The organism is Reyranella soli (genome assembly GCF_007992495.1).
Lineage (GTDB): Bacteria > Pseudomonadota > Alphaproteobacteria > Reyranellales > Reyranellaceae > Reyranella > Reyranella soli.
Genome location: NZ_BKAJ01000089.1, coordinates 1 through 56953, shown reverse-complemented (window position 1 = coordinate 56953; position 56953 = coordinate 1). Strand labels below are relative to the sequence as shown.

Sequence of the window (56953 nt, the reverse complement as noted above, 5' to 3'; positions counted from 1 at the left end):
TGGGGCCAAAGCCGTCGATGCGACTGTTGAGCGGCGCCACGCCGAGCTTCATCGCAAAGAAGAATTGCAGCAGCAGCGCCAGCCAGAACGCGGCGATGGCAAGCCCGGAGACGCTGACCACCCGCAGGATGTGGTCGAGCAGCGAATTGCGCTTCAGCGCCGATATCACGCCGAGCGGAATGCCGAGCGCGACCGACACGATGATGGCCGTCAGGGTGAGCTCGAGCGTGGCCGGCAGGCGCGTGGCCAGATCCTCCGATATCGGCCGCTGGCTGTAGATGCTGGTGCCGAGATTGCCCGACACGATGTCGTGGAAGTGCCGCGCCAGCTGGACCCAGAGCGGCTGGTCGTAGCCGAGCTTCACGCGCATCGCCTCGATCTGCGCCGGCGTGGCGTTCTCGCCCAGCAGGACCTTCACCGGATCGGTGGGGATGACGTTGGAGATCAGGAAGACGATGACGACGAGGCCGGCCATCGTCGGCACAAACCAGACCAGTCGTGACAGGATCATCTCTAGACGGCGCATCAGACTCTTCCTCTTCCCGACCGCGAGCCTCTGGCTCCCTCATGAGCTTGAGCGAGCCAGAGGCTCGCGGTCCGGAAGATCATGACTATTTATAGTAGGCCCAGCGCATGTCCTGTCCGCTGCCGATCGGGCTGAAGCGGATGCCGGCGACATTGGCGGCGTAGGGGCCGTACCACCGCGTATTGTAGACGTAGATGCCGAAGGCCTGATCGGTCGCCTTGGTCACCGCCTTCTCGTAGAGCACGCTGCGCTTGTCCTGGTCGCTGATCGCCAGCGCCTCGTCGAGCCATTTGTCCATCTCGGGATCATTGATGTACGAGGTGTTGCGCGTGCCGATGTAGCGCGAGGCGTACATCTCGCCGACCCAGTTGTTGGGGTCGACATAGTAGGTGCTCTTCCATAGCGGGACCATGTCGTAGTTCTTCTCGCGGTCCTGCATGCGGGTCTGGATAACAGGCCAGGGCGCGGACTCGATCTTGATGTCGATGCCGATCTTCTTGGCGCCGTTCTGCAGGAGGGTGGCGGCCTGCTCGGTCTCGCTGAAGCCGGCCAGCGTGCCGATGGTGATCGGCCGTATCGGCTCCTTCACGAGCGCCAGCTCCGCCTTGGCCTTCTCCAGATCATAGGTGTATGGCTTCAGATCCTTGGGTGAGCCCCAGAGATTGTTCGGGTTGGGCCCGGCGTTGCGCGAGACCGCGCCCTTCAGGATGTCCTTGACGAAGCCGTCATAGTCGAAGGCATAGGCGAGCGCCCGGCGGAAGTGCACATCGCTCATCGGGCCGCGGCCGTTATGGATGTTGAAGTAGAAGACGCGCATCGATTCCTGCTCGAGGATCTGCACGTTCTTCGCCTCCTTCAGCCGCAGGATCTGGTCGTAGGGCAGATATCCATCGGTGCCCTGGATGTCGCCCTTGATCAGTCCCTGAACGCGGGTGTTGGTCTCCAGCACGGTGCGGAACTCGATCTCGTCGAATGCCTTGGGTCCCCAGCCGGCGAAATGGTCCTTGAACCGTTCGCCGACGAAGCCGATCGCCGGATCGTAGCGCTTGAGCTTGTAGGAGCCGGTGCTGGCGACGTTCTTGGCGAGCCACGCCTGGCCCCAGTCGCCGTCCTTCTCGTTCTTCTTCACCAGCTGGGAATTGACGATCAGGATTTCCGGCACCGTGGAGAGGAAGATCGCCGACGGCTCCTTCAGGGTGAAGACGACCGTGTACTTGTCGGGCGCCTTGGTGCTGCCCGGCATGATGATCGGCAGGAACAGCGACGATGCGCCCTTCTTCGTCGCGAGCATGCGCTCGATGCTGTAGAGCACGTCGTCGGCGGTGAACTCGCTGCCGTCGTGGAACTTCACGCCCTTCTTCAGCTTGAACGTCCAGGTCTTGCCGTCGTCCGAAGCCGTGTAGCTTTCCGCCAGCCAGGGAATCATCTTCGGCGGGTTGTCGACCCAGCGAAGCAGACCGTCGTAGAAGTTGATGCGGGACGCGGCGCGCCCGACGTCGAAGACGACATGCGGATCGAGGTTGTCGTAGCCGCTGTTGTTTGCGTGGACGTACTTGCCCTGCGCCCAGGCGCTTCCTGAAAACACGAACGATGCTGCCGCGGCGATCGCGGCCAGCGCTGACAGAGTTCTCCGTTTCATCTCCTGCCTCCTCTTTTTTCGTTCAGCTCCCCTGCTTGACGTAACGCACGACGTCGGCGTGTGTGGCGAACCAGATGCCGGTGTGCGCGCGGATGTGCTGGATAAGTTCCTCCAGGATCATCATGCGCGAACGGTGTCCGATGATATGCGGGTGCATCGTCAGCTGGAACAGCCCGCCCTCGGCATAGGCCGCGTCGAACTCGCGGCGGAAGATCTCCAGCACAGAAGAGGGCGGCGTGTAGGGCCTGAGTGCCGCGAAGCGGTTCATATTGAAGTAGACCGCGTCGTCGCGGATCCATTCGACCGGCAGCTCGACGACGCCGGTCGGCTGGCCGTCGAGCAGCAGCTCATAGCAATCGTCGTCGGCCATCAGCGAGGAGTCGTAGAGCAGCCCCATGTCGCGGGTGATGGCGAGCGTGTTGGGCGAAAAGTCCCAGGACGGCGTGCGGATGCCGACCGGCCGCTGGCTCGAGATCTTCTCCAGCATGTCGGCCGCGCGCATCTGCAGGTCGCGCTCCGAGGCCTCGGGCAGGATCGAGTTGCGCTCGTGGATCCAGCCGTGGATGCCGATCTCGTGGCCCTCGGCAGTGACGCGGCGCTGTTCGTCGGCATGCAGCATGGCCGAGACCGCCGGCACGTAGAAGGTCGCCGGGACGGCGTACTTCTGCAGCAGCGCCAGGATGCGCGGGATGCCGGCGCGGTTGCCGTACTGGCCCTGGCTCAGGCGTCCGATCGATTCGCCGCCCTCGCGCAGCTCGCCGGTCTCGTGATCGGAGTCGAACGAGATCGCCACGGCGCAGCGCGCACCGTTCGGCCAGGCGTCGGGTCGCAGCGTCTTACCAGCGCGCACGCGCTCAACAATGCTGCGCCAGCGCTGCTCGGACCACTGCCAGGGCTGCTCGGGCTCATCCTGCTTGGGAACGATGGTCGGGCGTGCAGGGGACATTGTTTCCTCCTTCTTCTTTCCCGTCATCCCGACCGGAGCCTCGCGAAGCGAGGCGTAGCGGAGGGAGCTGTTTTGTCGATGCGTCGCTCAAAACAGGTCCCTCGACTACGCCGCCCTTCGGGCGGCTTCGCTCGGGATGACGGTGATTGGGTCATGAAATCGGACTGCCGGTCACCGGCAGCACCTGGCCCGTGATCCATGAGGCATAAGGCGAGGCCAGAAACATCACGGCATGGGCGATGTCCTGCGGCTCGCCCAGGCGGCGCATGGCGACGCGCTCGATCATCGCCTTCTGGCCCTCGGGACCATAGGACTGCCATTGCCGCTCGTAGTCGGGGCTGGTGCGCAGGAAGCCCGGCGCCACCGCATTGACCGTGATGCCGTTTGGCCCGAGCTCGTGCGCGAGTTGGCGCACCAGGCCGAGCTGGGCCGCCTTGGCGGTGGCATAGGACTGGATGCCGGTCAGGCTGACGCCGAGGCCGGCGCGGCTCGCGATCACGACGATGCGGCCCTTGCCCTTCTTCTTCATGCCCGGCGCCACGGCGCGGCTGGCGAAGAAGGCGCCTTCGACGTTGACGGCCTGGATGGCGCGCCAGTCGTCGTCGCTCACCTCCTCGACCGGGCGCTTGCTCTGCCCGCGCACGCCGCCCGCGACATGCACCAGCACATCGACGCCGCCGCAGGCCTGTTCGACCTCGCGCACGAAGGCGTCGACCTGCTTTGATTGCGTCAGATCGACCGTGCGCGCCTCCAGCGTGCCGCCGCGCTGCGGCTTAGCGCGCGCCTTCAGCGCCGACAGTTCGCTCTCAAGGACATCGCAGGCCCAGACCCTGGCGCCGCGTTCGACGAAGCCTTCGACGATCCCGCCGCCGATCCCGCGCGCGGCGCCGGTGACGATGACCGCTTGATTGTCGAAATGGATGTCCATCAGCTGCTCACTCCGCCGCCTGCGCCTGCCGAAGCTGGGGGAACTCGCCGACCGCCAGCTCGAAGGCGCGCCGCACCTCGCTGCCATCGCCGCGACGCTGGTGCGCCGGCAGCTCCGCCATCGCGGCGAAGATGCGCTTCTTCAGGTAGTGGCGCCAATTGACGGGCAGGGTGGCCAGCACCTCGGTCAGGGCGGCGTAGTTGGCGTCGGTCCATTCGCGCTCGTAGGCCTCGCGCTCGGCGTTGAAGGCGAAGATGCCTCCCTTGGCGTTTGTCGCCTTGGCGTTGGCCGCCAGGCGCGTCCGGCGGGCGGCCGTTGCCGTATCGTCGATCGCGTCGTCGCGAATGACCACGCCGTAGTCGTCGGCCGCGGCCTGAATGGAAACCTTGCCCTGCTGCACGTCGAACAGCACCGCCTTGGGGTCGCGTTCCCAGGGCGGCCCAAAGCCGCCGCCGCCGGACGACGTCACCAGGATCACGTCGCCCGGATCGAGAGGCACCACGTCGGTGTTGCCGAGATCGACGGCGCCGTTGCTGCCCTGGTTGCGCCAGAAACACGAGGTGGCGCCCGGCCGGCCGCCCTTGCTGCCCCACGACGAGAAGCGCGTGCGGTCGCGGTTGCGCGCCGTCACCACCGTGTTGGGCGCGAACACCTTGAACTCGAGCTGGGTGGCGAGCCCGCCGCGATGCCGGCCGGCGCCGCCGGAATCGGGCACCAGGCCGTAGCGCAGCACCTTGATCGGCACTTCGGTCTCGTTGATCTCGACCGGCGTGTTCTTGAGGAAGCTCGAATTGGCGCCCGAGCCGTCGGCGCCGTCGCTGCCCGACCAGCCGCCGGCGCCGCCGGTGATCGGGTCGATCGAGGCCATGATGGTCCGGCCGGTCCGGTTGTCGGTCGTCTTGACGTTCATGATGGCGCCGCCGCCGGCGGGCCCAGCGGGTAGCAGCTCGGGCACCGCCGCAGAGAAGGCGCCGATGGTGACGCCCTGCAGGCGGCTGCAGGTCATGCTGCGCATGCCGACGGCGGCCGGGAACTTCGGATTGAGGATCGTGCCCTCGGGGATGATGCAGCGCGCCGGCCGCGTGATGCCGCCGTTCAGCAGGATCGTCGGGTCGATGCTGTAGAGGCAGTAGGTGTAGCCCACCATCAGCAGGATGTGGCGCTCGGCGCCGCCGGTCGGCACGTTGAGCGACGATTGCAGCTGCGCATCGGACCCGGAGAAGTCCATGACCGCCTCGTCGCCGCGGATCTTCAAGGTCAGGGCAAGCCGGACGGGCACGCCGCCCGGCGCGTCCTCGTCGAGGTAGTCGGCGAAGAAATAGTCGCCGTCGGGGATGCGGGAGAGCAGGGCGCGGGCCTGCCGCTCGCCGAGGTCGAGCAGGTCTTTTACGCCCTGGCGGAACACGTCGACGCCGAACTTGCGCACCATGTCGTGCACCTTGCGCTCGCCGGTGTTCATGGCCGCGATCTGCGCCTGCAGGTCGCCATGGTTCTGCTCGGGCATGCGGACGTTGGTCAGCATCACGTTGAGCAGCGACTTGTTCAGCTTGCCCGCCTCGTAGAGCTTGTTGGGCGGAATCCGGATGCCTTCCTGATGGACCTCGGTCAATTGCCGCGACAGCGAGGCCGGCACCGCGCCGCCGACGTCGGTGTTGTGGATGTGGCTGACCGAGAAGGCGACGAGCTCGCCCTCCCAGAAGATCGGCTTCCACATGTGCAAGTCGGGCGTGTGGGTGCACACGAAGCCGCTATAGGGATCGTTGGTGATGCAGATGTCGCCCGGCTGGTAGTCCTCGATCATGTGGATGGCGTTGGCGTAATCGAGCCCGATGAACCAGGTGGCGCCGAGGTCGCGTGGGCTGGCGAAGGTCATGCCGTCGGGCGTGGCGAGGCCGGTGGTGAAGTCCTCGGTTTCCTTCACGAAGGTCGAGTGAGCCGTGCGGAACAGCGTGAAGGCCATGCTGTCGGCCGCGGCCTGTGCGTGGTTGGCGAAGATCTGCAGCGTGACCGGATCGATGCGCATTGCGTACTCCTTACTGGCCAAGCGACAGAAGAATGTTGCCGTACGCGTCGACCGCGCCGGTGAAGCCCTCCGGAACGCAGATCGTCGTATCTTCCTGCGCCACGACGCAAGGGCTGGCGAGACGATGTCCGTGGCCCAGGTCCGCTCGGCGATAGAGCGGCACCTTTCGCCAGGCGCCATCGAGATAGACGTCGATCTGCTTGGCCGGCACTGGCGCGCCGGTGCGCAGCGGTTCGGCGGCGGCCTTGGGCTGCGGCGAGCCGCCCACCACCACCATGCGCAGGCTGACCATGTGGATCGGCGTCGCGGCGGAGCTGTGCCCGTACAGGCGGTCGTGCTCGGCATGGAAGGCCGCGGCGATGCGCTCGATGTCGCCGGCGGTGATCCACTCCAGCTGCAGCGGCACCTCGATCTCGAACGATTGCCCCAGGTAACGCATGTCGGCGGCAGGCTGCAGCACGTACGAGCCGGTGAATCTCTGCTCCTCGGTGATCCAGGTGGACGCACGCTTGGCGAGATGGTCGAAATCGGCTTTGAGACGCGGCAACTCGTCGGCCGACAATGGATAGTACGCTGTGCTGATAAAATCGTTCTTCACGTCGGCGACCAGCCCGCCCAGCGCCGACAGCACGCCCGGCGCCGTCGGGATCAGCACCTGGTGCATGCCGAGCTCGCGCGCCAGGAAGCATCCCATCATGGGGCCGGCGCCGCCGAACGCCAGCAGGGTGAAGTCGCGCGGGTCGATGCCCTGGCGCGAGGCGAGCTTGCCGACCTCGCGATACATGCCGGAGACCGCCACCTGGATGATGGCTTCGGCGGTCTGCTCGAGTCCGCGTCCGAGCTTGCTTGCGACCGTGCCGATGGCGGCGCGCGCCTTCTCGACGTCGACCGAGACCGCATCGTACCCGATATTGCCGTGGCCGATGATGCCGCAGGTCGCGAAGGCATCGGTCATGGTGGGCCGCGTGCCGCCGCGGCCGTAGCAGGCCGGGCCGGGCGTCGAGCCGGCGCTTTCGGGTCCGACCGTCAGAATGCCGAACTCGCTCACCTTGGCGATCGAGCCGCCGCCGTCGCCGATCGACGTCACCGAGACGGTCGGGATGTAGATCGGGAAGTCGCCGACCATCTCGCCGGTGCCGTAAGTCGGCGTGCCGTCGACGATGATCGCGACGTCGGCCGAGGTGCCGCCGATGTCGAGGCTCAGTATCTTGTCGACACCCGCCTGGCGCGCCACGAAGCCCGCGCCGATGACGCCGGCGGCCGTGCCCGACAGCAGCATTTGCAGGCAGGCCGACTTGCCGAGCTCGGCGGTCATCACGCCGCCGTTCGACTTGGTCACCATGGCCTCGGCGGTAACGCCGGCCTGTTTCAGGGCCGCCTGCAGGGCCGTCAGGTAGCGCGCCACCGGCGGCTGCACGTAGCCGTGAATCGTCGCTGTAGCCGTGCGCTCGTATTCGCGGATGATCGGCCACACGTCGCTGGAGCAGAACACGGGCATCTTGGGAGCCCACTGGCCGATCAGCCGCGCGGCCTCGCGCTCGTGTGCGGGATTGCGATAGGAATGGAGCAGCCCCAGGACAATGCCTTCAGCCCCGAGCGCAATCGCCTGGTCGAGCGCCTCGCGCAGGCTCGCATGATCGAGCGGCCGGTCGACGGTTCCGTCGGCCAGCATCCTTTCGCGCACCGCCAGCACGCGGTCGCGCGTGATCAGCGGCTCGGCGCGCGACGACATGAGGTGGTACGGGTCAGGCATTTTCAGCCGCGCCAGCTCCAGCACGTCGACGAAGTTCTCCGTCGTGAACAGGCAGAGGCGGATGCCCTTGCGCTGGATCACCGAGTTGATGCCGACGGTCGTGCCGTGCGTGAAATACCCGATGTCCGATGGCTGAATGCCGAAGCGGCTGCCGAGCTCGGCCAGCCCGGTAATGACTTCGCGCCCGGGCTCCTGCGGCGTCGAGAGCACCTTCAGCGTCGCCAGACGACCCGTCGTTTCGTCCAGCGCACAGAAGTCCGCGAAAGTGCCACCGATGTCGACGCCGATTCGATAGCTCACCGCTGAAACCCTCCGTCTAAAACTATGCCGCGCGCCGGTAGCCGAGGCGCTGGCTGATGGTGGCGGCCGCGCGCACGACGCCGGCGATGATCCGCGGCTTGGCGGCCGGATAGCGCGCCGATACCGTTCCGACGTTCAGCGCAGCAACGACCGTACCATTGGCGCCGAACACCGGCGCCGCCGTCGCCGAGCCGCCCAGCACGTATTCCTCTTCGACGACGGCGTAGCCGTCGGCCGCCACCTTGGCGAGGATCGCGCGTAGCTTGGCGGGGTCGGTCACGGTCCGCGGCGTGTGGGCGCGGAAGCGGTTGCGTATCAAATAGGCAGCGGTCGACTTCTTGTCCCAGAAGGCCAGCAGGATGCGGCCCATTCCGGTGCAATAGGCGGTCCGCGGATCGGGATCGTCGGAATCGTAGCGGATGGCGGCGCGACTGACCGCCTTGGCGATGACCTTGACGTCGCCGCGGGCCTCGCGGACGCCCAGGAATACGCTCTCTTCCAGCTCGTCGCGCAGCTGTTCCATCACCGGGCGGGCCACCGCCGCGAGGTGCGCTTCCGGCCCGCCGATCCAGCCCGCCGACTGGCGCATCGACTCGTTCAGCGCATAGCGGTCGGCGGCGTCGCGCTCGACATAGCCGCGCGACTGCAGCGTGCGGAGCAGGGCGTGGGCGCTGCTCTTGGGCAGCGCCAGGACCGAGACGAGGTCCTTCAGGGCCATCGGCTCGTCACTGCGGGCCAGCAGCTCGAGGATATCGAGCACCCGCGCCGCGGATTTCACGTTGTCGTTCATGTATATGAACTTCGTTCGTGTAATGAAACGACGTTCGCCGACGGGCCGGGGGACTGTCAAGTCGCGCCGAGGCGTGCATGTTGAAATGCGTCGGACGGCTGAGGGGCGTCGCGCCATGAAGGCTGGCGTCTGTCTTGAGCGCCATGTTCCGTGATCGGACGATTGCCGAAGCGGAGCCTCAGACGCGAGTTCCGCCATCGTCTGCCTAACGTTGTCGCCTGCCGCCGAACGACTGTACGAATTGCGATTGCGAACTATTCGCAATTGCGATATCTACCTCGAAGGTGCTCATCAGCGCCGAGAGGACTAACCCGTGCCCGCCGACACAACGGCACTCTTCGTCGAACACCGCGGAACACTCGTGAAGTATGCCACGGGCTTGGTGGGCTCCCGCGCGCAGGCGGAGGACTTGGTCCAGGAAGCATGGCTTCGTTTCGAAGAGGCCGCTCGACAACAGAATCTCAGCGAGCCTCTGCACTACCTGTTTCGCATTGTCAGAAATCCCGCCTTCGATGGAAAGCGTCGTCAGAACGTTGAAGACAAGCTGTTCCGGACCAATGCCGAACAAATCATGGCGGCGCTGCCCGATCCCTATCCCTCGGCGGAAGTAATCGCGACCGACAAAGACAACATTCGACGCCTTCAGGAGGCGCTGCTCGAGCTACCGCCTCGCACCCGCGCGGCTTTTGAAATGCACCGCATCGAGGGACGTACGCTGCGTGAAGTTGCCGCCGCGCTCAAGGTTTCTGTCCCTCTGGCGCACGTATTGGTGATGGAAGGGCTGCAGCTTTGTAAGAAAAGGCTCCGTTGGAAATAGCGCCGACGGCCCGTACGATTTTCTTAGAAATGCTCGAAGCCAGTTCGTCTAGGAGTGTAGGGTCGCTCCAGGTGCATGACTGTGCGCGCAAATGAGGGATGGAATGGAATCAACGCCGGGTCCGGCGCAGTTGCAGGCCTCGATTGAAGCCTCCGAGTGGTTGATTCGTCTGCAGGAAGACCTCCACGATCAGGTCGTGATGGCCGAATTCCGTGCCTGGATTTCGGCCTCGCCAGCCAACAAGTCCGCCTGGGCAGAAACGCGTGCCCTTGCCCAGTTTGCGCTCTCGCTCGAACCGTCTCAGAACGTTTCACGGGCTCCTGCGTCTGCCGCAAGCACAAGGCGGCCGATCCGTCGTTGGGCGGCATACGCCGGCGCGTTGGCTGTCGCTACCTGTTTGGCGTTGGTTGTTGGGCCGGGATTGGCGATCCGTCTGCAATCCGACCTGACCACTGATGTAGCGGAGTCCCGACAGCTCGAATTGCCCGACGGAAGCCGGATTACCCTCGCGGCGTCGAGCGCAATCGCTGTCTCGTTTTCTGCAGACGAACGTCGGGTGAGCCTGCTGCAAGGTGAGGCGTTCTTTGAAGTCCGGCGCAACCCGGAGCGACCCTTTCGGGTCATCGCCGATGACATCACGACCAGCGTTGTCGGCACGAGCTTCGATGTCCGCAGAGACTCCTCAGGCGTGGCAGTGGCCGTTCAAGAAGGCATCGTAGAGGTCTCGTACTCGGCCGGCTCGCGCAAGGATGCCGAGAGGCTGACGCCGGGACAGGCGGTAAAGTGGACATGGAGAGGCCAATCCACGCGAGCGGATGTGCCACCTGGCCTGGTCGCAACATGGAGGCAAGGCCAGCTTGTTTTGCACGATCAGCTGTTGGGTGACGCAGTAGACCAATTCCGTCGCTACTACAGGGGAACGATTGTGCTGGCGGATTCCGCGCTCGCAAGCAAGCCGATCACGGGCGCCTATAATCTGAGCGATCCGGAAGAAGCACTGCGCGCAATGGCACGCGTCCACGGCGCCCGGGTTCGGCAGATTACGCCCTGGATGATCGTGATCTCCTCGATCTGAAGATTCCTTTAGAAATTCTCCATCGTGTCTCGTCCCCGTGGGTAGGGGCACAGCAGCCGCCAAGCCGCCCCAACTTGAGTGAGGGTATTTGGGGTGAAGATCAACTCTTGGCGGGATTCAGTATCGATCATTGCCGTTGCTTCCACAGTCGCAGCTGGTGTTGTTTTACCAAATGGCGCGCTGGCGCAGTCATCCGACGCAACTCTCATGGCGCAAGCTGGTGAGCGGCGCGCTTTCAATATTCCCCCTCAGCCTCTTGGGACGGCTCTTGGCGCTCTTGGGCAACAGTCGGGTCGCAACATTTCGGTCGATGGTGCGCTGGTCAGAGGAATGTCGACTCAGGGCGTGCAGGGAACGATGTCGATCGACGAGGCGCTCAATCGTCTCTTGAGCGGCACGGGTTTGACCTACTCGATGCCCAACAGCTCGACGATCACTGTCCAGCGGGTCGGTGCCGGTAGTAGCGTTGTGCTCGATCCCGTGCGCGTGGAAAGCGGCGAGAACGCCCAGCGTCCGGACGGGCCCGGCGTGGGCTACGTCGCGACACGCAGCATGTCAGGATTGAAGATCGACCAGCCGATCCTCGAGACGCCACAATCGATCTCCGTCGTCACGCGCCAGCAGATGGATGACCAGGCGGTGCAGAGCACGCGGCAGGCGCTGCGCTACACGCCGGGCGTCTTCTCCGATCCCCGCCCGCTCAACGGGCTCAGCGACACCAACATGCTGGTGCGCGGTTTCACGCCCGACCAGTATCAGGATGGCTTGAAGCTGATCATCGGCAATTTCGGCTACACGCAGATCGATCCCTACCTGCTCGACCGCATCGAGGTCATACGCGGTCCGGCCTCGGTGCTTTACGGCCAGGGCACGCCAGGTGGCATCGTCGCTCTCACCAGCAAGCGGCCGACGGACCAGCCACTCCACGAGGTGATGGCGCAGGCCGGCACCTACAATCTCTTTTCGGCGGGCTTCGATGTCGGCGGGCCGATCGATGCCGAGGGCAAGTTCCTCTACCGCGTCACCGGCGTCGGCAAGTATGCAGGATCGCAGGTCGACTTCTCGAACAGCCGGCGCTTTGCCATCGCGCCGGCCTTCACCTGGAAGCCCGACGCCGCAACCTCGCTCACCATCCTTGGCCAGCTGCAGCGGGACAACGGGCCGGCCTTCAACGGCTTCGTGCCGGCGCGCGGCACCGTCCTCTTCAATGCCAACGGACAGATCCCGACCAGCCTCTATGTCGGCGATCCGAACCTCAACGACTACAGCCGCACCGTCGCGCAGATCGGTTACACCTTCGATCACCGCTTCGACGATGTCTGGGCGGCCCGGCAGAACTTCCGCTACCAGAACCTGTTCGCCTCGGACAACAGTCTCTACGCCAACGGGCTGCAGGCCAATCAACAGATCCTGAACCGTTACGCCTTCAGCGATATCGAGAGCCTGAACACCATCACCGTCGACAATCAGGTGACGGCGAAGTTCGCGACCGGCCCGGTCAGCCACAGCTTCCTGCTCGGCCTCGATTATCAGTGGAACACCAACCGCCAGACGTCTGCGTCCAACTTCGGCGCGCCGCCGCTCAACCTGTTCGCGCCGGTCTACTGGCAGTCGATCATCCCGCCGGCCTTCAATCCGACCTCGACCTACACCAGTGCCCGGCTACGGCAGGAGCAGGTCGGCCTCTATGCCGAGGACGTCCTCAAGTTCGGTGGCCTCTCGCTGGTCCTCGGCGGCCGGCAGGACTGGGTGTCGAGCACGACCGACGACTATCTGCGCCCGACCACCAGCAATAAGTTCGACCAGGCCTTCACCTATCGCGCGGCCGTCGACTATCTGTTCGACAACGGCATCGCGCCGTATTTCAGCTACACGACATCCTTCGCGCCGACGGCCGGCCTCGACTTCTCCGGCAATCCCTTCATGCCGACCACCGGCCAGCAGTACGAGATCGGCATCAAGTATCGGCCGACCAGCTTCAACGGCTTCTTCACCGCGGCGGCGTACAACCTGACGCAACAGAATGTGCTGACCACCGATCCGTTGCATCCCGGCTTCTCGGTCCAGACCGGTGAGATCCGCGTGCGCGGCATCGAGCTCGAGGCGCGCGCGAGCCTGACGGACAATATCGACCTGATCGGCAGCTACACCTACACCGATGCGCTGACGACGAGGTCCAACGCGGTGACCGCCAATATCTGGGGCACGCCGATCCAGCAGCAGGGCCAGCCGGTCAACGGCGTGCCGCAGCAGATGGCCTCGCTTTGGAGCACCTACAAGTTCACGACCGGGTCTGTGACGGGCCTCGGCCTGGGCGGCGGCGTGCGCTATATCGGTCCGCAGCCTGGCGACACGGTGAACTCCTTCATCGTGCCGGGCTTCACCCTGTTCGATGCCGTCATGAGCTACGACCTCGGCGCCGTCATGCCCAAGCTGCAAGGCGCCTCGATCCAGGTGAATGCCAGCAACCTATTCGACACGCAGTATGTCGCATCGTGCGTCAATGCCAACTTCTGCTCCTACGGTTTGCGGCGCAACGTCTATGCGACCCTGAAATATAAGTGGTGATGAGTCGGCGCGCGCTGGTCACGGATGCGTCGCCAAGAAACCTGTAGGGTGATCGCGCGTTGGATGCCGGAGGAGATCTTCGCCCATGGACCTTCATCGCGGCCGCCTGATCGACCATGTCCACCTGCGCGCACGGGATTTGCCGGCCAGCCGGCGGTTCTACGCGGCCATCCTCGACGTTCTCGGCATACCCGTCGTGAGCGACGACAAGCATCTCGCGGCTGACGAGCTGTGGATCGACTCGGGTGACGCAGGCTCCCGGGTTCACCTGGCTTTTCAGACCGATGGCCGCGAGATGGTCGACAAGGCCTGGCGTGCCGGACTGGATGCGGGCGGGCGAGACAACGGAGGCCCGGGAGAACGGAGATATCATCCGGGCTACTACGCCGCTTTCCTCCTCGATCCCGACGGCAACAACATCGAAGTTGTCTATCACGGTCCCGCTCACCGCTCCGCCGCCAGCGTCAAGCTGACCTTCTGAACGATAGCGGCAGATCGATGCGCGCCGTCGCTCCTACCAGTAGCGGACGGGGCCCGTATCGATATGGACGAAGCCCGAGCGCGGGTAGAAACCGACGCCGCCCATGCCCAGAGACCGTGCAACCTGCCGGACCTTCAACACCGGCACGCCGGGCATGCTGATGTCCATCGCGTTGCCGTTCATGTGCTGGCTGTCGCTGGCGACGCCGCGGCTGACGCTCGCCAGCCAGGCGTTGGTGGCGGGCGAACGAAAAGCCGAGAGGACCTCGACGGGCCCGGTGAAGCCGACATGCATCTGGGTGTGCCACAGGATGTCGAACAGCAGCGGATCCATTTCCGTTTCGGTGCCTTCGCGCGAATCGCGCAGGAAGTGGTTGAGCTTGTTCAAGGCATCGCGCTGGTAGGCGCCGTCGGACCAGTAGGTGACGGTAAGAGCCTCGTCCGTGTTGACGTTCACCAGGCTGAGCGTGCGCGGGCTGGTGGTGTCGAGCGACGGCGGCGGAGGAGGCGGGGCCATCATGAAGCCGCCGTACCGGGCGGCGCGCACCTGGCTCTGTGTCGACGGCTTGGCCGCAGGCCGACTGGCCGAATGCGCCATCGAAGCCTTTGCGGCGGCCGGCTTGGCGGCAACTTTCTTGACGGGCATCTGTGCGCTGCTGCCACGCACGGCGGCGGGCGCTTTCGGCACGCTGTGTTTGGTCTGAGCGAAACTCGTGCCGGCGAAGACCAAGCACAGGCCGGCAGCAAAGCTCAGCATGAGAGGGTACATGCCTGCCTCAATGTTGTTGTATTTTTGCCACGGTATCAGAAATCGGTTCTGCGGCAAGCAGAAAAAGGGTTTTGGCACAGGATATTGGCGAAACAATTTAAATCTTTTACACAAGGCATAGATTCTTTGCCCATCGCGAAGGGCGTCACGGTTGCCGGCAATGGTTATCGCTGGCTCCGCGGGGAGTGCGGCGCTGCTCACAAAAGCTTGTCGAGCGTGATCGGCATTCCCCGGCCGCGATGCTATCGCGCTTGGCCCTCTGCACCGTGCGCCAACGTTTTGAATGCGCGCGCGCCCTTCAAACAATCACGTTTGCTTGCAACGGCACCCGTCAACGTTGTCGTCTGTACCGGGGCTGACCACGTCCAGGTATGCGTGGGTTAAAACTTCTCACGTCAGTGATCTTGTTGGCTTCGCTCGCATCGTGCGCGGAGACCGCTGGACCCAACTACGCCTATCGAAACTACACCTATGGAGACTACCCCTATGGGCCTGGTTTCGCCTATGGGCCTGGCTTCGTCTATGAGGTCGGGCCTGCATTTTGCTGTGGGTTCACCCGGTTCCACCGTTTCGACAGCGTTCGTGGTTTCCACCATGTCCACCCTTCCGGTGGCTTTCGCTTTCACGGTGGATTCCATGGAGGCCATCATCGCTGACGGGCCTTGCTTCGACGCAGGGCGTCCGCTGCGAGGGCCTTGAGCGGAGTACCACTTGGGCCCAGTCTCTTTCGTCGTCCCGACCAGGGGGCGAAGCGCGGCGCGCGCTTCGCCCTCGGTTCGGGACGATGGGCCGTGCGGAAAGTCGTGCTTCGCCGGCAGCTACCGAAACGCCGGGATGATGTGCTTGGCGAAGGTCTCCATCTGACGCATCTCCTCGTCGAGCGACATGAAGCCCTGGTCGAAGAACCAGCCGAACCATTCGAGCTCGCCCTCGTTGCCGATTTTGTGCAGCGTCTCGATCTCGCGCTTCACCTGATCGGGCGTGCCGGCCAGCGCATACTTGACCTTGCGCATGCGCTCCAGCGTCCATTCCGACGGCGGCAGTGGCGTGTAGGGATCGATCGGGTACTTGGCTGCATCGTCCTGGGTGCGGGACGCTTCCCAGAAGCCGAAGCCGCCGAAGTAGTGATTGAAGCCGGCATAGTTGGTGCTGCGCAGCAGCTCGACGGCCTCGGCCTCGGTTCGGCCGAAATGCACGGCGCGGAAGGCGCCGACGCTTTCGCCCAGGCCGAGCTTGCGGCCGTTCTCGGCGGCGACGTCGCGATAGGTCCGGCACAGGCGCTCGAAGTCCGGCGGATTGGAGACCAGGATCCACGGCACGATGTTGGATTGCGCGGTGTAGCGGATCGTCGATTCGCTCACCGAGAAAGGCTGGAACAGGGGCGGGTGCGGCTGCTGGTAGGGTTTCGGCACCACGCAGATCTTGCGGATCACGCCCTGGTCGTCGACTTCGCCCGGTGCGCCGTAGGTGCGTGTCCATTCGTGCACGGGCCAGCGGGTGATGCCCTCCTTGTACGGGTACGGCACCTTGTAATACTCGCCGTCGTAGTCGAAGGACTCCTCGGTCCACGCCTTCTTGATGACCTTGAGCGTCTCCTCGTAGACCTTGCGGTTGTGGTTGTCGATCGACGAGCCGTCCATCGGCGCACCGGTCACGTGGTACTGCTGGCCGAGCACATTGACCCAGCGGTCCTGATAGCCGCGCGCGAAGCCGGCATAGATGCGCCCCTTGGTGAGATGGTCGAGCACCGCGAGCTCCTCGGCGGCGCGCATGGGATCCCACGATGGCAGCACCAGGCCGAGCGGCGAGAACTTGATGCGCTTGGCGCGCGCGGCGAGGTCGGCATAGAGCAGGAGCGGGGCCACCGACGTCTCGTAGCCCTCGGAGTGGAAATGATGCTCGGTGGTCGCCATCACGTCGAAGCCGACATCGTCGGCGAACTGGGCGAGCTTGCGCAGCTCGTCGAGCATCTGCTGGTAGCGCTCGTTATTGCGCCCGATCGGGCGAAGCCGCTTGCGGTCCTCGAGCGTGCCGGGAACGGTCGGCAAAACGAAAAGCATGAACTTCATCGCTTCCTCCTCTTGGTCCCATCGCATTTTGTCGTGGCGCAGCTTCGAGCGACGCTCGCGAGGCCGATGCACGGATCGCCGGGGCGGCAGGGGAAGCTGCGGGTCGAGCGTGATCCTAGCGTCGGGGTGAGGCAAGGGCAGCCGGCGTCGGCGGGCTAATCGCCGTCGCATATGACATCGACGAAAAATGCACACGGGCCCAGCGGCGGCGGCGGTCGCTCGCCGAGGAACCGCAGGCCTCTTCCCTAGGGCTTCTTCTTCTCGAACAACTGCTGGATCGTGATGATCACGAACTCCGCCGGCTTCAACGGCGCGAAGCCGACCACGACGTTGGCAATGCCGGCATTGATGTCGTTCTGGCTCGTCGTCGTGCCATCGCACTTCACGAAGTACGCCTCCCGCGCGTTACGTCCCTGAAAAGCGCCGTAGCGGAAAAGCCGGTCCATGAACGCGCCGACATTCAGCCGGATCTTCGCCCAGGTCGGCTCGGCATTGGGTTCGAACACGGCCCAGCGGATGCCGCGCTGGAGGCTTCCCTCGATGAAGAAGGCCAGGCGCCGGACCGGGATGTATTTCCACTCCGATGCCGCCTGGTCCGCGCCGGCGAGGGTGCGCGCTCCCCAGACCACGGGGCCGGAGCGCGCGAAGGTGCGCAGGCAATTGATGCCCAGCGCATTGAGCGCGCCGTTCTGGCTGTCGCTGAGCTTCAGCGCCGGCCCTGACACCCCCTCGAGCGTCGCCTCGAGTCCCGCCGCCGGCCGCCATACGCCTCGTTGCGCATCGGTCCGCGCCATGACGCCCGCGACCGCGCCGCACGGCGCGACGGTCATCGTCTTGTCCTGAAGGAAGGGAAAGAACAGCGCGACGTGCGCGCTGCGCGTCGGGAAGGTGGCGTCCAATCCTGCGATCGCCTGCTTGGCGCTTTGCCAGGCGACGCTCGGGTCGGCGATGAACAGGGCGCCGCGCTTTTCGCAGTAGCGGATGGCGGCAGCGCGGGTCTGCAAACCGATGTCCTTGCTGTCCGCCAACGGCGGGATGCAGAGCAGGTTGAAGCACTTGGCTTTGTCGAGCGCCCACAGACCACGCTTCGCGGCCTCGAGGCGCGGCGCCGAGATGGCGTTGTCGGTGATCGCGCCGCCGCGGCTCCCGCCGACGCGCACGATGAGGGCATCGCTGCCGCCATTCTCGAAGAACAACCGGACGGCATGGTCCAGCGGCGAGGGCGGTGATCCGCTGCCGAAAGCCTGCACGAAATCGCGATGGCTGTGCACGTGAACCGGACCGTTGACAGGGCCGGTGCGGGCCGGGCCGACGAAAGCCGCCGTCGACGTCGAGACGCCTTCGATCGGATGAATGCCGGTCGATGTCTCCTCGACGTAGACGCCTGGATAGCTGGTCTCGACCGCCATCGTGGACCTCCGCCTTGCAGAGCTCGAACTCTTTATTCTTAGCGCTATCGCGGCAGCCAGCCCAGCGCGCGCGCCTGCAGGCTGTGGATGTAGAGCCGTTCTGCGGTCTCGGTCGCTCCCGTCGTGTCGTAGGTGCCGCTGGGGTCCTGCAGGTCGTCGGTAACGCGGCCTTCCTCGTCGATGGCAAAGACGTGCCCGTACGGCTCGCCGAGCGGCAATAGGAAGCGCGGCAGCCGGAGCAACACTTTGCGCAAGAAGGGCCGTTCGGCGAGCGAGTCGGCCGCCGGGTTGCGCGGCTTGAACAGGCCGACCCAGAGCCGGCCGTCGCGACCGCGCATCACGTTGTCCGGATAGCCCGGCAGGTTGTCGAGCAGCACTCTCGCTTGCGCGCCACCGCGGTGCACGTCGATGTCGTTTGCACGTCCGTCGATCTTCCAGATGCGGTAGCGGCCAGTCTCGGTCACGAACAGGGTATGGCCGTCCGCCGAGACCGCGATCCCATTGGCGAAGGAGAAGCCACGGGCCACGACCCGTGTCTTTCCCGTCGCCGGATCGTAGGCGAGCACGCGGCCAGTGGCCGATTGCTCCATGATATCGAGCACGCTTGCCGGCAACGTGCCGCCCCATCGAGCAGGTGCGAACCGCGTCGAGGCGTCTGTGAAATAGATCATGCCGTCCGGCGCCATGACGATGGCGTCGGCATAGCCGATCGGGTCGTTGGCGCCGACGCGATCGGCCAGCACGCTCACCTGCCGATCAGGTGTGATGGCTAAAAGCCCCTTGAAGGCGTCTGCGGCAATCAGGCGTCCTTTCGCATCGAAGTCGAAGCCCAGCACGCGTCCGCCCGTGCTGGCGAAGACTTCCCGCCTGGCGCCGTCCGGCTCCATGCGCAGCAGCTTGCCGCCCTCCATCGCGGCGTAGAGCTTGCCGTCCGGCCCGATCGCAACGTGCTCCGGTCCAACCTCGCCGCCGAGGTCGATCGTGCGCAGGCCCGCCAGACGTGTGTTTGGCGCAAACGGGCCCGTGAAGGCGGGCGGCGTCGGCGCGGGCCACGCGACGGGCTCGGCGGGAACTGGCCAGAAACAGAGATAGGCGGCGGTTGCTGCCAGCACGATCGCCGCGCCGCCGGCGGCCTTGCCGATGAGACTCATGAGCACGGATCTCCAATAGGCAGGCTGGCGCAGTGCTGGCGAAGATTTATCCCTATCCGTGGCCGCGGCGGAAGACCATGGCCGAGTTGGCTGGAGCCGGGCTCGCCCGCCGAAGCTGCCAAGCGAAGGCGGGCATCTTCCTTGCATGGAGTCCCAGTCTGATCGGGCCTAGGATGGGCCGGCTACCGGAGGGGGCACACGATGAGAAACTGGATGGTGCGCATCGCGGCGGCCGTCGCGCTGCTGACAGTGGCTCTCCCCGGTGAGGCGCAAGAGCCCAGGACACTGCGCGTCGTCATGCATTCCGACATCAAGGTGCTCGATCCGGTGTGGAGCGGCGCCTACATCGTGCGCAACCACGGCTATCTCGTCTACGACACGCTGTTCGCGCTCGACGACAAGTTCCAGCCCAAGCCGCAGATGCTCGAGAGCTGGTCGACGAGCGACGACCGCAAGACCTGGACCTTCACCCTGCGCGAGGGCCTGGAATGGCATGACGGCAAGCCGGTCACGGCGGACGATTGCATCGCCTCGATCCGCCGCTGGGGGGCGCGCGACCCGATGGGCCAGAAGATGATGCCCTTCGTCGAGGACATGAAGGCGACCGATGCGCGGACCTTCGTGCTCACCATGAAGCAGCCCTACGGCCTGGTCGTCGAATCGCTCTCCAAGCCCAGCGTCGTGACCCCCTTCATGATGCCCAAGCGCGTCGCCGAGACCGATCCGTTCAAGCAGATCGCCGAGTATGTCGGCTCGGGGCCGTTCATCCTGAAGCAGGACGAATGGAAGCCGGGTGAGAAAATCGTCTATGTCAGGAATCCCAAGTACAAGCCCAGGCCGGAGCCGGCGTCGGGCCTGGCCGGCGGCAAGGTGGCCAAGGTCGACCGCGTCGAATGGGTTTGGATCCCTGACTCCCAGACCGCGGTCAACGCTCTGCAGAAGGGCGAAATCGACATCATGGAGCAGGTACCCTACGACCTGCTGCCGCTGGTCGAGAAGGACCGCAACATCACGCTGGTCAAGGCCAGCACCGGCAACCAGTACGTCTTCCGCCCGAACTGGCTGCAGCCGCCTTTCAACAACGAGAAGGCGCGCCAGGCGGTGATGGTCGGCCTGAACCAGCCGGACTTCCTGAGCGCCATCGTCGGCGACCCGCGCTATTACAAGGTCTGCAAGTCGATGTTCCCTTGCGGCTCGCCGCTGGAATCGACGGTGGGATTCGAGGGCCTGATCGAGGGCAATATCGAACGCGCCCGCGCGCTGCTGAAGGAGTCGGGCTACGATGGCACGCCGGTCGTGGTGCTGCAGGCGAGCGACACCGCGGCGCTCTCGAACCTGTCGCCCGTGGCGAAGGCGTTGCTGGAGCGCATCGGCTTCAAGGTCGACCTGCAGCCGATGGATTGGCAGTCCCTGGTCAACCGACTGCTGACCAAGAAGGGTCCGCCTTCGGAGGGCGGCTGGAACGTGTTCCTGACCTACTGGTCGATGGCCGACCTGTTCGACCCGCTGATGACGCCCTTCCTCCAGGCCAATTGCGAGAAGAGCCGCGCCGGCTGGCCGTGCGACGCCGAGATGGAGGCGTTGCGTGAGCGCTTTGCCCTGGCCGCCGACGCCAACACGCGCAAGGCGATCGCGCTCGAGGTCCAGAAGCACCAGGCGAAGATCGTGACCCATGTCCATCTCGGCGAAGGCTTCAGCGTCGCCGGCATGCGCAAGAACGTCACCGGCTGGATCGATTCGCCGGTCGTGGTGTTCTGGAATATCGACAAGAGGTAGTGCGAGGCCCGAAGCGGCTTCTTAGATATGCACTCTTCGGAGCGTTGTTTGAGGTATCATCCGTCATGCCGAGGACGGATCATGCATCGATTTGTTTTGGTATGCGCGCTTGCCTACATCGCGTCCGCTGACGTTGGGCTCGCACAGACGGCGACCAGCATCCAGGGAAACTGGGTGACAAAGACGGGCGATTGCGGCGATCTCAAGCTCAGGATTGCCAGTCAATCCCGCTCCGGCGCCATCACCGGGACCATGGAATGCGTCAGAACCGGACAGGTCACTCGCTTCGGCGAGCAATTGATCGCCGGCAAGCAGATGTCGGGCAAGTTCGACGGCACGCTTTTGAATATTGAAGGCCCGCAATCCCTGACCAGCGTCAAACTGGCGGAAGATCGCAAGTTGGTGGGCTTTGCCTACGGTGGTCCGGGCTTGGGCACAACGCCCGTTGCATTCGTGAAACAGTAGTGACGGCCGTCAGCGCAGCGCCTCGGCGGCCGCCGGGTCTTCCAGCCCGGCGGCGATGCGCAGGAACGTCGTGCCGCGCCGCTGGTGCTCGGGCTTGCGAAACATGAAGCCCGCCAGCGACCGCTCGACCTGCCCCGGGGCGATGCGCGTCGACTCGGCCAGCGCGGCCCGCGCCTTGGCGATCTGGCCCAGCCCGACATGGTTGACGGCAAGATGGGCGTATAACGGCGCGAAGCTGGGCGCTTCGCGGATGCCCTGCGTCGCGTAGCCGACGCCGTCGGCGTAGCGGCCCGCGCATCCGCTCGCCATCGCCAGGTTCAACAGCACGATGGGCCGTTGCGGGTCGCGGGGGCTGAGGCGCAGGGATTCCAGGAGATGCTCGATGGCGCTTTCCGGGTCGCCCCACAGGATCTCGATGAAGGACAGCGCGGTCACCGCCGCCATCGAGTGGGGATTGAGGTCGTAGCTCAGCCGCGCGCAGTCCAGGGCCTCGTCTATCCGGTCGCGATCGGCGGAAAAGGCCAGCAGAAGCCCCTTCATGCTGTGAGCGAAGCAAAGCGAACGATCGATCTCGATCGCCCGGTCGGCGGCCGTCACGCCCTCGTGCCACGCTCTGGATCGGTCGGCGGCCGTCGCGAAGGCGAGGTGCTGCCATTGGGCGAAGGCGAGGGCGGTGAGCGCCGTCGTGCTTCGGGGATCGATGGCCAGAGCGGCGATGGCATCGTCGATGGCGACATCGCGCAGGCCGGCGTCCGATTTCAGCCAGGCCTCCGCGGCCCTGGCGTTGGCGCGCACGGCGATCTCATAGGCGTTGAGGTCCTCCGGGCGGCGGCGATGCATCTTCTCGACCTCGGCATCGAGGATCTGCGGCGCGATGGCCCGGACGATGCTCTGCGTCAGCTCCTCCTGGACCGCGAAGATGTCCTCGAGCACCCGGTCGTAGCGCTCGGCCCAGATGTGATTGCCGCTCAGCGCGTCGATCAGCTGGCCGGTGACCCGGACGCGATTGGCCGCCTTGCGGATGCTGCCTTCCAGCACGTAGCGCACGCCGAGCTCGCTCGCGACGACCCGCACGTCCACCGCCCGTCCCTTGTAGGTGAAGGTGCTGTTGCGGGCGATCACGAACAGCTCGTGGAACCGCGACAGCTCGGTGATGATGTCCTCGCTGATGCCGTCGGTGAAATACTCCTGCTCGGGATCGTCCGACATGTTGGTGAAAGGCAGGACGGCGATCGACGGCTTGTCGGGCAGGGCCGGTGGTGCCGCGAGCCCCGGCAGGGACGTCGGTGGTTCCGTCGACCAGTCGGCTGCGGACCATGTCACGCGCCAGGCGCGAACGGGCCGGCCGATATTCTTCAGCTCGAGGCTGCCGACATCCTCGAAACCGGCCTTCAGTCGGCCTGCGACTGCGTCGTGCAGGCTCCCCGAGATCAGGATACCGCCGGGCGGCGCCGCTCCCTCCAGGCGGACGGCGATATTCACCCCGTCGCCATACAGCTCATCGTCGTCGACAATCAGGTCGCCGAGGTCGAGGCCGATGCGGAACACGATGGCGGTGTCCGCCGGTTGATCGCGATTGGCGTCGGCCATCGCCTGCTGGACCTCGATGGCGGCGCCGAGCGCCTCGACCGCGCTGGCGAACTCGATCATGGCGCCGTCGCCCGTGAGCTTGATCAGCCGGCCGCCGTGGCGCCGGACGGCGGGCTCGATGCGTTCCGTTCGATGTTCCTTCAGGCGAAAGTGCGTCCCGCTTTCGTCGATGCCCATCAGGCGGGCATAGCCCACGACATCGATGCTCATGATCGCCGCCAGGCGTCGCACAATGTGTTTGCCGGTCCCCATGGCTCCCCGAATTCGAACACGACCACGCCCCCGTGGAGGCTGGATCAGTAGCGTGTAAGGGCACGGGCGCCCGAAACAACGTGGTGACATCGTACAGGGCTCGGCGGACCAGCGTCTGTGCCAACAGTCACACCACTGCGGTGCTCGATTTCCCCGCCACTTCAGTTATTGGGCGGCTGCCTGCGCCCAGCCGTCCGCGTGGCTCAGGGTTTGGCGAACCACAGCTTGGGATCGGCCGCCCGCACGCGCGCTTCGGGCAGGCCGAGCTCGCGGCGGACGATGTTGGTTCCCTCGACCAAGGCGACGCACTTGTAGAACGCGATGCGCCGCGACAGGCCCTCGCGGCCGAAGCCGCAATCGGTGCTGATGACGAGCTGCTCCTTGGGGATGTATTCCAGCGCCTTGCGGATCAGCGCGGCAACGTGCTCGGCCGGCTCGACCACCGTGTTGCAATGGTTGACCACGCCGATGCCGATCTTCTTGTCGGTCTTGATGTGCTTGAACAGCGGCAGGTCCTGGCCGTCGGAGCTCGCGCACTCGATCGTCAGCACGTCGCAATCGAGCTGCAGCAGGTGGGGCAGGGCGCGCTCGTAGCTCGGGACCTTCCAGTGGACGCGCTGCTGGTTCGGATTGCCCCAGCAGGTATGCACCCAGATCTCGGCGTTCACGCCGGCGAGCTGGCGGTTGAAGGCCTCGGTCTGGAATTCGAGATCGGCGTCGGTTGTGCCCTCCTGCAGGGCGCGGCTGTGATGCGGCGGCTCCTCGACCTGGATCAGCGGGCAACCGGCGTCGGCGAGCGCGCGGAACTCGGCGTTCATGATGTCGCAGAGATCGAGGACCATCGCCTTGTCGTCGGCGTAGAACTCGTTCCACAGCATCGAGGCCAGCGCCGGCGCGCAGATGGCGCCGAACTTCACCGGCCGGTCGGTGAGCCGCTGCGCCACCTTCCAGAGCTCGGTGTATTCCAGCGGACCACGCGTGAGCTTCTTGGCGACAACACCGGGCTGATAGGCCTCCTGCACCTCCCACAGGATCTTTCCCGGCCGCAGCCCGTGACGGGACATCCATCCGCGCGAGGTGTCGCGATGGCCCTCGATGCCGCCGAGACGTTCGATGGGGTAGAAGAACCACGACTTGCCGCCGACGGTGAGGTCGAAGCGGCTGTCGCCGTCGGTCACGATATCGAGCCCGGCGGCTTCCTGCTCGGCGATGATGCCGGCGACCGCATCGAGATACTGTTCGCGGAACAGCGAATCGCCCAGCGCCGACTTGAAGGACCGTCCGTCCAGGCTGCGGTCGAACCAGAGCGGCCGCGGGTAAGAGCCGGTGACGGTGGTGGGCAGGATCATGTCGCGCGTGACGGTGAGCATTGGCACCTCCCGGTGATGGCGGCGGATGATAGGCTATCGGTCAATACTTGATAGAGGCGACCATTCGGCCGATGCTGTTGGCGAGAGTGGCTTTCCGGAAGCTACCCGCGTCACACCTGTCGGCAACGCGAGGACAACATGACAAAGCGCCCGATGTATCTGCAGCACGTCAATGTTTACGTCCGTAACGTCGAGCGGTCGAAGAAATGGTATGAGGAGCTGCTGGGCCTCCACGTCTACGAGTACCGGCCAGGCTGGGCCGCCTTCCTGTCGGCCGATCAGGAGCAGTCGCACGAGGTGGCGCTGATGCAGTTGGGCGACGATGCGCCCCTGCAATCGAAGGGCCAGGTGGGCCTGAACCACATGGCCTGGCGCCTCGAAAGTCTCGACGACCTCAAGGAGTTCTACGGCCGGATCAAGGCCCAGGGACAGCCGATCGAGCGCATCATCGACCACGGCATCTCGCTCGGCATCTACCTGCGCGACCCCGACGGCAACGGCGTCGAGGTGTTCTACGAGATGCCGCGCGCCGAATGGCCGGTCGACTACAACATATTCACGCGTGAGAAGACCGGGACCGGCCGCTTTCCGGGCCCCTGGGATGCCGAGATCGGCCGCAGCGATTCGCCGGCGCGGCGGCCCGCTGCCGCAGAGTAGGGCCGCCGCGGGAGTAGGAGGCATCGGTCATCGTCGCATGGCGGTGACCGCCCTACACGCCTTTTGGCCGCTCTATCTCCCCGATCGCGAGCTGCGCCAGGTCATGCAGGACGGAAAGGCCGCTGTTATCAAAATGACGCGGCTTGATGTCCAGGATGGCGAGCGTGCCAACGCAGCAACCATTGCCGAGGATCAGCGGATGACCGGCATAGAAGCGAACGCCGGGAGCGCCGGTCACATAGGGGTTATCGGCAAATCGCTCATCCAGGAGGGCATCGCTGACGACTAGGGGCTCACGCTGGAATATGGCGTGACCGCAAAAGGAATCATCGCGATGGACCTCGCGAATCTCCAGCCCGAAGCATGACTTGAACCACTCGCGATCGCGATCCATCAAAGCGATGAGCGCGATGGGGACATCGAGCGCCGCGGCGGCAACGCGCGTAATCCGATCGAAGCGCTCCTCTGGCGCGGTTTGCCACAGTCCAAGCGCCCGGGTGGCTGCAAGGCGCCGCTCTTCATCATTCGGTTCGGACGGCCGCACCCAGCGGCAGGCCGCGCGCATGAGCCAGGCCCTGATCCGCGCTCTCGCATAGATCGGCGAGTAGGGTTGCATGAGAATATCGGTAAAGGCGTCATCGACGGCACCGGCATGGGCGTGGCGCTCGCTGGCGCCGTGGTCGCCCGACGTGACGAGCACGATTGGCAGGTCGTCGCCACCGCGCAAGCGCCGGATCGCATGACATGCCTTGGCAGCGCGATCATCGCCGGTATCTTCGAGCAGCATCAGCATCGGCCCTTCGCGCTCCGCGAGCCCAGGCGCATCCTCGATGCCGCACCGGTGAACGTGCACTTCATCGGCGCGCAGAAAATCGGAAAGCTCGTCGATGCGCGACGGCTTTGCCATGGCCACGAGAGCGGACCGGCCGACGAGCGCCGTGACCAGCGATGCTTCGCCCAAGAACCGGGGCTTGGCGGCCGCCACGAAAGTCCTTGGAGAGAGATCTACCTCGTGGCCCTCGGCGGCGGCGAGGATATGGGGCCCCGCCATGCGCAGGCTGTCCGACCGCAGCGTGTCGACAATGGCGTCGATCGCAGCGTCGTCGCGAATCGGATCATGGTGGGTGAGCGCGAGCTGTTCCACCTGCGCAAGTCTGGCAACCGCAAACGCGTACTCGATCGTGCTGTGGCCCCAGCCGATCTTGCGCGGGTATTCGCTGGCGAGGTACTGCGCGTCGTGCGCGACCAGGTTGGCACCTGCCAGGAACTCGGCGTGGCGCCGGTCTTCTCCGAAGATATCGCCGACGCCGGTTGCGAGCCCGCGCGAATGAGGCTCGTGATCGCAGGCATAGACAAACGCGACGTCGTCCGCCTCGAGCCGGTAGCCCAGCGTGAGCGTCGGATGGTTGAGGTAGCGCGTGGTGACGTCGATGTCGCCGATCCTCAGGCGCCCCTCGACGAGCTCATGATAGCGAATTGTGGCGCCGAGCTGCTCTATGGCCACGGGAAAGTAGATGGATTGCATCTGGCCGGCGAGAGTCTGTCGCAAGCTCTGGCCGATGCCGCGTGGCGCGTAGATGTCCCATTCGAAGCCCGGAGCGAACAGCGGCGCGAAGAACGGGATGCCCTGGATGTGGTCCCAATGGGTGTGGCTGATCAGGATATGGCCGGATAGCGGCTCTCCGCGCGCCATCAATTCACGCCCGAGACCTGCGGCTCCGGTGCCCATATCGAGAATGGCGAGCGTGCCGGACTTCGATCGGACCTCGATACAGGACGTATTCCCGCCATACCGCAGCGTTTGCGGACCAGGCGTGGCGATCGATCCTCGCGTGCCGAAAAAGCGCACTCGCACAGCTTCCCCCGCTGCAAACGCCGGGACTTCGAGCGCTCCATTGCCAGAAAGATTAGGTTTTCTGGCCTGCCTTGCCAATATCTGCGGTGCGGCCGATCCGGGCGGTGGGTCAGCGAAGTGCGAATCGGATAAGCGTGACCTGTAGCGCTTATGTGCGAATCCGCACCGTACGGTCTCCCAGCGTCGACTACGCATCTACCGTGCGAAAGCGAAGCTCGGCTGCGCGACTCGCAGTTTGCGTTCTCTTTCGCTTGGAGAGGCATCTTGGAAAAAGGGCAAGAGGCCGTGGAATCGGAAGCAGATCGAAATTTTCGCGAATCGCTGGCGATGTTTTCGGACGAGATCAGCGCACATCGCTACCTCGAGCGGGTGCTCTGGCCTGATGGCGTGTGTTGCCCACGGTGCGGCGACGGCGGAAAGGTCGGTGAGCTGAATGGCGTCTCTACCCGCATCGGCACCTACAAGTGCTACAAGTGCCGGAAGATCTTCTCGGTCCTGCACGGCACGTTGATGAGCGCAAGCCACGTGCCGGCCCACAAGTGGCTTCAGGCAATGTGGCTGACGGAAGGCGGCGCCAAGCCGATGCGGGCGTACCATCTGGCGCGCATCCTGAACGTGTCGTTCAAGACTGCCTCGTCGATGATGCGCCGGATTGTCGAAGCGACCCGGCCGGCTTCGTCCTGCATCGAGAGCGCGGGCGCCACGCGCTCACAGTCGACTTCGCGATCCGCCGACCGGATGGCCGCTCGCTTGACGACGTAGGACTGTGTGCGCCGTGTCGGCGTTGGCGACACAGTCTTCCGGCGTTGCCGCCCTCCAGGGGCAAACCTATCCTGCGATACGACAGCCATCTGGCGATGCCGGCCTGGATCGGCGCTCGTGAGAGGGAGGCGGTGATGGACGACATCCTGATCAGGGGCGGCCAGGTGATCGATGGCACCGGCGCGCCGGCCCGCGTGGCCGATGTGGCCATCCGCGCCGGCCGCATCGTCGCCATCGAGGCGGACCGGGCGGACAGCGCCGATCGCGTCATCGACGCCCACGGCTCGGTGGTGGCCCCGGGCTTCATCGACATCCACACCCATTCCGACTTCACGCTGCCGCTCAACCCGAAGGCCGAGGCCAAGATCCGCCAGGGCGTGACGACCGAGGTGGTCGGCAATTGCGGCTTCTCCGTCGCGCCGGCACTGCCCGGCAAGGTCGACGCGCTCCGCGAGTATCTGTCCGGCAGCGCCCCCTGGCTGACGTTCGAGGAAACCGACTTTGCCCGCTACATGGACCGCTGGCCCGACATCGCGGTGAACACCGTGATGCAGGTCGGCCACAACACGCTGCGCCTGATGGCGATGGGCATGGAAAACCGCGCGCCGCGCGAGGCCGAGCTGCGCCACATGCAGGACATGCTGGAGGAGGGGCTTTTAGCCGGCGCGCTCGGCCTGTCGTCCGGCCTGTTCACCGCGCCGGGCAGCTTCAGCGAGCGCGACGAGCTGCGTGCGCTCGGGCGCGTGCTGAAAGCCCACGGCGCGCGCTACTCCTCCCACATCCGCGACGAATCCCATGCCGTGCACGAGGCCGTCGCCGAGGCGATCGACATCGGCGAGCACTGCGGCGTCCATGTGCAGATCGCCCACATGAAGCTCAGCGGGACCGACAGCTGGGGCCAGGCCGATCGCCTTCTCGCAGCGATCGACGCCGCCCGCGGCCGCGGCGTCGACGTGCACGGCGACCAGTATCCCTATGACTGGGCCACCAACCCGCTGCGCTTCCTGCTGCCGACCTGGCTGCATGAAGGCGGCGTTTCGGCGACCTTGGAACGCCTCGCCGATCCCTATGTCCGCTCGCGCATCCGCCAGAAGATCGCCGAAGTCGGCTTCAACAACTTCGGCCAGATCGAGTCCTGGGCCGACATCCGCATCGCCATCTCGCCCCGTGGCGCCGCCGAGCCCGGCCGAACCATCGAGGAGATCGCGCGCGAGCGGCGCTGCGATCCGCTCGACGCGGTCTGCGACGTCATCATCGCCGACAAGGGCGCGACCCGCATCGTGGTGCGATCGATGTCGGAAGCCGACGTCCGCGCCATCGCCGCCGACCCGTCCGCCCTGGTCGGCTCCGACGGGCCCTGCGTGGCGCCCTATGGCGTGACCGGCCAGGGCAAGCCGCATCCGCGTCTCTACGGCACCTTTCCTCGGCTGATCGGGCACTATGCCCGCGATCTCGGCCTGCTCACCTTGCCCCAGGCGATCGCCAAGATGACCGGTGGCGCCGCGGCGGCGCTCGGCCTGGCGGACCGCGGCCTCCTGCGCGAAGGCCAGGCGGCCGACGTCGTCCTGTTCGACCCGGCAACGATCATCGACCGGTCGACCTACGACGACCCGCACCAGTATCCGGCGGGCATCGCGACGGTGATCGTCAACGGCACGATCGTGATCGATGGCAGCGAGCACACCGGCGCTCTGCCGGGCCGGCTGCTCAGGCGGCGGGGAGCGGTGCTGGCGTGACGGCTCACGGGGAGCAAGGCTGATCAGTGCTCGTCCCTGCTGGTTAGCCTTTAGGTCGCACACTCCTTCCGCCCTGGTCGGCTCCGACGGGCCCTGCGTGGCGCCCTATGCGTGCAGCCGGTGTGTCGGCAATGAAGAAGAGGTCGACGCAGCCCCCTCTCGGCGGTCTGCGCCAGGGCGCGGAAGTAGGCGATGTCGGTCGAGCCCGCGGCACTGGCCTTGGGGTGCAGCCAGGCTGCAGGGTGGCCGCCGGCCGGCTCGGTCGAGATGCGTCGATTCTCCGATAACTTGGCATGCTGATTGCAGCTCAGAAGCATGACCTCGTTCGCAGACGCAATCGAGCAACGCTTCGGCGACGGAGGTCCTGCGGGCAGGTCTGCCGACACTGCGCTGATTGGTCGGGTGCTGAGCCGCAAGACCGTGCGCCGCTACAGCGACGTCATGCCGGATGAAGGCCTGCTCGACCTGCTGGTCGCGGCAGCGCTCAGCGCCTCGGCCAAGTCGGATTTCCAGCAGGCCTCGATCCTGCGTGTCGTCGATCCAGCCGCGCGCGCGGCAATCGGCACGCTTTTCCCCGCCATGCCCTGGATCGGCGTCTCGCCGGTCCTCTACGTCTTCCTGGGCGACGCGCGGCGTCTGCAGCGCATTGGCGAGCTCCGCGACAAGCCGGTGCGCAACGGCACGCTCGAGGGCTTCTTCAACGCCGCCGTCGACGCCGCGCTGGCCTTGCAGACCATGATCCTGTGTGCGGAGGATGCTGGCCTCGGCGTCTGCCCAATCAGCGTGCTGCGCAACGAAGTCGACAAGGTCGCCGCGATCCTCGGGCTGCCCGACCTGGTGTTCCCAGTGGCCGGCCTCTGTCTCGGCTATCCGCAGGGGCCGGGCTACGTCAGCCTGCGCCTGCCGCGGCGCGTCACCACGCATCTCGACCGATACGACGATTCGCGGCTCGCCGAGGAGGTCGACGACTACGACCGCCGCCGCGACGCCCGGCACAGCATCCCGCCGGACCAGCACCGCTCCAACGCCGAGTTCGGCAAGGCGGCGTTCTACGGCTGGTCGGAAGACAAGGCGCGCCAGGCCGCCAAGGCCGAGGGCGCGGCTTTCCCGCCGTATTTGCGTCGCCACGGTTTCACGCTCGACTGAAGGAAAGGGGATTTGTCATGACGTCCAGTTTCTCCCGTCGCCATGCGCTCGGCCTGCTGGCCGCGCCGCTTGCCGTGCCGCTTTTCAGCCACGCCGCGTCGGCCGCCACGCTCGAGGAGATCAAGAAGCGCGGCTACATGATCGTCGCTACCGAGGACGATTTCAGACCCTTCGAGTTCGTCAAGGACGGCAAGCCGACCGGCTTCGACAACGAGCTGCTGGAAGATCTGCGCAAGTTCGCGCCGTTCCAGGTCAAGCAGGAGATCATTCCCTGGACCGGCCTGCTGGCGGGCGTCAGCACCGGCAAGTACGACGTGGCGCTGACCGCGGCCATCATCACCAAGGAGCGCAAGAAGTCACTCGACTTCACCAGCCCGATCGCCGACGCCACGCATTATTACGTCAAGCGCAAGGGCGACACCTCGATCACCTCGATCAAGGACCTGAGCGGCAAGACCTGCGGCGTGCAGGCCGGCAGCGCGCTGCTGGGCCGGCTGCCCGAGCTCGAGACCATGCTGAAGAAGGACGGCGGCAAGCTCGGCAAGGTCGTCGAGTACACGTCCTATCCGGAGGCCTACCAGGACCTCGCGCTGAAGCGCGTCGACTATGTCGTGAACACCATCATCAACATCAAGGCGTTGGTCACCGAGAAGCCCACGGTCTTCGAGATCGGCCAGGCGGTGTCGGGCAAGTCCTATCCGGCCTGGGCGGTGGCCAAGGACAACAAGGAGCTGCTGGCCTTCCTCAACGAGTTCATCGGCAAGGAGAAGGCCAACGGCCGCTTCGCCGAGCTGCAGAAGAAGTGGTTCAACGAGTCGTTTCCCGACCTGCCGGTCACCTTCGAACCGGAGTTCTAGCTCCACGCGTCGCGCCGCCGTGCCGTCATGACGCCGGGCGACATCTCCGCCTTCGCCCAAGGTGCCGTGGTGACCGTCGCACTGTCGGTCGCCGGCATCCTGATCGGCCTGCCGGTGGGGCTGGGCCTCGCCCTGATCCGCTGGGCGAGGGTGCCGGTGATCGGCCGGCTGGTCGCACTCTATGTCAGCATTCTGCGGGCCACGCCCCTCGTCACGCTGCTGCTGCTGCTGTTCTTCGCTCTGCCCAATGTCGGGGTGCCGATCGATCCATATTCGGCGGCGATCCTGGCGCTGTCGATGAACACCTCGGCGTTCAACTGCGAGATCTGGCGGGCGGCGCTGCTCGCCTTCCCGAAGGACCAGCTCGAGGCCGCCATGTCGGTCGGCATGAGCGCCGGCCTGCGTTTCCGCCGCATCGTGCTGCCGCAGATCGCCCGCGCCAGCCTGCCGGCGCTGGTCAACGAGATGTCGCTCTTGATCAAGGTGACGCCGGTGCTGGCCGTGGTCGGCGTGGTCGACATCACGCGCGCCGCCGTTCGCATCGGGGCCGAGACGTACGAGCCGCTGCCGCCGTTCCTGGTGGCGGTCGCCCTCTATGCGCCCATCATCTACGGGCTGGTATCGCTGCAGCGCTTCATCGAGCGGCGCCAGGCCGCGGCGGAGGCGGCGTGATCCACGATTTCGGCATCGTGTGGGACCAGCGCGGCCTGTTGATGAGCGGCCTTGCCAACACGGCGCTGCTCTCCGTGATCGCTGCCGTGGTTTCGCTGCTGCTGGGCTCGGCGCTGACGCCGGCAATGATGTCACGACGCCGTGCGGTTGCGGGGGCGGCGCGCGCCTTCGTCGATGCCATGCGCTGCATTCCCTTCCTGCTGTTCGCCTACATCGTCTATTACGGCCTGCCGTCGCTCGGCATCAACTTCGACAACTGGAGCGCCGGCCTGGCGGCATTGATGCTGTACAACACCGCCTACATGGCCGAGATCCTTCGCGGCGCCTGGGCCGCCATGCCGCGTGAGCCGATCGAAGCCGGCACCGCCTTCGGCTTCTCGGGCGTGCGGCTGTTCCGGCGCATCGTCCTGCCGGGCCTCGTGCTGTCGGCCGGGCCGGTGGTCGGCAACCAGCTGATCCAGATCATCAAAGACAGCGCCTTCCTCACCATCATCGCGCTGCCCGAGCTGACGCACGCGGCGAGCTCGATCCAGTCCCGCTACTACGTGCCGTTTGCCGCCTTCATCACCGCGGTGGCCCTCTACTGGGGCCTCTGCCTGGTTGTCGAGGGCGGCGTCAACGTGCTGCGCCGTCTCGCGGACGCCCGTCGATGAACGCACTGCCGCATCCCGTGCTGAACGTGGTTGGCGTGTCCAAGAGCTTTGGCGCGGTGGAGGTGCTGTCGGACATCAGCTTCCAGGTCGGCAAGGGTGAGACCGTGTGCGTGCTGGGGCCGTCGGGCTCGGGCAAGTCGACGCTCCTGCGCTGCATCAACTGGCTGGAAAAACCCGATGCCGGCCACGTCTATCTGAACGGTGAGCCGGTCGGCGTCACCTCGGCCGGCGTGGTGATGAACGACCGCCGCCTGTCGCAGATTCGTACGCGCATCGGCATGGTGTTCCAGCACTTCGCGCTCTGGCCGCACCTCACGGTCCTGCAGAACCTGATCGAGGCGCCGCTGCAGGTGCAGCGGCGGCCCAGGGCCGAGATCCACGAGGAGGCGTTGGCCCTGCTCGCCAAAGTCGGGCTTCATGACAAGCGCGACGCCTTTCCGGCCCGGCTGTCGGGCGGCCAGAAGCAGCGGGTGGGAATAGCCCGGGCGCTCGCCATGCGGCCCGACCTGTTGCTGTTCGACGAGCCGACGAGCGCGCTCGATCCAGAGCTCGTCGGCGAGGTGCTGGTGGTGATGCGCGATCTCGCCCATGAGGGCATGACGATGGTGATCGTGACCCACGAGATGACCTTCGCGCGCGAGGCCGCCACGCGTGTGCTCTTCCTCGACCGTGGACGGATGGTCGAGACTGGCACGCCCGACCAGTTCTTCTCGCGGCCCGCCACGGAGCGGGCCCGCCAGTTCCTGCAGCGTTACGCGGCAGAGGCCGTGACAGCACAACGGTGAGGCCAGCATGCAGCCGATCTTCCATCTCCTGCCCGATGCCCCCAAACCGGTGGCGCCCTACAGCCACGCCGTCGAGGCCGGTTCGTTCGTCTTCGTGACGGGTCAACTCGCCACAGATCCGGACGACGATGCGCTGCCGTTGCCGGATGGCATCGAGGCGCAGACCCGCAAGGTGTTCGACAATCTCGACCGCGTGTTGAAAGGCTGCCGACTGGACTTCGGCAATGTGGTGATGGTGCGGATTTTCCTCACAGACTTCGACCGCGACTATCCCGGCTTCAACGCCATCTACGCGACCCAATTTCCCGACGGCAAGCGGCCGGCCCGCACCACGGTCGGCGTGAACCGGTTGGCGCGCGGCGGTATCGTCGAGGTCGACATGATCGCGGTGAGATCATGACCCGGGAAGGGATCGCCGAAGCCAACCGCCGGCGCTACGAGGAACTGCGTGCGGCCGGCCAGGGCGAGACGACCAAGGCGCTGCCGCCACTGACCGCCCTCGACGGGGCACCGATCGCGCCCGGCGCCGTCATCCGCAGCGAGACGGTGCCGCCGGGCTGGTACGAGACCGTGCGGTTGCGGCGCGGCGAGGCGTTGCGAATCGTCGACGTCTCCGGCCGGGCGAGCGTGTCGCTGATCGGGTGGTGCCTGCACGACACTGCGGAGCGTCTCAACTGTGCCGACACGGCCAAGGTGCAGTGGAGTGCGGCGCTCGCCAAGGGGCGGGTGATCCTGACCGACATGGGTCGGGTGTTCCTGTCGCTGATCGAGGATACGAGCGGTGCGCACGACCTGCTGGTCGGCGGCTCGACGCCGGCATCCGCCCTGGCGGCTTACGGCGAGAGCGCGCGGAACACACACGACAATTTCCTCGCCGCAGCGGCCAAGATGGGCCTCGGCCTGCGCGACATCCCGCCCTGCGTCACCTTCTTCGCGCCGGTGTCGCTCGACGGTGACGGTCGCTTCCGATGGAACGGCGATGCCAAACGGCCGGGCGACTTCGTCGACCTGCGGGCCGAGAGCGACCTCGTGGTGGTCGCCTCCAACTGCCCGCACCCCCTCGATCCGGCACGGCCGGCCCAGGGCGGACCGGTCGAGCTGGTGCGCCATCGTGCGCCGCCGGCCGCCGCCGACGATCCCTGCCGCACGATTTCGCCCGAGATTGCACGCGCCTTTGCCTTCACCGACCGGTTGTACGCATGACGGAGACCGCGATGTCCAATCGTCCGCTGCCCGATCCCGCCGATGCGGTCTACAGCCACGACGTGCCGGCCGAGCGACCGTGGTCGCGGTTGCTGAAGGCGGGGCAGACACTGCGCATTGTCGACCTCGAAGGCCAGCAGGCGGTCGACGCACTGCTCTACTGCGCCGAGAACCCCGAGGAACGTTACAGCGCCCAGGACACCATGCGCGTGCAGGGCTCGGCCTATATCGGGCTGGGGACGCGGCTGGTCTCCAACAAGGGCCGCACCATGGCTCACGTCGCCGCCGACACCTGCGGCCGCCACGACACCTCGGCAGGGTGCTGCTCGTGCGAGAGCAATGCCGTGCGCTTCGGCGAGCAGACCCGCTACCAGCACGCCTGCCGGGAGAACTTCATCCTGGAGCTGTCGCGTCATGGCCTCGGCAAGCGCGACATCGTCGCCAACCTCAACTTCTTCATGAACGTGCCGATCGATCCATCGGGCAACTTCACGGTGGTCGACGGCATCTCGGCTGGCGGCAACCACGTCGACATCGTGGCCGAGATGGACGTGATCTTCGTGATCTCCAACTGCCCGCAGGTGAACAATCCGTGCAACGGCTTCAACCCAACGCCGGTGCGTGTCCTCGTTTGGGACCGGCCAGCCGCCTGATGGGATGAGGCGTACGGCGTCCCACGGCCTGGCGTGTCGTCGAGCGTCCGGGCTTAGCGGCCGAGAGGCCGGGCGAGCCGCCGGATCAGCGTATCATCTGTCGCGACCGAATGCCCGGCGCGTTCGACCCAGATCACGTCCTCGACGGGGATCGGAAAGTCCTCGACACGTTCCGCCAGCCACTGGCGCGCGAGCCGCAGGGCGTGGGTCCATTGATGGCGGATCGGCTGGGCGGTGCGGCGGTACAACGGCGCGCCTCTCTCCGTCGGGTCGACGATGCGGCAGGCAATTCGCATGCCCGCAATAGCCTTCGGCCGCGCGAGAAAGGCATCGTGGCGCGCCGGCTGGCGGTGGTGGGCCACGGGCTCTACGGCTCGCGCGAGCGCGTCGCCCGCCCAGCGAACGATCAGGACTACCTTGGCTACGATGAGAGCCTCGATCACGTGCCGCAGCTGGCTCAAGACCCTGGCCGGCGATCGCGGCTTCGCGCTGCGCTCCAACGACCTCCTCACCCTGATGACCTCGGCGCGGGCCGGCCTCGGCCTCGCCGTCCTGCCCTGTATCATGGCGAGCCATGAGCCTGAGTTGGTCCGGGTACCGACCGAGCCACCGCCGCCCAGCCGTGAGCTGTGGCTGGTCTTCCACCGCGACGTCGGCCGCTCGCCCGCCGTGCGCGCGGTCATTAACCGCATCACCGAGATCACGACTGCGGCGAGAAAGGCGTTCCTCGGTGAGCAAAGCTGATCAGTTACTTGTCCTGCTGACTGGCCTTTAGGTCGCGAATCCTGGGCCGACATCCGCATCGCCATCTCGCCCCGTGGCGTGGCCGAGCCCGGCCGAACCATCGAGAAGATCGCGCGCGAGCGGCCTTGCGATCCGCTCGACGCGGAGGCGGCGAGGAACGGTGCTGGGGTGATGCGGGTCTGCCCGACTGGCTAGTGGGCCTATCGAGCCAGCTCTGCCAGCTTGCAACAGTCGGCCGACAGCCGCCGTTCATCGAGGTTGGTCACGCAAAGCGACAATCCCTGCTGCGGAGACTGCATGTACCAGGGCGAAAGGGGAGACGGCGCCAGGCCGAACGGCAGGGCACGGGAAGCCATCTCGACGTCCGACGCGACCTTGGGCATCAGGACCACCACATTGAGGCCCGCGGCCGCTTTCACGGTCATCGAACCGGATGCCACCTCGCCCAGGCAACGAAGCAAGCTCTCCCGTCGCGAGGCATAAAGCCGCTTCATGCGGCGGAGATGGCGAAGGTAGTGCCCTTCCCGCAGGAATGCCGCCACGGCGCACTGCACGGGCGCGGCGGGCGCCGGCGCCAGGCACGCCGCGAGCTCGCCGAACCGACGCGCCAACTCCGGCGGTATGACCAGGAAGCCGAGGCGCAGCGCCGGGCTGATGGTCTTGCTGAAACTGCCGATATGCAGCACCCGTCCCCCGTGATCGAGAGACGCGAGAGCCGGAGCAGCCCGTCCTTTCAACTGCAGCTCGCTCAGGTAATCGTCCTCGATGACCCAGGCGCCGTTCCGCCGGGCCCATGCGAGCAGCGCAAGTCGTCGCGGCGGCGACATCGTCATCCCGAGCGGCGCCTGCTGGCCTGGCGTCACGACGGCCAGCGCGGCGCCGGCGGCGCTCCGCAGGCCGGCGGCAATATCCAGGCCTTCCGCGTCGACCGGGACAGCGGTCACTGTCATGCCCGCCAGGCCGAGCGCGGTGCGCGTGAGCGGAAAGCCCGGATCCTCCATCCAGGCTGCCTTCCCTTCGAGCTCGAGTCCACGAACCGCGAGACCGAGCGCACTGGCGAACCCGGTCGTCACGAGCACCTGGGAGGGAGTGCACCGAATGCCGCGCGCGATCGCCAGGTAGGCCGCGATCTCCTTGCGCAGGTCCGGCTCGCCGCGTGGATCGGGATACGCGACCGGCGCCGTCGCCGCGCGCCGGGCCTCACGCGCGAGGATGCGTGACCACAGCTTGAAGGGAAAGGCATCCTGGGAGGGCACGCCCATCTGGAAGGGCAGAGGCACCGTTCCGAAGTCGTAATAGAAGAGCTCCGGCAGAGGGGGCGCTTCCGGCGACCAGGCGGGTGTCGAAGCAGGGGACAGGCGCTCGGCGACGCGCGTGCCCGCCGACCCCATGCCGATCGCCAATTCCTCGTTGATCAGGCGTTCGTAGGCCACGCGCACGGTGCCGCGCGAGACGCCAAGCTGAGCCGCCAGGTCGCGCCAGGACGGCAGCCTGGCGCCCGAGGTGAGCCGCCCTGTCTCGATGGCGCTGCGGATCGCCCCGTAGATCTGGACGGCGAGCGGCGTCTTTCCGCCACGATCGAGGTCGATGCGGGGGCCAGCCATGGCTCGATGGTACTCTCCGATTTGCCGGTTTCGGTACTGTTTTATGACCACGGCAGACGGCATCTCCAGCGCGGACCAAGGAGATCGGCATGAAGGCAATCGTTGTGACGGACCAGGCCGCGGGAACGGCCGGGATGAAGCTGGTGGAGCGGCCCGAGCCGCAGGCGGCGATCAACGACGTCGTCGTTCGGGTTCATGCGTCGGGATTCGTCCCGGACGAGCTGACGTGGCCCCCGACCTGGACCGATCGCCTCGACCGTGACCGGACACCGTCGATCCCCGGCCACGAGCTGGCCGGAGTGGTCACCGCTCTCGGATATGGCACGAGGGGGCTGTCGGTGGGACAGCGGGTGTTCGGCCTTGCGGACTGGTATCGCGACGGCACCCTGGCGGAGCATGTGGCCGTCGAGGCACGCAACCTCGCGCCGCTGCCGGGCGACGTCGACTTCACGGTGGGCGCGAGCTTGCCGATCTCGGGCCTGACGGCGTGGCAGGGACTGTTCGAGCACGGGCGCCTTCAGGCGGGGCAGAGCGTCCTCGTGCACGGCGCGGCCGGCGCCGTCGGTTCGATGGTGACGCAGCTCGCACGTGAGTTCGGCGCCTACGTCATCGGCACCGGACGCGCTGGCCACCGTCAGGCGGCGCTCGACTTCGGTGCGCAGGCGTTCGTCGACCTCGAGAACGACGCCCTGGAAGACGCGGGCGAAGTCGATCTGGTGTTCGATGTCTTCGGCGGCGACATCGCGAAGCGGTCCGCTGGCCTCGTTCGAGCCGGAGGAACCCTGGTGACCATCGCCGGCCCGACCGAGGCACGGCCCGCCAACGGCCTGGTTGTCGACTTCGTCGTCGAGGCCGATCGCGCTCAACTGGGTGAGATCGTCCAGCGGGTGCGGGACGGACGACTGCGGACGAACATCGGCAACGTCTCGACCCTCGATGACGCCGTCGCCGCCTTCAACCGGACCAAGCGGATCAACGGGAAGACGATCATCCGCGTTCGTCCGTGAGCGACAAGCACCTATCGATGCGAGGAAGCACCATGACCAACGCTGTCATCGACGCTATCGTGAGCCGCCGCACCACCAAGTACTACGACCCTGCCGTCACCTTGAGCGATGACCAGATCCGCGAGCTGGTGCGGATCGGCACCACCGCGCCGACATCCTTCCACTTGCAGAACTGGCGCTTCATCGCCGTGCGCACGCCTGAAGCCAAGGCTCGGTTGCGTCCGCTCGCCTGGGATCAGCCCGCCGTCACCGATGCAGCCGTTACCTTCATCATCTGCGGCCAGTTGGCCGATTCCAGCGTCATACCAGAGCGCCTGGCACCGGTGGTCGAAGCGGGCATCATGCCGGCAAAGGTGGTGCCGGATTGGGAAGGCCCCGCACGTGGTCTTTATTTCGAGCACCCGCAGCGCCAGCGCGACGAGGCAGTTCGCACCGGCGCCATCGGTGCGACGGCGATGATCTATGCGGCCCGCTCGCTGGGCCTGGGCTCGACGCCGATGATCGGTTTCGATGCCGAGGCGGTGCATCGCGAGTTCGGACTGGCCGATGACGAAGTGCCGGTCATGCTGTTGTCCATCGGGGCAGAGCGTCCAGGAAACTGGCCGCAGAAGCCGCGCCGTCCGGTGGCCGAGGTGCTGGATCTCATCTGAGGCTCGTCGGGCACGTCATCACATGGAAGTCGACGGGACGGACGGCTAAGCAACTCGGCCCGATAGCCGGCGCGGCAGCGGGCCTCCGCTGGCGAGATAGACGCCGACGCTGATGACGGCGATCCCGATCCAGTCCGCGGCGGTCGGCCATTCGTCCAGGATGGGAATGGCAAGCAGCGTGGCGATGACCGGGCCGAGCGCGATGAAGGCGCCGGCCCCCGAAGCGCCCAGCAACGTCACCGCGCGGCCGAACAGGACAAGCGACACGACTCCCGTCAGCAGGCCTTGATAGAGACCCTGCCAGACGAGTTCGTACCAGGGTGCAGCGAGAACACGCGGACCGAACAGGGCGAGATAGACCGGGATATAGACGATGAGCGAGGCGACGCAGGCAATCGCCGTGGCGTGCAGGCCGTCGAGCCGCGCCTTGCGCAAGGCGACGGTGTAGGCCGCCCACAGGAGGGTGGCCGAGAGAAAGATCGCCTGACCGATGCTCTCGCGTCCGCCGAAATCGCCAAGGCCGAGGCCTGCGATCATGACGGCGCCTGCGATGATCAGCGCGATGCCGAACTTGCGCCAGGCGATGAGCTTCTCCTTCAGCACGATCACCGCCATGGCCGCGGTGGTGAGCGGCAGCACGCCCTGGGTGAAGGCGCTGGCCTGCGACACCGGCGCGAAGGCAAGGCCGGCGCCGACAGTGAGCGTATAGGCGGCGCCGCCGCCGATCGTGATGGCGGCAAAGCCCGTCCAGCCGAGCCGGTCGAGCGCCCAGCCTCGTCGCATCACCACCGGCACCATGATGATTCCGGCGACGGCGAAACGCAGCGCGATCAGGTCGACGACGGAGAGATTGTTCGCCATGCCGACACGCATCACGACCAGCCAGCCTGCCCAGATGGTGATGGTGACGACGGCGCAAAGCGCGCCCAGCACAAAACGCGACGACATGGCGCCACCTTAGCAGCGCGTCGCCGGGATGGTGCAATCCGGGGATTTGCCTGGTGCTGAATAGATAGATCCCAATGCGCGCGAGCGCGCGTAATAAGGTACTATCGGGAGCCGGCCGCCCCACAGGGGGCAGCTCGTCTCGCAGGCCGCACCAATGACGACGCCCCGACACTTCCATGGATTTGTCAGCCGGTTTTCCGCTGGCGGCCGCAGCCTGTCATCGAGCGACAGGCAGGTAGTAACCTCTTTTCTCCAGCGGTCGGGTATTTCCGTTCAGGGCATCCAGCAGTTCCTTGGCGGGGAGAGTGTTGCGAATGTCGGGGATCGCCACAAGCTGGCTGCGAAAGTCGGCGAGTTGCTCGACGCGAAGCAGGTTTTGCCGGTCGGTCACGCAGCGTTGCTGCTGCCGGCGGTGCAGTCTGCGCGCGAGGTCACGCGGCGCGCCCTGAAGCTGCAGAATCTCGGTTTCTCCAACACGAGTGCACAACAGTTCGTCGCCGGCCTGCCGATGAACGGCGCCGACGACCGCCGGATTCTCCCGCAGATCGTCATCGCCGCTCTCCGCAGCGCGCTCGGCCCCCACGGCGGCGGGTACAACCAAATGACGCTCGACGATACGAGTGGCAAGGAGAAGTAGAGCTCGCGTTCCCGACGACATGCCCTGTCATAGCGAACGCTTGAAATACGGGGCCACGGAATGAGTTCTGTGCCAATGCCGTGGTCGCCGAGTTGCGGCAACTCCACGCTCTCGACTGCAAATTGCAGTGGTATCTCGGCAAAGCTCGCTCGAGGCATGGCAATGCAAATTGGCGAAATCGAAACGTCGCCTCGAACAAGGGCGGCAAAATTGTCGCATGAGCGCACAGAGCAGAGGGTTGTTGGCGACGATGTGACGGGCAGAGGGCCTGTCTAGTTCCTGCGAGCAAGACCAACGGTTTATTGGGAGATGCTGATTCCCGAGATGCACTGAAGAGTGCCGAGAAATTGCAGTGTGAGGCGTCCGAAGCCCAGCCCGTTGAGCAATCAGCTCGCGGCGTCAGCGAATCTTGATAGGCGATGTGACTTTCCGTCTTTGCCACGTGGCTGCAGGTAGTTAAATGCGCGCCGTGTGTGGGGAGTGAATGTAAGGGCATTCACATGTTTGACGAATGCTTGACCTCTCGCGCGCTTCGCGGGCCGGGCTCGCGAGAGCGCTCGGCAGCTGGAAGAACTCGTACGGACTTTGCTCAGGAGGGTGACATCAGTTCAGGTCGTTAAGGCGATTTCGATGTGGTGGGACACATCGAGATCATTGGGGCTCGAGGGGTCGAGCGTGTCTTCCGAAGAGGGTGTGGGCTATGGAACGAGAGTTGAATAGCAGCGCTCGCGAAGCGCTGGCCATGTTCGCGGACGAACTCAGTGCACATCGTTACCTCGAGCGCCTGCTGTGGCCTGGCGGCGTGTGTTGTCCACGCTGCGGCAACGCCAAGGTCGGCAGACTGAACGGCGCGTCGACTCGTTTGGGCACTTTCAAATGCTACAGCTGCCGCAAGCCGTTCTCCCTCCTGCACGGCACGATGATGAGGTCGAGCCACGTGCCGGCCCACAAGTGGCTGCAGGCCGTCTATCTGACCGACGGCGGCACCAAGCCCATGCGGCCGTATCACCTGCAGCGCATCCTGAACGTGTCGCTCAAGACGGCATCATCGATGATGCGCCGCATTGGCGAGGCGGCCGGCAGTCTGAGCCCGGCTTCGACGGCCAAGGCGCCGCCACCCGCCGCACCGACGCCTTCGCTTCGCGCCAGGCCAGCCCGCGCCGCTCTTGCGGCAACCGCCGCTTCGGTCGCCTTGGCCGCACTTGGCACCTGCCTCCGTTTTGCCGAGCCGATCCTGAGTCTATGATCCGTCGGGTTGGTTGATCCTCTTCGGCCGCAGTGGCGCGCTCCTGGCCGTGAGCTGCCATGCTTGCTTTGCCACTTGTCGCCGGGCTGCGACGCGGGCGACATTTCCGGGCAAACAAGGGTCGGGGAGCGAGGCGCATGGCTGACACTGGCCGCAACGAGGGGGCTTATCTCCACGGCATCCGAGTGCTCGAGCTTGCGGACGAGACGGGAGAATATGCCGGCCGGGTGCTCGCAGGCCTGGGCGCCGACGTCGTCAAGCTCGAGCCTCCGGAAGGCGAGACGACCCGGCGAATCGGGCCTTTCCGCGGGGATGTGCCGTCGCCGGAGGAGAGCCTCCATTTCTGGCACTACAATTTCGGCAAGCGCAGCATCGTCGTCGATCTCGACAAGCCCGACGGGCAGGAGTCGTTCCTGCGGCTCGCGTCCGCGGCCGACATCGTGCTGGATGCGCGCCCGCGAGGGTATCTTGCAGACCGAAACCTCGCCTTCGAACGATTGCGCTCGGCCAATCCGCGACTGATCTGTCTGCGGATCAGCCCGTTCGGGGATACCGGCCCGTGGGCCGATTTCAAAGGCAGCGATCTCGTTCATCTGGCGCTGGGCGGCGTCATGATGAACTGCGGTTACGACTCCGATTCGTCCGGCCGCTACGACACGCCTCCGATCGCGCCGCAGATGTGGCACGCCTACCACATTGCCGGCGAGATGAGCGTGATCGCGCTGCTCGGCGCTCTCGCGCACCGGCTGCGGACAGGCGAGGGGCAGCGTCTGTCCCTCAGCATCCACGAAGCCGTCAGCATGAATACCGAGGTCGACCTGCCGAACTGGATATTTTTGCGCCAACGCCACTTTCGCCAGACATGCCGGCATTCGATGCCGTCGACGAGCCTGCCGGCTCTCGTGCAGACCCGGGACGGACGATATCTCCTGCCGTACAAGACCTATCTCCGCGCCACGGCCACCTATTCCTCGGACGCCCTTCGTGGAACCATCGCGGTCCTCGCCAAGCACGGAATGGATGAAGGTCTCGGCAAGCTCGACCAGCTGGACGCGGAGGCGGAAGCCAAGGTCGGCACGCTGGTCGATCGCGTTGCGGCCAGCCTGGATTTCGACGCGGATCTGTGGCGTGACGGCCAGGACAATGGGCTGCCGTGGGCGCCCGTGCGGCGGCCCGAGGAGAATGCCCGCGATCCGCACTACATTCAGCGAGGAAGCTTCGCCGACGTGGCGCACCCCGAGAGCGGGACTTCGTACACGTATGTTGCTGCTCGCTGGTACAGTCCCGACGCACCCTGGACAGTATCGACGCAACGGCCGCCCCGGCTCGGTGAGCACACACGCGCGGTCATCGAGGAGTGGGCGGTGCCCGGAAAGCTGCCGTCATTGTCGCCCGACTGCGGCCTGGCCCGAGGGCCTGCCAAGGCGGGTCCCACAGGCAAGCCCTTCGCGCTGTCCGGTGTGCGCGTCGTCGATCTCGGCTGGATGCTCGCCAGCGCCGGCGCGGGACGCTACCTCGCGGCGTTGGGTGCCGAGGTGATCAAGGTCGAGCACGAGTCGCGCGCCGACGGCATGCGCTTCGGTGCAGCCGCCTGTCCGCTCGGTGGGCGCGCCGAACGGCAAGCGGCCACGGGGACGATCCCGACGCCTCCCAAGGAGGGGCTCAATCGCAGCGGCTCTTTCATGGAGATCAACGCCGGCAAGCTCGGGATATCGCTCGACCTGAAGAAGCCCGAGGGCAAGCGGATCCTGGAGGATCTCATCCGCAACGCCGACGTGGTGCTCGAGGGCTATTCGCCGGGAACGATGGATCGGATGGGACTGGGCTACGATCGCCTGCGCGAGCTGAACCCCGGCATCATCTATCTGCAGCAGTCAGGCTTCGGCCAGCACGGCGTCTATGGCCGGGCGCGGGCCTTCGGCCCGACCGCGCAGGCGTTCAGCGGCATCAGCGACATGTCCGGCTTGCCCGAACCTCGTCCGCCGGCCGGCATCGGCTATTCGTATCTCGACTGGTTCGGTGCGTACAACATGGCGACCGCGGCGCTCGCCGCGCTCTACAGGCGGGCCACGACGGGCCGCGGCTGTCACGTGGATGCGTCCCAGGCGGAGGTCGGCATCTTCCTGACCGGAACCGCGGTGCTCGATCACTCGGTCAATGGGCGCCGCTGGTCGCGATACGGCAATCGCTCGCCCTATCGACTCGCCGCACCGCACGGTGCCTACCCGACACGAGGCGAGGACACTTGGATCGCAATCGCCGCCTTCACCGACGAACAATGGCGGGCGGTCGCCGCCGCGCTCGGCCATCCCGAGTGGCTCGACGATCCGCGGTTCGACGGATTGTCGAACCGGCGCGCCAATGAAGATGCGCTCGACGACCTGATTTCCGGCGCCACAGGCGCTTACGACGGGGCGGACCTCATGGCCCGTCTGCAGGCCGCAGGGGTCGCGGCCGGAATCTGCCAGACGGCCGAGGACCGCTACGAAAGGGATCCCCAGCTTCGCCATCTGGAATGGCTGGTCGAGTTGCCGCAAACCGAGCTCGGCACCTGGCCGGTGAAGGGCTTCCCGGCGCGCCTCGACGGCAGCCCGGCCTACGCCGGCGGGATGCTCGGCCGCTCCGGTCCCAATTACGGCGAGGATACCCAGCGCGTTCTTTCGTCGGTTCTCGGCATGACAGCCGGGCAGGTGGCCGAGTTGCGCGCGGCTGGCGTCGTGTGATGGCTCCGAAGAGATCAATCGGTTGCGCTGATGGATGTGGCTCCGCCCGACTGTCGAGATGATGGCGCGGGGCAACCTCCGTCACCGTTCCCACGTTGGTCGCCCCATGACGGTGAAGCGAGTCATACGGGCGAAACCGGATCCGGCGATGCTGCTGCTGTTGGCGGCCGTCGGAATCGTCGGCCTGCTCGTGGTCCGACGCTATGGCGTCGTGAACGGGCTGCGGACGGTCAATCGCGCTCTCGGCATTGCCCGCATGGTGCGCAGCAGGCCTTCCGCGGCGCAGCCTGCGCGCAAGCGGCCGGCGCGCCGGGTGCGCCCCAAGGTCCTGCGCTTCTCGAGGCCACGATAGCCTTCCTCCCCACGCTCGGCGTGGGGAGGTGTCCGCGAAGCGGACGGAGGGGTCATGGTCAGTCGAGCTTCTTTGTCAGCACCTTGAGTTAGGATCGAACGTCAGGTCGTACTTCTTGCCGTCCTGGCAGGTCGCGTCGTCGACCGCGAACTTGCTGTTGGGATAGGCCGCCGCCTTGTCGTCGTCGAACTCCATCTTGCCGCCGCTGCAGCCGGCTTCCTTCAGCGCGGCTTCGGGCTTTGGCCGTTCCTGGTCCGTGCCCCGTGGTCAGATCGAAGAGTTCGATCTCTAGCCCCAGCGCAGCGAAACGAATTCATGATTTCTGCGCTGCGTCCCATTGAATTACGATCATAAGATAATAATATGATCATAATCATAAGCGCCTGCGACGTTGGGCGGTCCACATGCCTGGGTCACAGCTTTTGCGAGGAAGCAATGAACGACACAACTTCTACTGCCATTGCCGGCCACACGGCGCCGCGTAACGAGCCAGGTGTCACTTCACTCGGGCTTGCGGCGGCCGCCGAGGCGATCCGCAACGGCGACATTACTTCTGAGGCTTACGCCACGGCTCTGCTGCAGCAGGCAAGGGCGATGGCCGACATCAAGTCCTTCATAACCATCGACGAGGACGCCGTGCTCGCCGGCGCGAAGAACGCAGATAGGGCACGCTCGGCAGGGTCAGCGGCGCCCCTTCTGGGCGTGCCGCTTGGCGTCAAGGACAGCTATCTGACGGCAGGTCTGCCCACCAGCTTGGGCCTCGATCGCCTGGCTCACTTCATCCCGCAGGAAGACGCTGATGCCGTCCGTACAATCAAGGACGCCGGCGCCATCGTTTTCGGTAAGAACAATCTGGTGGAAATGTCCTATGGGTTGACTGGCCACAACGAGCGCTACGGGCAGGTGAAGAACCCGCACGCCCGCGATCGCGTAACAGGCGGCTCCTCGAGCGGCTCTGCCGCATCCGTGGCCGCCGGGATCGTACCCGCCTCCCTGGGTGGGGACACGGTCGGCTCGATCCGGGTGCCAGCATCGTTCTGTGGCGTCGTGGGATTCAAGCCAACCACCGGACGTTGGCCGCGCAACGGCGTTGCGCCGATCTCCCATACACTCGACACGACAGGCGCATTCACCCGAAGCGTCGAGGACTGTATTTTGCTGGATCGGGTCGTCACTCGCGAACAGGCTGCGGAGTTCGGCGATGGCGGCTCTGACCTGAAGGGAGCCCGGCTGGCCTTCGCGCCGCGACAGTTCCTGGATCTGGTGGACCCGGAAGTCGAGGCCCGCTTCCGCGAGGTGGTTCAGCGGCTGGAGGAAGCCGGCGCCGAGGTTGTTGAGGTGGACCTCGGCGACGATTTCAATGCCCTCATCCAAACGGCAACGTGGGGCATCTTCGCTCATGAGACGATGGGCGCAATTTCGGAATTCCTTCGCCGCCACGATATTCCGACCACGTTCGACGCGATCTACGAGGGCCTCAAGCCCCAGCTTCATCAAGCGTGGGAGCACATTGTACTGCCGAGCGGCGCAGGCGCTACGTCGGCAGATGTGTATCAGACGGCGCTCGCCGTGAGCCGGCCGGAAATCCAGCGTCGCCTCAACAAGGCGTTTGTCGATCGGAAGGCTCAGGTCATTCTGCAACCGACGACGCCCTGCACGGCGCCTTTGATCGAGGAGCAGGCGACCGTCCATATCGCGGGGCAGGAAGTCAGCTATCTCGCCCTGGCGAACCATACCGTGTCGGCGAGCAGCGTGGGGTTGCCGGGTATCAGCCTTCCCATCGGCTTGTCTCGGGCCGGGCTGCCAATCGGGCTTGAGCTCGACGCCCCGTTAGGAAGCGACCGAAGGCTTTTGAGACTTGCGCGCGGGGTCGAGAGCGTATTGGGCGCCAGTTCGACTGCTATCTGACGCTCCAGCCCCATCGCGTGACGAAGAGCCCGCTACGGACAACGGCAACCGACTGGAGGATCAACGGATGACCAATGCACTGTACTCAGCACGTGCCATCACGGTCGAGCACGTCACCATCAGCTCAACAAAGCCTTTCGAGGACGTTCGAGCCAAGCTCGTGACCTTGGCGCCGCGGATCGACGACGGGATCTTCACTCTCCTGCGATACGGTGAAGGCACGCGTGCACTTCGAGAGTTGGAGGCCTCTCCGCCGCTCGCCATTTTTGGCCAACGCGACCACGGAGCGCTGCTAGCCATTGCTGGGCTGACGTGCCGCGCGATCCAATACGATATCGGAAATCCGCTCACCGCCTCCAAGATGACTCGCCATCGACTATCGGCGGGACTCTATGCGCCCATCCGCGTGTTGCTGCGCGAGGACGCCGCTGGCGTGATCGCCTTCGAATATGATCGACCAGCCTCCGTTTTCGGCCAGTTTGGCAACGATGAGGTCGATGGCGTGGCCCGGCAGCTTGACAGCGACCTCCAGGCCTTGCTGGAAGCGGCTGCAAGCTGACGGCTCCGGCAGTATTGATGGATTGGAGACAACATGCGTTTCGAAAAAGGTCATAAGGCGGCGACCCGGCAGCACATTCTCGAGGTGGCCTCGAAGTCTTTCCGGCGGGATGGCGTCTCCGCCGCCGGCATTGCAGGGATCATGGGCGAGGCGGGCCTGACCAATGGGGCATTCTATGCGCACTTCGCATCCAAGGAGGCTCTGGTTCGGGAAGCGCTGGCGAGCGCACTTGCGGACCAACAACACCGCCTTGAAGAAGACCAGCGGACCGGCATGAATCTGGAGGGCGCGATCAGAGGATACCTAAGTCGCGCCCACCTCGGGGGCCCTGCACGCGGGTGCCCTTCGGCGGCATTGCTCCCGGAAATCGCCCGCCAGCCCTTGAGGACCCGGCAAAGGTACGAGGAGGGGCTGCGAAGCTACGTCTCGGCGTTAGCCGCATTGCTTCCAGATGCAGGTTCGGCAACAAGCGGTCGCCGCGCGACGGCCATTTTCGCCCTCATGGTGGGAACCCTCCAGCTCGCGCGGGCTGTGTCCAATGCTGCCGAGGCTGAGCAGATCCTGGAAGGTGGCGTCGAAGCTGCGCTGCGTTTGGCGCACGCACCGTCTACTCGGCAACGTCGAAAATCGGCTGCGCGGACAGCCTGACCCCGCCCGGCTCCAAGTACCTGAATAATCAAATGCGCGCTTTGGTCAGCACCTTGTAGGTCGGATCGAACGTCAGGTCGTACTTCTTGCCGTCCTGGCACGATCGAAGTCGCCGGCAGAGACAGCATGTTCCGCATCTCAGCCTCCATGGTTGGCCTCACAACAGCTTGTCGAGGGTGATCGGTAGGTCGCGCACGCGCCGGCCCGTGGCGTTGAACACCGCGTTGGCGATCGCCGCCGCCGTGCCGGTGATGCCGATCTCGCCGATGCCGCGCGCGCCGAGCGGCGCCTGCGGATCGGGGATATCGGTCCACATCACGTCGATCTCCGGCACGTCGAGATGCACCGGCACGTGGTACTCGGCCAGGCTGGGATTCATGACCCGGCCGGAGCGCGGGTCGAACAGCGTCGCCTCGCTGAGCGCCAGCCCCAGGCCCATGATGATGCCGCCGCGGAACTGGCTGGCCGCCGTCTTGGGATTTAGGATGCGCCCGCAGTCGAACGACCCCAGGAAGCGCCGCACCCGCACCTCGCCGGTCACGGCGTTGACGCCGACCTCGGCGAACATCGCCGACGTGGAGTGCATGGAATACTTCATCTGCTCCAGCGGCATCGACCCCGTCTCCTCGGCCTCGACGAAATCGCGCTTGGCCCGCCGCAGGATCGAGCCGTAGCTCTCGTGCCGCGCCAGGTCCCTGGCATGGCCGAGGCCGCCATCGCGCGCCACGACCTCGCTGGTTCGAAGACCGCCGAGGGGACTGTCGTTGCCGGCGAGCTTCAGCACCTGGGCGAGCAGGGCATCGGCCGCCGCCGTCACCGCCGCCACGGTGCCCGCGGTCTGCGAGCTGCCGCCGGCCATGGCGCCGGCCGGCAGGTCGCTGTCGCCGTACTCGAACGCCACGTTCTCCAGCGCCACGCCCAGCCGGTCTGCCGCGTGCTGCGCCTGCACCGTGGCCGTGCCCATGCCCATCTCGTGGCCCGCCGTCGACACCGTGACCTGCCCGTCGGCATCGAGCCGCACCCGCGCCTTCACGCCGGGGAAGCGGTAGTAGGGGTAGGTGCCGGTGGCCACGCCCATGCCTAGAAGCCACTCGCCGTCGCGCTGCCGGCCGGGAACGGAATCGCGCCTGTCCCAGCCGAAGCGCGCCGCGCCGTCGGCATAGGCCTTCACGAGGTGCCGCGAGGAATGCGGCGAATGGCTGGTGGGATCACGCTCCGGCTCCCAGCGCCGCCGGAGCTCGATCGGATCGATGCCCATCTCGTGCGCCAGCTCGTCGATCGCGCTTTCCAGCGCGAAGGTGCCGACCGATTCGCCGGGCGCACGCATCCAGGTGTTGGCCAGCATGTCGAGGTCGGCGACCTTCTGCTCCAGCCGCATGCTCCTGGCGGCGTAGAGATGCCGTGCCGGGAAGGTGAACTGCTCGGGGCAGTTGTTGTGTGTCGTCATCGCCACGGTGCCGGCATGGATCAGCGCGTCGAGCCCGCCGTCCCTGTTGGCGCCCAGCGCCACGCGCTGCACCGTCGGCGTGCGGCCGCCGACCAGGCGATAGACGCTCTGGCGGCTCAGCATCATCCGTACCGGCCGGCCCGCCAGCTTCGATGCCGCCGCCGCCAGGATCTGGTGGCTCCACAGTCCCTTGCCGCCGAAGCCGCCGCCGACGAACGGCGACAGCACGCGCACCGCGCCGGGCTTCAGCCCGAACACCTTGGCGAGCGAGCCCGCGGTGCTGCTGATCATCTGGGTGGCGTCGTGCACCGTGAGCTTGCCGTCCGCCCATTCGACGGTCGCCGCATGCAGCTCGATGGCGTTGTGGTTGAGCGGCGGCGTCGTGTAGGTCGCATCGACGCGATGGGAAGCGGCGGCCAGCGCCTTTTCCGCATCGCCGATCGCCAGCACCGCCGGCTCGCCCAGCACCGAATCGGGATGGTGCGCATCGGCCTGTGCCACGGCGAAGTTGGTGACGGCCCCTTCCTCCTCGTAGGTCACCGACACCAGCCCGGCGGCATGGTCGGCCTGCTCCTGGGTCTCGGCCAGCACCACGGCCACGGCCTCGCCGTTCCAGTGGATGCGGTCGTCCTGCATGACCGGCAGGTTGCTGCCGGCCACGCCGTCGCCCTCGCCGAATGCTTCCGGCGCCTTGAGCCGCGGCGCGTTGCGATGGGTCATCACCAGGGCGACTCCGGGCGCCAGCTCGGCGGCCTTCGTCTCCAGGCTCGCGATCCGGCCGCGTGCGATCGTCGAATGCACGACGGCGGCATGCAGCAGCCCCTCGATCGCCACCTCGGCCGCGAACTTCGCCTGGCCGCGCACCTTGAGCGCGCCATCGAGCCGCGATACCGGCTTACCGACGTGCCCGTGCCGGACGCGCTCGTCGTCAGGCCGAGTCCCTGGGACGAGGGCGTCGGGCACATAGCGCAGCACCGTGCGCATGATCCCGGTCACGCTCATGGCCGACCTCCCGCCAGCTGCGAGAGCACGGCCACGATGGTGCGTCTGGCCAGCTCGACCTTGAACCCGTTGTCCCTGAGCGGACGCGCGGAGGAGAGCTCGCCCGCCGAAGCGCGACGAAACACTTCCTCCGACGGCTGTTGGCCGCGAAGGAGGGCCTCCACCGTCCGCGCCCGCCACGGCTTGTGCGCCACACCACCCAGCGCCACGCGCACGTCCTTGATCGTGCCGTCCTCGATCTCCAGCGCCGCCGCCACCGACACCAGCGCAAAGGCATAGCTCGCGCGGTCGCGCACCTTGCGATAGGTCGAGCGCCGCGCCATCGGCAACGCCGGCAGCTCGATCGCGGTGATCAGCTCGCCCGGCCTGAGCTCGGTCTCGCGCTCGGGCGTGTCGCCGGGCAGGCGGTGCAGCGCCTCGAAGGGCAGGGCACGTTTGCCGTCGGCGCCCTCGAGATGCACCGTCGCGTCCAGCGCCGCCAGCGCCACGCAGAGATCGGACGGATGCGTCGCCACGCAGGCATCGGATGCGCCCAGGATCGCATGCATGCGATTGAACCCCTCCAGCGCATCGCACCCGGAGCCCGGCTGCCGCTTGTTGCAGCGCGCGGCATCGTCATAGAAGTAGAGGCAGCGCGTGCGCTGCAGCAGGTTGCCGCCCAGCGTCGCCATGTTGCGGATCTGCGCCGACGCGCCCGCCACGATGGCCCGCGTCAGCATCGGATAGCGCGTCCGCACCCGCCGGTCCGCCGCCAGCGCGGTATTGCTGATCGCCGCCCCGATGCGCAGGCCACCGTCCGGAAGCTCGGTGATGGTGCGGTCGAGCCCGGTGACGTCCACCAGCGCGGCCGGCCGCTCGACACCCTCTCGCATCAGGTCTACCAGGTTGGTGCCACCACCCAGGTAACGGGCTCCCGCGTGAGCGGCCTCATGGATCGCAGCGGCTGCATCAGCCGGCCGCGTATAAGTGAAGGGGTTCATGCCACCTTCTCCTCTTCGCTGGGGGCGCGCCACCCTGCCTCCGCCGAAGCGAAGCCGCTTCGGCTTCGCGCAGGCAGGTCCAGTGGCGCGTTCTTCCCCTCCGCAAACGTCTCCGCAATCGCCGCCACGATCCCGTTGTGCGCCCCACACCGACAAAGGTTCCCGCTCATCCGCTCGCGCAATTCGTCGCGGCTGAGCGCAATGCCCTCGGCGGCAACATCGCCCGTGACCTGACTCGGTACCCCGCGCGCCAACTCCGCCGCCATCCCGACCGCCGAACAGAGCTGCCCCGGCGTGCAATAGCCGCACTGAAAGCCGTCATGCTCGACGAACGCCGCCTGCAGCGGGTGCATCCGGCCGTGGCTGTCCGCCAATCCCTCGACGGTAACTATCTCACGCCCTTGATACTGCACCGCGAGCGCCAGGCAGGCGTTGATGCGCTCGCCGTCGGCCAGCACCGTGCAGGCCCCGCAGGCACCCTGATTACAGCCTTTCTTGGCGCCGATGAGGCTCAGTTGATCGCGCAGCAGGTCGAGAAGGGAAGTGCGCAAGTCGATGTCGACCGAGACCGCACGGCCGTTGATCCAGAAGTCCATGGAAACCTCATATGAGAGCCGAACGGCGGGCTTGCGCGAACGTTCCACGCGAAGGTCTGCAGGCCGTCGCGCTGCGCCGAAAAGATTTAGCACCGTCGATTGCTGGAATTCAGCACTTCGCCTGCGGCCCTTGAGCCACGGCTTCTGCGTCTCGAACAGCTGGCGGATCGTGAAGATCACGAACACCGCGGACCTGGGCGGCACGAAGCAGACCACGATGTTGGCGATGCCGGCGTCAATGTCGTCCTGGGTCGGCGTTTCCGCGTTGCATCTCACGAACCAGGCCTCGAGCGCCGTCTTTCCCTGGAAGATCCGCTGCCGAAGGTCGGCGCGTAGTCGCGGTAGCAGCGCAGGTGACCGGACCGTCGACAGGGCCGGCTCGCGCTGAGCCAACGAAAGCCGCAGTCGACGTCGAGACGCCTCCAATCGGGTGTATGCTAGTGGGGTTCTCGGCGACGTAGACGCATGGATACCTGATCTCGACCGCCATCTGGGATCGTCCCTGATTCAGGGGCACCTATGAGACCGTCATCCGGCTGCTGTCCGCTAGTGGAGGATGACCGCGTTTTGCGCCCGACGAGGAAGTCACAGCTTCGAAAGTGTCAACAGCGCTTCTTTGGCCAAAATGCAGCAAGATCTGTTCAAAATGATCCTTCAGCAGTAGGCTCCTTGTGAGCGCAATACAACTTAATCGTGTACAGTGTGACGCCGGTTCGCCATAATGACGATATACTCTAACGGTCAAGATAGATTGCAAACTCAACTTCGCCGGTGGTTTCATCGTCGCGACTTGCGCAAACGCGCAGTTCGGCGAATCGATGGTCTGCCACTAGCACTCGGAACAGATACAGGGGTTGCTAGGAAAGAGAATCAGGATCGAGTTGGCGTTCTTAAGGTGCAGATTAGCCGAGAACGTTCCTACCTAGCTGTCGCGTTGTGTGATGGCATGGGCGGGATGGTAGACGGCGCCGGCTGCGCTGCTCTCGCGATTGCGGTTTTCTTTTCGACGTGCATCCGCGAGCGGCAAATTCCTCTGCAACAACGACTTTACATTGCGGCAAAGAAAGCGAATGACGCGGTTTTTGCAGAATATGAGGGGCGCGGCGGAGCCACATTGTCGGCGGTGATCGTGGAGAGCAACGCGTCGGCTGCTGGCATAAACATCGGGGACAGCAGAATTTACAATTTCCAATCATCGCTGGAGCAACTTTCAAGAGACGACACCTTAGCGGGACAGTTCAGCGGCGACAGGAACTTTGTAGAGAGACGCAATGAACTCCTGCAGTATGTCGGGATAGGAGATGCGATTGAGCCGCACATCGTTGCAATTCCAAGAAATGCAACAACGTTGCTCCTTACTAGTGATGGAATTCATTTCTTAGACCAGCGAACTATTGAACGGGTCATCGAACTCGCGGGTGATCCGCTCGCCATTGCGCAACGGCTGTTAGACATTGCGAACTGGACTGATGGTCGCGACAACGGAAGCATTGCGGTCGTGAACCCTCGTCAACTTGGTGGAATTACTCATGACGATGCAGGCACGATCGGACTGTGGGATGCTTTTGGGGAAGTTCAGATCATTGGAACCGACAGACTTGACGCTTTGCAGCCGACACCAGTTTCGCCGCATGGGGCCGAGAACGGAAACGAGTGGGTAGACACTAAGGCTGAACAAAGAAGCCGCCTTCGCGGCTCAAAACAGACGAAGAAAGTATCGAAGAAGCCAAAGAACGAGCTCAAACAAAAGAAAGACGCACCGCCCCGGCCTCAATTGAAGATTAAGTTCGATCGAGGCGAGGATAATGGCTAGGTCAACGAAGGCCAGATTTGTACTGCCCACGCGCTATAAACCAGAAGGAGCCGGCTCAAGCGGAGGTTTCGGCCATGTGACTTTTTGCCGGGACCTTCATCTAGACAGACTTGTGGCCATTAAGTTCATTCAGGACCCCGCAGAAAGTCGCCGCTTGAAAGATGAGTTTCAGGCGCTCTTGACCCTTCGGTCAAAGCACGTTGTTCAAGTCTACGACTTGGTTCCTGGTCCAGAAGATACAGTCGGCATCGTGGAGGAATTTATCCCAGGCAAAGATCTATTTGAGAGCGACATTCCAAGCTCATTGAACGAGTATCTGAGGGCTATCTGGCAAATCGCCTCGGGCATTGCGGACATTCACGAAGCAAAGATTATTCACCGAGACATCAAGCCCAACAATATGAAGTTCGATGGCGAAGGCATCATAAAGATCTTTGACTTTGGACTGGCAAGGGCGGAAGGGGCCGAGGCGGTCACCAAGAATTTCGTGGGCACGCGCGGTTTCGCTGCTCCCGAACTTTACGGGACCAATACGGTGCCCTTTTCGCGGGCGGTAGACACCTACGCATTTGGAGCAACGGCGCTCTATCTCGCCACACGCAACCTGCCGAAGAACATACTGCAGCAACCTCCTTCGGCTTTGGCGGACGGCACTTTTAGAGGACTTAATTTGGGACTTCGGTCATCGCTGGCGGACCTGTTGCAAGCCACGATGGAGCACGATCCCGCACAACGGCCCTTGATGTCTACCATTCGCGATAAGATAGCTCGGCAACTCCTTCGTGGAAAACATCAAGCACTAACTGTTCTCAATGGAAAGGCGTCGTATCTAAACGCAAGGAATCGAGTGGTGAAGCTTGAGTTGCCTAGCGTTGGGAAAATTGAAATCTCGTACGATATGTATCGTTTCAAGGTAACTGCGGTCAGCGGAGAAGTAGCCATCAACAATAAGCCGGTTGTGGTTGGGCAAGAGATTCCTGGATCTTGTGTGGTGGCCCTGGGCGGTGGGCATCGTCAGTGGTTTCAAAGAGCTTACGTAACTTTCGATGTCTCCCATCCAGAGGTAGTGCTGTGAAGGGGCCACATAAGAAAAATGAGATCGTCAGCGGTCGCTATCGAATTGATGGCTTTTTGGGCGAAGGCGGCATGCAGTTTGTCTACCGGGCGCATGACCTGATGCTGGATCGTCGCGTTGCTCTAAAGACGCCAAAAAACGCGTCGGCCGAGAAGCGCTTCCATCGCAGCGCTATTGTAGCGGCTAAGGTAAATCATCCAAATGTCGCAAAGACGCTCGACTACTTGGACGTAGGAGATAGGGCGTATCTAGTGGAAGAGTACGTGAGCGGAAGTGATCTCGGTCAAGCACTGCTCGGGCACGCACACTATATCGATCCGTATTTGGCGGCGCGTGTTTTCCACCACCTGGTCAAGGGCCTTGCCGCATCGCATCACGTTGGCGTTGTTCATCGTGACCTGAAGCCGTCAAACGTCATGGTCGGTGGAGGATTTCAACTCCGAGCGATTAAGATTACGGACTTTGGTATCGCCAAATTGGCGGATGAAGAACTGACGCAGGCCGCGGAAGGAGGCAGCGACTCTATTACAAGTTCGCGAACGGCTGTTGGTGCCCTTCCTTACATGGCCCCCGAGGCCATTGAGACACCCCGAAAAGTGGCACTTAGTGCTGACATCTGGTCCATCGGCGCGATGATGTACGAGTTGGTGAGCGGGAAGCCACCCTATGGGACTGGATTGAAAGCCGTTCGTGCCATTTTGGAAGCAAAGCCGCCGGAGTTCCCGTCCTTCGTGACCTCGAATGCCCAGTTCGCGCCACTATCAAACTCGCTGTCGGACCTGATTCTCAAGTGTCTAGCCAAGGATGCGCAGAAGCGACCCACGGCAGATCAACTTGTCGGACAATGTAGTCAGCTCTACTACCCAATGGTGGAGCGTCACGTCGGAACGATTCGAACTATTCGGCACAACGCTTGGGGGTTTATTGCTGTTGATGGCACTGATGTTTTCTTCAATTTCGACAGCGTTTATGGCGCAAGGCCGGGATTGAATGACCGAGTAATGTTATCAAAGTTCCCCGGTGGCGGCGCTCATCGCGCGCATCCAGTGGTCAAATTGCGCTAAGGCCACGTCGTCCTTGCCATTCCTCAGTCACGGCCCAGGTAGGCCCGCGTCGTCTTGGTCGCGAGAAGAGCAAGGGCGCGCTTATGGTGCGCGCTCCTCCAATATCTCCCGCACCTTGTTCGCAAACGACGACATCGCAAACGGCTTCGCCAGCACCGCCATCCCCGGCTCCAGATGCCCGTTGCCGACCACGGCGTTCTCGGCATACCCGGTGATGAGCAGGATCCGGAGTTCCGGCCGCAGCTGACGCGCCGCGTCGGCGAGCTGGCGGTCGG

The 56953-nt window shown here is 65.2% G+C and carries 50 protein-coding genes and 1 pseudogene (1 of these 51 cut by a window edge); 30 read left to right on the top strand and 21 right to left on the bottom strand.

What is annotated here, in order from left to right:
* The 7 genes from RSO01_RS25240 to RSO01_RS25210 form a co-directional block, all read right to left on the bottom strand.
* A protein-coding gene (locus tag RSO01_RS25240; protein WP_147152613.1) for an ABC transporter permease crosses the window boundary here: on the bottom strand, positions 1–526 show its 5' portion. 479 nt of this gene lie to the left of the window's left edge; only the first 526 of its 1005 coding nucleotides appear in the window; its start codon is at positions 524–526; its stop codon lies off the left edge, out of view.
* Between the two features lie 85 nt (positions 527–611).
* The gene (locus RSO01_RS25235) at positions 612–2165 is read right to left on the bottom strand and encodes an ABC transporter substrate-binding protein (RefSeq protein WP_147152611.1); all 1554 of its coding nucleotides are present in this window, start codon (positions 2163–2165) and stop codon (positions 612–614) included.
* Positions 2166–2187: 22 nt separating this feature from the next.
* Positions 2188–3111 carry a polysaccharide deacetylase family protein gene (locus RSO01_RS25230; RefSeq protein WP_147152609.1) on the bottom strand — a complete coding sequence of 308 codons (924 nt, stop codon included), beginning with the start codon at positions 3109–3111 and terminating at the stop codon, positions 2188–2190.
* Between the two features lie 151 nt (positions 3112–3262).
* Positions 3263–4039, bottom strand: a complete 777-nt coding sequence (locus tag RSO01_RS25225; RefSeq protein WP_147152607.1) for an SDR family NAD(P)-dependent oxidoreductase — start codon at positions 4037–4039, stop codon at positions 3263–3265.
* Between the two features lie 7 nt (positions 4040–4046).
* Positions 4047–6062, bottom strand: a complete 2016-nt coding sequence (locus RSO01_RS25220) for a hydantoinase B/oxoprolinase family protein (RefSeq protein ID WP_147152605.1) — start codon at positions 6060–6062, stop codon at positions 4047–4049.
* Between the two features lie 10 nt (positions 6063–6072).
* On the bottom strand, positions 6073–8115 hold the full coding sequence (locus RSO01_RS25215; protein WP_147152603.1) for a hydantoinase/oxoprolinase family protein: 2043 nt from the start codon (positions 8113–8115) through the stop codon (positions 6073–6075).
* Positions 8116–8137: 22 nt separating this feature from the next.
* Positions 8138–8905: an IclR family transcriptional regulator gene (locus tag RSO01_RS25210; protein WP_147152601.1), complete on the bottom strand. Its 768-nt coding sequence runs from the start codon at positions 8903–8905 to the stop codon at positions 8138–8140.
* Positions 8906–9218: 313 nt separating this feature from the next.
* Between RSO01_RS25210 and RSO01_RS25205 the strand changes: the two genes are divergently transcribed.
* The 4 genes from RSO01_RS25205 to RSO01_RS25190 all read left to right on the top strand — a co-directional run bounded on the left by RSO01_RS25205 (position 9219) and on the right by RSO01_RS25190 (position 13846).
* Complete coding sequence (locus RSO01_RS25205; RefSeq protein ID WP_147152599.1) at positions 9219–9722, top strand: sigma-70 family RNA polymerase sigma factor; 504 nt, start codon at positions 9219–9221, stop codon at positions 9720–9722.
* A gap of 103 nt (positions 9723–9825) precedes the next feature.
* Positions 9826–10797 carry a FecR family protein gene (locus RSO01_RS25200; RefSeq protein ID WP_170303343.1) on the top strand — a complete coding sequence of 324 codons (972 nt, stop codon included), beginning with the start codon at positions 9826–9828 and terminating at the stop codon, positions 10795–10797.
* A gap of 207 nt (positions 10798–11004) precedes the next feature.
* Entirely contained in the window at positions 11005–13365 is a 2361-nt protein-coding gene (locus tag RSO01_RS25195; protein WP_147152595.1) for a TonB-dependent siderophore receptor, read from the top strand.
* A gap of 85 nt (positions 13366–13450) precedes the next feature.
* On the top strand, positions 13451–13846 hold the full coding sequence (locus tag RSO01_RS25190) for a VOC family protein (RefSeq protein WP_147152593.1): 396 nt from the start codon (positions 13451–13453) through the stop codon (positions 13844–13846).
* Between the two features lie 33 nt (positions 13847–13879).
* Here RSO01_RS25190 and RSO01_RS25185 read toward each other — a convergent pair whose 3' ends face one another.
* The 4 genes from RSO01_RS25185 to RSO01_RS25170 all read right to left on the bottom strand — a co-directional run bounded on the left by RSO01_RS25185 (position 13880) and on the right by RSO01_RS25170 (position 19243).
* On the bottom strand, positions 13880–14614 hold the full coding sequence (locus RSO01_RS25185; RefSeq protein ID WP_147152591.1) for a peptidoglycan L,D-endopeptidase MepK: 735 nt from the start codon (positions 14612–14614) through the stop codon (positions 13880–13882).
* Positions 14615–15432: 818 nt separating this feature from the next.
* A complete protein-coding gene (locus RSO01_RS25180) occupies positions 15433–16683 on the bottom strand; it encodes an LLM class flavin-dependent oxidoreductase (RefSeq protein ID WP_170303342.1) in 1251 nt (416 codons plus the stop codon).
* A 245-nt stretch (positions 16684–16928) separates the two neighbouring features.
* On the bottom strand, positions 16929–18092 hold the full coding sequence (locus RSO01_RS25175) for a phage tail sheath family protein (RefSeq protein ID WP_147152587.1): 1164 nt from the start codon (positions 18090–18092) through the stop codon (positions 16929–16931).
* Positions 18093–18136: 44 nt separating this feature from the next.
* The gene (locus tag RSO01_RS25170) at positions 18137–19243 is read right to left on the bottom strand and encodes an SMP-30/gluconolactonase/LRE family protein (protein ID WP_147152585.1); all 1107 of its coding nucleotides are present in this window, start codon (positions 19241–19243) and stop codon (positions 18137–18139) included.
* 201 nt (positions 19244–19444) lie between these two features.
* Here RSO01_RS25170 and RSO01_RS25165 point away from each other — a divergent pair, with 201 nt between their 5' ends.
* Entirely contained in the window at positions 19445–21019 is a 1575-nt protein-coding gene (locus tag RSO01_RS25165) for an ABC transporter substrate-binding protein (RefSeq protein WP_246158781.1), read from the top strand.
* An 81-nt stretch (positions 21020–21100) separates the two neighbouring features.
* Positions 21101–21484, top strand: coding sequence for a hypothetical protein (locus RSO01_RS25160; RefSeq protein WP_147152583.1), 384 nt, complete (start codon positions 21101–21103; stop codon positions 21482–21484).
* 9 nt (positions 21485–21493) lie between these two features.
* On the opposite strand, the gene RSO01_RS25155 is transcribed toward RSO01_RS25160, so the two are convergent.
* Complete coding sequence (locus RSO01_RS25155) at positions 21494–23284, bottom strand: adenylate/guanylate cyclase domain-containing protein (RefSeq protein ID WP_170303341.1); 1791 nt, start codon at positions 23282–23284, stop codon at positions 21494–21496.
* Positions 23285–23529: 245 nt separating this feature from the next.
* Entirely contained in the window at positions 23530–24696 is a 1167-nt protein-coding gene (locus RSO01_RS25150) for a cobalamin-independent methionine synthase II family protein (RefSeq protein WP_147152578.1), read from the bottom strand.
* A gap of 138 nt (positions 24697–24834) precedes the next feature.
* Between RSO01_RS25150 and RSO01_RS25145 the strand changes: the two genes are divergently transcribed.
* Positions 24835–25353: a VOC family protein gene (locus RSO01_RS25145; protein WP_147152576.1), complete on the top strand. Its 519-nt coding sequence runs from the start codon at positions 24835–24837 to the stop codon at positions 25351–25353.
* Between the two features lie 52 nt (positions 25354–25405).
* On the opposite strand, the gene RSO01_RS25140 is transcribed toward RSO01_RS25145, so the two are convergent.
* Entirely contained in the window at positions 25406–27202 is a 1797-nt protein-coding gene (locus RSO01_RS25140) for a GAF domain-containing protein (protein WP_246158776.1), read from the bottom strand.
* 270 nt (positions 27203–27472) lie between these two features.
* Between RSO01_RS25140 and RSO01_RS25135 the strand changes: the two genes are divergently transcribed.
* From RSO01_RS25135 to RSO01_RS25090, 10 genes are all read left to right on the top strand, one after another.
* Positions 27473–27970 (top strand): transposase, encoded by a 498-nt coding sequence (locus tag RSO01_RS25135; protein ID WP_170303340.1) that lies wholly within the window; start codon positions 27473–27475, stop codon positions 27968–27970.
* 134 nt (positions 27971–28104) lie between these two features.
* Entirely contained in the window at positions 28105–29706 is a 1602-nt protein-coding gene (locus tag RSO01_RS25130) for an N-acyl-D-amino-acid deacylase family protein (protein ID WP_170303339.1), read from the top strand.
* A gap of 315 nt (positions 29707–30021) precedes the next feature.
* Complete coding sequence (locus RSO01_RS25125; RefSeq protein WP_147152568.1) at positions 30022–30852, top strand: nitroreductase family protein; 831 nt, start codon at positions 30022–30024, stop codon at positions 30850–30852.
* 17 nt (positions 30853–30869) lie between these two features.
* Positions 30870–31709, top strand: a complete 840-nt coding sequence (locus RSO01_RS25120) for a transporter substrate-binding domain-containing protein (RefSeq protein WP_147152566.1) — start codon at positions 30870–30872, stop codon at positions 31707–31709.
* A gap of 27 nt (positions 31710–31736) precedes the next feature.
* Positions 31737–32381, top strand: a complete 645-nt coding sequence (locus RSO01_RS25115; RefSeq protein WP_147152564.1) for an amino acid ABC transporter permease — start codon at positions 31737–31739, stop codon at positions 32379–32381.
* On the top strand, positions 32378–33034 hold the full coding sequence (locus RSO01_RS25110; RefSeq protein WP_147152562.1) for an amino acid ABC transporter permease: 657 nt from the start codon (positions 32378–32380) through the stop codon (positions 33032–33034). The genes RSO01_RS25115 and RSO01_RS25110 overlap by 4 nt, the downstream gene beginning before the upstream one ends.
* Positions 33031–33819, top strand: a complete 789-nt coding sequence (locus RSO01_RS25105; RefSeq protein WP_147152560.1) for an amino acid ABC transporter ATP-binding protein — start codon at positions 33031–33033, stop codon at positions 33817–33819. The genes RSO01_RS25110 and RSO01_RS25105 overlap by 4 nt, the downstream gene beginning before the upstream one ends.
* Before the next feature lie 7 nt (positions 33820–33826).
* Positions 33827–34219: a RidA family protein gene (locus RSO01_RS25100; RefSeq protein ID WP_147152558.1), complete on the top strand. Its 393-nt coding sequence runs from the start codon at positions 33827–33829 to the stop codon at positions 34217–34219.
* Positions 34216–35022 carry an urea amidolyase associated protein UAAP1 gene (locus RSO01_RS25095; RefSeq protein ID WP_147152556.1) on the top strand — a complete coding sequence of 269 codons (807 nt, stop codon included), beginning with the start codon at positions 34216–34218 and terminating at the stop codon, positions 35020–35022. Before RSO01_RS25100 ends, RSO01_RS25095 begins: the two co-directional genes overlap by 4 nt.
* Before the next feature lie 11 nt (positions 35023–35033).
* Positions 35034–35675, top strand: a complete 642-nt coding sequence (locus tag RSO01_RS25090) for an urea amidolyase associated protein UAAP2 (protein WP_147152554.1) — start codon at positions 35034–35036, stop codon at positions 35673–35675.
* Between the two features lie 53 nt (positions 35676–35728).
* Here the strand turns inward: RSO01_RS25090 and RSO01_RS47530 are convergent, their stop codons facing one another.
* Positions 35729–36118: a hypothetical protein gene (locus RSO01_RS47530; RefSeq protein WP_170303338.1), complete on the bottom strand. Its 390-nt coding sequence runs from the start codon at positions 36116–36118 to the stop codon at positions 35729–35731.
* Between RSO01_RS47530 and RSO01_RS25080 the strand changes: the two genes are divergently transcribed.
* Positions 36102–36419, top strand: a complete 318-nt coding sequence (locus tag RSO01_RS25080; RefSeq protein ID WP_170303337.1) for a LysR substrate-binding domain-containing protein — start codon at positions 36102–36104, stop codon at positions 36417–36419. The genes RSO01_RS47530 and RSO01_RS25080 overlap by 17 nt on opposite strands.
* Before the next feature lie 200 nt (positions 36420–36619).
* On the opposite strand, the gene pdxR is transcribed toward RSO01_RS25080, so the two are convergent.
* On the bottom strand, positions 36620–38023 hold the full coding sequence (gene pdxR / locus RSO01_RS25075; protein WP_147152547.1) for a MocR-like pyridoxine biosynthesis transcription factor PdxR: 1404 nt from the start codon (positions 38021–38023) through the stop codon (positions 36620–36622).
* An 89-nt stretch (positions 38024–38112) separates the two neighbouring features.
* Here pdxR and RSO01_RS25070 point away from each other — a divergent pair, with 89 nt between their 5' ends.
* A complete protein-coding gene (locus tag RSO01_RS25070; protein ID WP_147152545.1) occupies positions 38113–39030 on the top strand; it encodes an NADP-dependent oxidoreductase in 918 nt (305 codons plus the stop codon).
* A gap of 32 nt (positions 39031–39062) precedes the next feature.
* A complete protein-coding gene (locus tag RSO01_RS25065) occupies positions 39063–39680 on the top strand; it encodes a nitroreductase family protein (RefSeq protein WP_147152543.1) in 618 nt (205 codons plus the stop codon).
* A 45-nt stretch (positions 39681–39725) separates the two neighbouring features.
* Here RSO01_RS25065 and RSO01_RS25060 read toward each other — a convergent pair whose 3' ends face one another.
* Positions 39726–40628, bottom strand: coding sequence for a DMT family transporter (locus tag RSO01_RS25060; protein ID WP_147152541.1), 903 nt, complete (start codon positions 40626–40628; stop codon positions 39726–39728).
* Positions 40629–40782: 154 nt separating this feature from the next.
* Between RSO01_RS25060 and RSO01_RS25055 the strand changes: the two genes are divergently transcribed.
* The 7 genes from RSO01_RS25055 (at position 40783) to RSO01_RS25025 (ending at position 48701) form a co-directional block, all read left to right on the top strand.
* Entirely contained in the window at positions 40783–41265 is a 483-nt protein-coding gene (locus RSO01_RS25055; protein ID WP_147152539.1) for a hypothetical protein, read from the top strand.
* A 742-nt stretch (positions 41266–42007) separates the two neighbouring features.
* Positions 42008–42511: a transposase gene (locus tag RSO01_RS25050; RefSeq protein ID WP_170303336.1), complete on the top strand. Its 504-nt coding sequence runs from the start codon at positions 42008–42010 to the stop codon at positions 42509–42511.
* A 137-nt stretch (positions 42512–42648) separates the two neighbouring features.
* On the top strand, positions 42649–45234 hold the full coding sequence (locus tag RSO01_RS25045) for a CaiB/BaiF CoA transferase family protein (RefSeq protein WP_147152535.1): 2586 nt from the start codon (positions 42649–42651) through the stop codon (positions 45232–45234).
* A 106-nt stretch (positions 45235–45340) separates the two neighbouring features.
* A complete protein-coding gene (locus RSO01_RS25040; protein ID WP_170303335.1) occupies positions 45341–45586 on the top strand; it encodes a hypothetical protein in 246 nt (81 codons plus the stop codon).
* A 435-nt stretch (positions 45587–46021) separates the two neighbouring features.
* Positions 46022–47494, top strand: coding sequence for an amidase family protein (locus RSO01_RS25035; RefSeq protein WP_147152531.1), 1473 nt, complete (start codon positions 46022–46024; stop codon positions 47492–47494).
* A 67-nt stretch (positions 47495–47561) separates the two neighbouring features.
* Positions 47562–48053, top strand: coding sequence for a DUF302 domain-containing protein (locus RSO01_RS25030; protein WP_147152529.1), 492 nt, complete (start codon positions 47562–47564; stop codon positions 48051–48053).
* Positions 48054–48086: 33 nt separating this feature from the next.
* A complete protein-coding gene (locus RSO01_RS25025; protein ID WP_147152527.1) occupies positions 48087–48701 on the top strand; it encodes a TetR/AcrR family transcriptional regulator in 615 nt (204 codons plus the stop codon).
* 157 nt (positions 48702–48858) lie between these two features.
* On the opposite strand, the gene RSO01_RS25020 is transcribed toward RSO01_RS25025, so the two are convergent.
* From RSO01_RS25020 to RSO01_RS25010, 3 genes and pseudogenes are all read right to left on the bottom strand, one after another.
* A complete protein-coding gene (locus RSO01_RS25020) occupies positions 48859–51150 on the bottom strand; it encodes a xanthine dehydrogenase family protein molybdopterin-binding subunit (protein WP_218037449.1) in 2292 nt (763 codons plus the stop codon).
* A complete protein-coding gene (locus RSO01_RS25015; protein ID WP_147152525.1) occupies positions 51147–52130 on the bottom strand; it encodes an FAD binding domain-containing protein in 984 nt (327 codons plus the stop codon). Before RSO01_RS25015 ends, RSO01_RS25020 begins: the two co-directional genes overlap by 4 nt.
* A 104-nt stretch (positions 52131–52234) precedes the next feature.
* Positions 52235–52726: pseudogene (locus RSO01_RS25010) on the bottom strand (2Fe-2S iron-sulfur cluster-binding protein); the annotation flags it as partial.
* A gap of 790 nt (positions 52727–53516) precedes the next feature.
* Between RSO01_RS25010 and RSO01_RS25005 the strand changes: the two are divergent.
* From RSO01_RS25005 to RSO01_RS24995, 3 genes are read left to right on the top strand one after another with little or no spacing between them, the layout of a single operon-like run.
* Positions 53517–54539 (top strand): PP2C family protein-serine/threonine phosphatase, encoded by a 1023-nt coding sequence (locus RSO01_RS25005; RefSeq protein ID WP_170303334.1) that lies wholly within the window; start codon positions 53517–53519, stop codon positions 54537–54539.
* Positions 54532–55614 (top strand): serine/threonine-protein kinase, encoded by a 1083-nt coding sequence (locus tag RSO01_RS25000; RefSeq protein ID WP_147152521.1) that lies wholly within the window; start codon positions 54532–54534, stop codon positions 55612–55614. The genes RSO01_RS25005 and RSO01_RS25000 overlap by 8 nt, the downstream gene beginning before the upstream one ends.
* Entirely contained in the window at positions 55611–56678 is a 1068-nt protein-coding gene (locus tag RSO01_RS24995; RefSeq protein ID WP_147152519.1) for a serine/threonine-protein kinase, read from the top strand. Before RSO01_RS25000 ends, RSO01_RS24995 begins: the two co-directional genes overlap by 4 nt.
* 81 nt (positions 56679–56759) lie before the next feature.
* Here RSO01_RS24995 and RSO01_RS47525 read toward each other — a convergent pair.
* The coding region (locus tag RSO01_RS47525; RefSeq protein WP_170303333.1) for a response regulator at positions 56760–56953 on the bottom strand (194 nt) is incomplete at its 5' end.

What these genes read in the sequence shown, in the direction of transcription:
- RSO01_RS25235 (WP_147152611.1), bottom strand. Translation starts at nt 2,165, where the DNA reads ATGAAACGGAGAACTCTGTCAGCGCTGGCCGCGATCGCCGCGGCAGCA.
- RSO01_RS25230 (WP_147152609.1), bottom strand. Translation starts at nt 3,111, where the DNA reads ATGTCCCCTGCACGCCCGACCATCGTTCCCAAGCAGGATGAGCCCGAG.
- RSO01_RS25225 (WP_147152607.1), bottom strand. Translation starts at nt 4,039, where the DNA reads ATGGACATCCATTTCGACAATCAAGCGGTCATCGTCACCGGCGCCGCG.
- RSO01_RS25220 (WP_147152605.1), bottom strand. Translation starts at nt 6,062, where the DNA reads ATGCGCATCGATCCGGTCACGCTGCAGATCTTCGCCAACCACGCACAG.
- RSO01_RS25210 (WP_147152601.1), bottom strand. Translation starts at nt 8,905, where the DNA reads ATGAACGACAACGTGAAATCCGCGGCGCGGGTGCTCGATATCCTCGAG.
- RSO01_RS25200 (WP_170303343.1), top strand. Translation starts at nt 9,826, where the DNA reads ATGGAATCAACGCCGGGTCCGGCGCAGTTGCAGGCCTCGATTGAAGCC.
- RSO01_RS25195 (WP_147152595.1), top strand. Translation starts at nt 11,005, where the DNA reads ATGGCGCAAGCTGGTGAGCGGCGCGCTTTCAATATTCCCCCTCAGCCT.
- RSO01_RS25190 (WP_147152593.1), top strand. Translation starts at nt 13,451, where the DNA reads ATGGACCTTCATCGCGGCCGCCTGATCGACCATGTCCACCTGCGCGCA.
- RSO01_RS25185 (WP_147152591.1), bottom strand. Translation starts at nt 14,614, where the DNA reads ATGTACCCTCTCATGCTGAGCTTTGCTGCCGGCCTGTGCTTGGTCTTC.
- RSO01_RS25180 (WP_170303342.1), bottom strand. Translation starts at nt 16,683, where the DNA reads ATGAAGTTCATGCTTTTCGTTTTGCCGACCGTTCCCGGCACGCTCGAG.
- RSO01_RS25175 (WP_147152587.1), bottom strand. Translation starts at nt 18,092, where the DNA reads ATGGCGGTCGAGACCAGCTATCCAGGCGTCTACGTCGAGGAGACATCG.
- RSO01_RS25170 (WP_147152585.1), bottom strand. Translation starts at nt 19,243, where the DNA reads ATGAGTCTCATCGGCAAGGCCGCCGGCGGCGCGGCGATCGTGCTGGCA.
- RSO01_RS25165 (WP_246158781.1), top strand. Translation starts at nt 19,445, where the DNA reads ATGAGAAACTGGATGGTGCGCATCGCGGCGGCCGTCGCGCTGCTGACA.
- RSO01_RS25160 (WP_147152583.1), top strand. Translation starts at nt 21,101, where the DNA reads ATGCATCGATTTGTTTTGGTATGCGCGCTTGCCTACATCGCGTCCGCT.
- RSO01_RS25155 (WP_170303341.1), bottom strand. Translation starts at nt 23,284, where the DNA reads ATGAGCATCGATGTCGTGGGCTATGCCCGCCTGATGGGCATCGACGAA.
- RSO01_RS25150 (WP_147152578.1), bottom strand. Translation starts at nt 24,696, where the DNA reads ATGCTCACCGTCACGCGCGACATGATCCTGCCCACCACCGTCACCGGC.
- RSO01_RS25145 (WP_147152576.1), top strand. Translation starts at nt 24,835, where the DNA reads ATGACAAAGCGCCCGATGTATCTGCAGCACGTCAATGTTTACGTCCGT.
- RSO01_RS25130 (WP_170303339.1), top strand. Translation starts at nt 28,105, where the DNA reads ATGGACGACATCCTGATCAGGGGCGGCCAGGTGATCGATGGCACCGGC.
- RSO01_RS25125 (WP_147152568.1), top strand. Translation starts at nt 30,022, where the DNA reads ATGACCTCGTTCGCAGACGCAATCGAGCAACGCTTCGGCGACGGAGGT.
- RSO01_RS25120 (WP_147152566.1), top strand. Translation starts at nt 30,870, where the DNA reads ATGACGTCCAGTTTCTCCCGTCGCCATGCGCTCGGCCTGCTGGCCGCG.
- RSO01_RS25115 (WP_147152564.1), top strand. Translation starts at nt 31,737, where the DNA reads ATGACGCCGGGCGACATCTCCGCCTTCGCCCAAGGTGCCGTGGTGACC.
- RSO01_RS25105 (WP_147152560.1), top strand. Translation starts at nt 33,031, where the DNA reads ATGAACGCACTGCCGCATCCCGTGCTGAACGTGGTTGGCGTGTCCAAG.
- RSO01_RS25100 (WP_147152558.1), top strand. Translation starts at nt 33,827, where the DNA reads ATGCAGCCGATCTTCCATCTCCTGCCCGATGCCCCCAAACCGGTGGCG.
- RSO01_RS25095 (WP_147152556.1), top strand. Translation starts at nt 34,216, where the DNA reads ATGACCCGGGAAGGGATCGCCGAAGCCAACCGCCGGCGCTACGAGGAA.
- RSO01_RS25090 (WP_147152554.1), top strand. Translation starts at nt 35,034, where the DNA reads ATGTCCAATCGTCCGCTGCCCGATCCCGCCGATGCGGTCTACAGCCAC.
- RSO01_RS25080 (WP_170303337.1), top strand. Translation starts at nt 36,102, where the DNA reads ATGAGAGCCTCGATCACGTGCCGCAGCTGGCTCAAGACCCTGGCCGGC.
- pdxR (WP_147152547.1), bottom strand. Translation starts at nt 38,023, where the DNA reads ATGGCTGGCCCCCGCATCGACCTCGATCGTGGCGGAAAGACGCCGCTC.
- RSO01_RS25070 (WP_147152545.1), top strand. Translation starts at nt 38,113, where the DNA reads ATGAAGGCAATCGTTGTGACGGACCAGGCCGCGGGAACGGCCGGGATG.
- RSO01_RS25065 (WP_147152543.1), top strand. Translation starts at nt 39,063, where the DNA reads ATGACCAACGCTGTCATCGACGCTATCGTGAGCCGCCGCACCACCAAG.
- RSO01_RS25060 (WP_147152541.1), bottom strand. Translation starts at nt 40,628, where the DNA reads ATGTCGTCGCGTTTTGTGCTGGGCGCGCTTTGCGCCGTCGTCACCATC.
- RSO01_RS25055 (WP_147152539.1), top strand. Translation starts at nt 40,783, where the DNA reads ATGACGACGCCCCGACACTTCCATGGATTTGTCAGCCGGTTTTCCGCT.
- RSO01_RS25050 (WP_170303336.1), top strand. Translation starts at nt 42,008, where the DNA reads ATGTTCGCGGACGAACTCAGTGCACATCGTTACCTCGAGCGCCTGCTG.
- RSO01_RS25045 (WP_147152535.1), top strand. Translation starts at nt 42,649, where the DNA reads ATGGCTGACACTGGCCGCAACGAGGGGGCTTATCTCCACGGCATCCGA.
- RSO01_RS25040 (WP_170303335.1), top strand. Translation starts at nt 45,341, where the DNA reads ATGACGGTGAAGCGAGTCATACGGGCGAAACCGGATCCGGCGATGCTG.
- RSO01_RS25035 (WP_147152531.1), top strand. Translation starts at nt 46,022, where the DNA reads ATGAACGACACAACTTCTACTGCCATTGCCGGCCACACGGCGCCGCGT.
- RSO01_RS25030 (WP_147152529.1), top strand. Translation starts at nt 47,562, where the DNA reads ATGACCAATGCACTGTACTCAGCACGTGCCATCACGGTCGAGCACGTC.
- RSO01_RS25025 (WP_147152527.1), top strand. Translation starts at nt 48,087, where the DNA reads ATGCGTTTCGAAAAAGGTCATAAGGCGGCGACCCGGCAGCACATTCTC.
- RSO01_RS25020 (WP_218037449.1), bottom strand. Translation starts at nt 51,150, where the DNA reads ATGAGCGTGACCGGGATCATGCGCACGGTGCTGCGCTATGTGCCCGAC.
- RSO01_RS25015 (WP_147152525.1), bottom strand. Translation starts at nt 52,130, where the DNA reads ATGAACCCCTTCACTTATACGCGGCCGGCTGATGCAGCCGCTGCGATC.
- RSO01_RS25000 (WP_147152521.1), top strand. Translation starts at nt 54,532, where the DNA reads ATGGCTAGGTCAACGAAGGCCAGATTTGTACTGCCCACGCGCTATAAA.